Here is a 48,717-nt window from a genome sequence, read left to right as displayed (position 1 = left end):
TCCACTGCATCGACCACCCCCTGCTTAAAAGTCAGGGTGTAGTCGCCTTGAGTCCGCTTTCGTCCAGTTCCCATCTCGCTCTCCTAAGAAAAGGCGGGAAATGACAACTTAACCCAGGACGGGTCACAGAAATGAAAAAGGCCCGATGCGAACATCGGGCCTTTTTCGGAATATTGGCGGAGCGGACGGGGCTCGAACCCGCGACCCCCGGCGTGACAGGCCGGTATTCTAACCAACTGAACTACCGCTCCAATTCGTTTTTATAAGTTGTCTGGTGGGTGCTGAGAGGGTCGAACTCCCGACCTACGCCTTGTAAGGGCGCCGCTCTACCAACTGAGCTAAGCACCCAGAAAACTTATCAGCGTTGTTTCATTTTACTGCGACAACTGCTGAACGAGGCCGTATTCTATAGGAGGCTGATTCACTTCCGCAAGGGTTTTTGAAAATAATTTAGAAAATTCCATGAATAACAATCTTGATGGTCTGTACAAACGCGTCAGCTGGCGGCTGATGCCTTTCCTGTTCCTGTGCTTCGTGGCGGCCTATCTGGACCGCGTCAACGTCGGCTTCGCCAAATTGCAGATGCAGGCCGACCTGCAATTCAGCGATGCGGTCTATGGCATCGGCGCCGGCATCTTCTTCATCGGCTACTTCATTTTCGAGGTGCCCTCGAACCTGTTGATGACGCGCGCCGGCGCGCGCATCTGGATCGCCCGCATCATGATCAGCTGGGGACTGATTTCCTCGGCGCTGATGTTCACCAGCAGCGCCGCCACCTTCTACGTGCTGCGCTTCCTGCTGGGTGTGGCCGAAGCAGGCTTCTTCCCCGGCATCATCCTGTACCTGACCTACTGGTATCCGGCCGCGCGCCGTGCGCGCATGGTGGCAGTGTTCATGAGCGGCGTGGCGGTGGCCGGCGTGGTGGGCGGGCCCTTGTCCGGCTGGATCATGAAAGCGTTCGCCGGCGTCAACGGCTGGAACGGCTGGCAGTGGCTGTTCCTGCTGGAAGGCTTGCCCTCGGTGCTGATCGGCGTGTGGACCCTGTTCTATCTCGACGACGGCATCCGCGCCGCCAGCTGGCTCAGCGAGCAGGACAAGCTGGCGCTGGAGCGCGAGATCGCCGCCGACCGCACCCGGCAACAACACCTGCCGCTGGCGCGGCTGTTCCGCAGCGCCAAGGTGTGGCTGCTGGCGCTGGTGTACTTCCTGTGCGTGATGGGCTTGTATGGCGTGAGCTTCTGGCTGCCGCAACTGATCAAGAACAGCGGCGTGAAGGATGTGTTCGATATTGGCCTGTTGTCGGCCGTGCCTTACCTGGTGGCGGCGGTCACCATGGTGCTGGCCGCGCGCCACTCGGACCGCACGGGCGAGCGCCGCTGGCACACCGCCGGCGCCGCGCTGGCCGGCGCGCTGGGCCTGGTGGCCGCCACCATTTACAGCGACCACACCGCGCTCGCGCTGGCGGCGCTGAGCGTGGCCACGGCCGGCATCCTCAGCACCTTCCCGATTTTCTGGAGCTTGCCGACCGCGCTGCTGGGCGGCACGGCGGCGGCGGCCGGCATCGCCATGATCAACTCGATCGGCAACCTGGCCGGCTTCGTGGCGCCGTATCTGGTGGGCGCGGTGCGCGACGCCACCGGCAGCACGGCCAGCGGCATCTACCTGATCGCCGCCAGCCTGCTGGCCGGCGCGCTGCTGGTGGTGACGGCGGTGCGGCGATTACCTGGGACGTAATCGCCGCCGCTGAACGATCTCCGCACAATGAGGCTTCCTAACCACCTCACTCAAAGGAGATCATCATGAGCAACCCCGCCAATATCGCCACCCAATACCTGGCCGTCTGGAACGAACGCGACGCCGCCGCCCGCCGCGCATTGGTGGCCCGCATCTTCAGCCTCGACGCCGACTACCTCGATCCGATGATGCGCGGCGCCGGTCACGACGGCATCGACGCCATGATCGCCGGCGCCCAAAGCCACTTCCCCGGCCACCGCTTCGCGCTGGACGGCACGCCGGACGGCCACAACGACGTGGTGCGCTTCTCGTGGACGCTGTCCGGTCCCGACGGCCAGCCGGTCGCCAACGGCACCGACGTGGCGCGCGTGGCCGCCGACGGCCGCCTGGCCAGCGTGACCGGCTTCCTCAACGCGGCGTGATAGATTACGCCATCCCATCCATCCGGAGACGCCATGAGCCCACGCGACCAGTACTTCAGCGACTTCGCCGCCGCCCTGAAGTACTGGCGCGGCAAGCGCGGCTACAGCCAGTTGAAGCTGTCGACCGAGAGCGACATCTCGCAGCGCCACATCAGCTTTCTGGAAAGCGGCCGCTCGCAGCCAAGCAAGGAATTGATCCTCAGGCTGGGCATGGTGCTGGAGGTGCCCTTGCGACAACGTAACGCCATGCTGCTGGCGGCCGGCTACGCGCCGGCCTACCAGGAACGCGATCTGTCCGATCCGGAATTGAGCGCGGTGCGCCAGGCATTGGAATTCATGCTGGCGCAGCAGGCGCCCTATCCGGCGCTGGTGGTGGACCGCCTGTGGAATCTGTTGATGCTGAACGAACCGGCCGCCCACATGCTGCGCTGGCTGCACGGCCTGCCGCCGGAAGTACAGTTTCCCACCGACGGCTCGCTCAACGTGATCCGCCAGACGCTGGACCCGAACGGCCTGCGCCGCTACCTGCCCAACTGGGAAGAAGTCAGCGCCGACCTGCTGCTGTGGATACAGCGCGAAGCCATGAGCGACGGCCCCGGCAGCGAGGCCACCCTGCTGCTGAGCGATCTGCTGGCGCTGCCCGGTGTGGCCGACATGGCGCGCCTGCCCAATCTCGACCGGCGCGCCTTGCCCTTCCTGCCGATGACCCTGCGCAAGGACGATGTCGAGCTCAATCTGTTCACCGCCATCGCCACGCTGGGCACGCCGCACGACGTCACCGTGCACGAACTGCGGGTGGAAACTTTCTTCCCGGCCGACGACGCCAGCGCCAACTGGTTCAGGCGGCGCTAGCGGGGCGGCGGCAGCGCGTCGAGGATCTCGCGCGGGCCGTCCAGGTACAGCCGCTGCATGGCGTCGGCGTCCAGATAGTGCTCGTAGAATTTCTGTATGCTGCCGTCGGCCACGATGGAGCGCAGCGCGTTGGCGTAGCGTTGCAGCACCTCGGGCGGCACCTTGTTGGAGACATACAGGCCCAGCAGGGTGCGCGGCGCTTCCGCCACGGTGGTGGCGCTCATCTGGCCGACCAGGCCGAACTGGCGCTGGTTCTGCATATGGATGGTGAGCGGCGCCAGCGTGCCTTCGGCGCGGCCGGCCAGGATTTTACGGAACACCACGCCAAAATCATTGACGTATTCCAGCCGCCCTTGTTGTTGCAGGCGATCGAATTGCGCCTGGATGGCCGCGTTGTAGAAAATGCCGCGAATGACGTTCAGGCGCGCCGTGCTGCGCTCGACAAACTCGGCCAGGCTGTGGAATTTGCCAGCCTCCCTGTTGAGCAGGACCAGTTCAAACCGGGAGTAGGTGTAGGGCAGCAAGGTGCCGTAGCGGTCGCGCTCGGGCGTGCGCAGCGAGGCGCCCGTGAGGCCCAGTTGGCCGCTGAAGAACTGCGCGTACAGCCGGCTGCGCGGATACCAGAGCACGCTCAGCTTGCAGCCGCTGCGCCGTTGCAATTCCTCCACCACATCGATGCTGATGCCGCGGATGACGTCGCCATCCTGATAGGAGGAATAGCCCAGATCGCTGACGCCGACCGTGGCGGGCGGGCAAGCGCTGTCCGTCGCCGCCGCCTGGGCACAGGCGAGCGGCAGGCACAGGGCGAGCAAAACGGTGCGTTTGGTCATGCACCGAGTGTAGCATCGGAAACTTGCATGTCGGTGGCTTTCGATGGATACTGTGTTTATTTACAGTATCGTTTTGCATCATGGCTGACGCCGACCGCCGCATTGCCCACATTGACATGGATGCGTTTTTCGCATCGGTCGAGCTGTTGCGCTATCCGCAGCTGCGCGGCCAGCCGGTGGTGATCGGCGGACGCGGCAACGCGCCCGAGCAGCGCGCCGACGGCACGCTGGTGTTCAAGCGCCTGCGCGACTACGTCGGCCGGGGCGTGATCACCACCGCCACCTACGAGGCGCGCGCCTTTGGCGTCGGCTCGGCCATGGGCATGATGAAGGCGGCCAAGCTGGCGCCGGACGCCATCCTGCTGCCGGCCACCTTCGACGCCTACCGCCATTACTCGCGCCTGTTCAAGGAGGCGGTGGCGTCCATCGCGCCCGATATCGAGGACCGCGGCATCGATGAAATCTTTGTCGACCTGACCCACGTGGCAGGCGAGACGCGCGCGCTGGCGGCCCGCATCAAGCAGGCGGTGCAGGAAGCCACCGGCCTGACCTGCTCGATCGGCGTCACGCCCAACAAGCTGCTGTCGAAAATCTGCTCCGACCTGGAAAAACCGAACGGCCTGACCGTGCTGGGCTTCGACGATATTCCCGCGCGCATCTGGCCGCTCAATGTGCGCAAGGTGAACGGCATCGGCCCCAAGGCCACCGCCAAGCTGGCGTCGCTGGGCATCGAGACCATCGGCCAACTGGCGCACACCGACGCCGGCCTGTTGCAGGATTATTTCGGCGCCCATTACGCGGCCTGGCTGGCGCGCGCCGCGCGCGGCATCGACGAGCGCGGCCTTTCCACCAGCCGCGAAAGCAAATCGATCTCGCGCGAAACCACCTTCGAACGCGACCTGCACGCGCGCCAGGACCGCGAGACCCTGTCCGGCATCCTGACCACGCTGTGCGACCGGCTGGCGGACGACCTCCGGCGCAAGGGCTACGTCAGCCGCACCATCAGCATCAAGCTGCGCTACGACGATTTCCAGATCGTCAGCCGCAACGTCACCTTGCCGCTGCCGGTGGCCGACGCGGCCGCCATCCTGCAAGCGGCGCGCGAATGCCTGAAACGGGTGCCGCTGCAACGCAAGCTGCGCCTGCTCGGCGTGCGCGCCAGCACGCTGGAACCGCCCGGCATGGCGCGCACGCCACACCCGGTGCAAGGTGAACTCTTCGCTTGAGACCGGGCGGCGCGCAGCGTGTAAAATGGCGCTCCTTTTGCATTTACTTCTGAAACAAGGCCTATCAACTTTATGTGGTTCAAGAATCTACAGATTTACCGTCTGCCGGCCCCTTGGGCCTACACCCCCGAACAACTGGAACAAGCGCTGGCCGGCCAGGCCTTCACCCCGGCCAGCAGCAATGAATTGCTGCGCCAGGGCTGGGACAAGCCGCGTCCGAACGGCGGCCTGGTCCATGTGGTCAACAAGCAAATGCTGATCCTGCTGGGCACCGAGAAAAAACTGCTGCCAAACAGCGTGATCAACCAGGTGGCCAAGGCGCGCGCGGCCGAGATGGAAGAAGCCCAGGGCTTCGCTCCCGGCAAGAAGGCCATGAAGGAATTGAAGGAACGCGTGGCCGACGAACTGCTGCCGCGCGCCTTCTCGATCCGCAGCAATGTCTGGACCTGGATCGACCCGGTCAACGGCTGGCTGGTGGTGGATGCCGCCAGCCCGGCCAAGGCGGACGAAGTGATCAAGCTGCTGCTGAAGGCGGTCGACCGCATGCCGCTGGAAAGCCTGCGCGTGCAGCGCTCGCCGGTGGGCGTGATGACCGAATGGCTGCAAACCGACGAGGCGCCGGCCGGCTTCACGGTCGACATGGACACCGAGCTGCGCGCCACCGGCGAGAGCAAGGCGGCGGTGCGCTACGTCAAGCACTCGCTGGACCCGGAAGAGGTGCGCCGCCACATCGCCAACGGCAAGCAGTGCACCCGCCTGGCCATGACCTGGGACAGCAAGATTTCCTTCGTGCTGACCGAACAGCTGGCCATCAAGGGCGTCAAGCCGCTCGATGTGCTGGACGAGAAGGACGCCGGCGTGCGCAACGACGACGAACGTTTCGACGGCGATTTCATGCTGATGACCGGCGAATTGTCCAAATTGATGGCGGACGTGGTGGAGGCGCTGGGCGGCGAAGCCAAGGCCTGAGTTTCCCCATCCTTGCCTGTCAGATAAAAATGCCGCCAAATCAATGATTTGGCGGCATTTTTTTGCGCTGGTGCGACGCAAAAAAATCGCTATTGCCATGTGGAAATTAAGGTAATCTCTGCTATAGTGAAGAGTCTTAGCAAAAAAGGAACTCTTATGAGCGGGCCCATCGGATTAAGCACCCAGCAAATCGCCGCCTTGCCGGTGTCGGCCATCGCTGCCTGGACCACCGATGACATGCTGGATCTGGTGACGGCGCAGGTGGCCGCCTTGCGTACCGATCAGGTGGCCGCGCTCAGCAGTTTGCAATTGTCGGCGCTGGCCCCGGCCAATATGACGGCCATGACCACGCAGGACGTGGCCGCGCTCAAGCCGGCCGTGCTGAACGCCGCCGGCGTCGCCGCGCCGGCGCTGATGGGGGCGCTGACCAGCAATCAGATCGCCGCCCTCGGCACGGCCCAGGTGGCGGCGCTGGGCACCAGCGCCTTCAGCAACCTGGCGCCCGGCGCCATCGCGGCGTTTGAAACCGCCGACCTGGTGGCGCTGAGCACCGCCAATATCGCCACCCTGGACGCGTCCGACATCGGCGTCATGCTGAGCCAGCAATTCGCCGCGCTCGGCAGCCGCCAGATCGCCGCCTTTTCCACCGATGAGCTGCAAGCCATCGCCAGCGACAGCTTCGCCGCCTTGAGCACGCAGGTGATCGCCTCGCTGGGCAGCCAGCAAATCGCCGCCCTGACCGCCGGCCAGATCGTGGCCCTGAGCACCCGCCAGGCCGCCGTCCTGAGCTCGGCGCAATTGGCCGCGCTCGGCACGGACAACGCCGCAGTGCTGCAAGCGGCCGACCTGGGCGCCATGAAGACCGCCGCCATCGCCGGCCTGACGACCGCGCAGATGGCGGTGTTGAGCGCGGCGCAACTGGCCGGTTTCACCACCGCGCAATTCGCCGCGCTGAGCACGCGTCAGGTCGCGGCGCTGGGCAGCGCCGCGCTGGCCGGCTTGCCCACCGCCGACATCGCCGCGCTCAGCACCGGCGTGGTCGCGGCGCTGGGGACCGCCATGCTGGCCCAGTTGAACACCGACCAGATCCGCGCGCTCACCACCCGGCAGATCAACGCCATGGGCAGCGCCCAGTTCGCCGGGCTGCACAGCGACCAGATCGCCAACTTGCGCACGGCGCAGTTGAGCGCGCTGGGTTCGCGCCACATGGCCGGCCTGTCCACCGACGATATCCTGGCGCTGGACGGCGGCGATCTGCCTTACCTGAGCACCGCCGCCCTCGCCGCGCTGAGCACGCTGCAAATGGGGACGCTGGGCGGCAGCAGCTACAGCGCCATCGCCACCCTCGGCACGGCACAGATCGCCGCCCTGCGGCCGGACACGCTGGCGGCGCTGAATGGCGACCAGGCCGCGTTCCTGACCAGCCGCCAGGCCGCGGTGTTGAGCAGCCAACAGATCGGCGCGCTCTCCACCGCGGCGGTGCGGGCCTTGCCGGGCAGCGACATCGGCGTGCTCAGGACCTCGGCCATCGCCGCCCTGAGCACCCAGCAGATGGAGGCGCTGACCAGCGCGCAACTGGCCGCGTTCACCACCAGCCAGTTCGCCGTGCTCACCAGCCGCCAGCTGGCCGCCCTTGGCAGCGATACGCTGGCCGGGCTGTCCAGCGCCGACCTGAGCGCCCTCACCCCCAGCGCCGTGCCGCTGCTGAACCCCCAGCTGTTGCAGGCGTTGAACACGACGCAGGTGGCGGGCCTCGGTTCGCGCCATCTGGCGGTGATGAGCAGCGCGCAGATCGCCGCCCTCACCCCCGCCCACATCGCCTCGCTGGGCAGCCGGCAAATCGTCGGCCTGGGCTCGCTGCAAATCGCCGCGCTCAGCGACGACGACGTCGCCGCGCTGGGCAGCGGCGCCCTGCGCGCCCTGACCACCAGCGCGGTGGCCGCGCTGAATTCGACCCAGCTGGCGCTGCTGGGGGGCGACGCCAGCCTGCTGGGCGTGCTCGGCACCGCGCAAATCGCCGCCCTGCGCACCGCCGCGCTGACCGGCATCACCCTCGACCAGATCGCCGCCCTGACCACGGCGCAGGCCGCCGTGCTGAGCAGCAGCCAGGCGGTCGCCATGGCGGACAAGCTGACGGCGGCGCTGGAGACGGCCGACCTGGCGGTCCTGCGCACCCAGGTCATCGCCAGTCTGAGCACCGCGCAAATGGCGTTGCTGAATCCCGACCAGGTCAGCGCGCTGACCACGCTGCAAGCCAGCGTGTTGAGCAGCGCGCAGTTCGCCGCCCTCGACCTGACGGCCCTGGCGGGCTTGCAGAGCGCGGATCTCGGCGCGCTGTCGACCGGCGTCATCGCCACCCTCGCCACCGATCGCCTGAGCGCGCTGGCCACCGAACAACTGGCGGGGCTGAGCACGCGCCAGATCCGTGCCCTCGGCGCGGACCAGTTCAACGCGCTGACCACGGAGCAGATCGCCAGCCTGCGCTCGGCCCAGATCGGCAGTCTGACTTCGCGCCAGATCGCCGGACTGGGCGTCGACGCCGTGGCCGCGCTCAGCAGCGCCGGCGTGGCCGCCCTGGGCACCAGCGCGATCGCCGCGCTCAGTTCGGATCAACTGGCCGCCCTGGACATGGATGTACAAGCGCTGGGCACGCAACAAATCGCCGCCCTGCGCACCCACACGCTGGCCGGGCTGACCGGCGATGAAGTGGCGGCCCTGAGCACGCGCCAGGTGGCGGCGCTGGGCAGCGACCAGCTGCGCGCCTTGCGCACCGACGCGCTGGCGGCCATGGAGGCGGTCGATTTCGCCGCCTTGCGCACCGCCGCCATCGTCGGCCTGAGCACGCAACAAGTCGCCGCGCTGACCAGCGACCAGCTGGCGGCGATGACGGCCGCGCAGTTCCTCGCCCTGAACACCCGCCAGCTGGAAGCCCTGCCCAGCGATGCCATCGACGGCTTCTCCAGCGCCAGTCTGGCGGCGCTGGGGCCGGCGTTTATCGCCGCCTTCACGCCGGGCATGATCGCCGGCCTGAGCTCGAACCAGCTCAACAGCCTGAGTTCGCGGCAATTCGGCGTCTTCAGCAGCCAGCAATTGCTGGCCCTGAGTCCTGACCAGGTGGCCACGCTGGGGACGCAGCAACTCCTCGGCCTCAACACCCGCAACCTGCCGGGCCTGGAAGCCGACGATATCGCGGCCATCGGCAGCGACGGCCTGCGCGCGCTGAGCACGGCCATGTTGCAGGCGCTGAGCACGGCGCAATGGGCGGCGCTGGGGGCCGACCCGGCCGGTAACCTGTTCGGCACGCTGACCACCACCCAGATCAGCTCGCTGGGCACGCGCGCCATGGCGGCGCTGACCCCCGACCAGATCGTGGCGCTGAGCACGGCGCAAGCCGCCATCCTGAGCAGCCGCCAGCTGAGCGCGCTCAGCACCGACGACATCGTGGTGCTGGAGACGGCCGACCTGGCCGCGTTGCGCACCGCCACGCTGAGCGCGCTCAGCACGCGGCAGGCGGCGGTCCTCAGCAGCGACCAGGTGGCGGCGCTGACCAGCAGCCAGATCGCCGCGCTGACGGCGGCCCAGTTCTCGGCGCTCAGCTCGGACGGCCTGCAAGGTCTGGAACTGAGCGATATTGCCGTGTTGAACACCGGCGTGATCGCCGGCCTGTCGGGCCGCGCGCTGGCCGCGCTGTCCACCGACCAGGTGGCGACCCTGAGCACGCGCCAGATCGTCGCGCTGGGCACCCAGCAGTTGAACGCCCTGAGCAGCGACCAGGTGTTCAGCCTGCGGTCGGCGCAGGTCGCGGCGCTGGGTTCGGCGCAAGTGGCCGCCCTGTCGCCGGACGAGATCGCGGCCCTCAACACCGACAACCTGGCGGCGCTGAAGCCGGCCGTGCTCGCCGCCTTGAACGCGGCCCAGTTGAGTGTGCTGGGCAATGACCCTTATGGCGGCGGCGAGAGCGCCATCTGGGCCCTGAGCACGGCGCAGATCGCCGCCTTGCGCGCGGCCGCCCTGTCCGGCCTGCGCCCCGAGCAGGCGCAGGCGCTGACGTCGGATCAGGTGGCCGCGCTCAGCAGCGCCCAGCTGGCGGCGTTGCCGGACGCCGACTTGCGCGTGTTCGATCTGGAGGACATCGCCGCGTTGAAAACCAGCGCCCTGAAAGGCCTGTCGCCGACGCAGCTGGCGAGCCTGACCGGCGACCAGTTCGGGGTGCTGAGCACCGCGCAATTCGCCGCGCTGGGCACGCGGGCACTGAGCGGTTTGACCGCCGAGCAGGCGACCGCCCTCAGCCTGGGCCAGGTTGCCCTGCTGGGCAGCGCCCAGCTGGCGGCGCTGTCGCCCGGCGCGATCGCCGGCCTGACGGCGGAAGATGTGGCCGCGCTGCAAACGCGCGCCATCGTTGGCCTGGGCACCGCGCAAATGATGGCGCTGAGCGCCGGCCAGCTGGCGGCCCTGGTGACCGCCCAGGTCGCCGTGTTGAACAGCCGCCAGATCAACGCCTTGTCCGACAGCGGCATCAGCGGCTTGAGCGGCGACAGCCTGCCGGTCCTGAGCACCCAGGTGATCGCCGGCCTGCGCAGCGGCGTGTTGTCGCAGCTGAGCGCGGACCAGTTGCAAAGCCTGGCCACGCGCCAGATCGCGGTGCTGGGCTCGAACCAGATCGCCGCCCTGGCGCCGTCGCAGATCACCGCGCTGAGCGAGCGCCAGGTGGCCGCGTTTGGCACGCGCCAGATGGCCGGGCTGTCGCTGGCCGCCATCAGCGCGCTCGACACCGATATCGCCGCGCTGAGCACGCAGGCGGTGGCCAGCTTGTCCACCGCGCAGATCACCGCGCTGGGTGTGAGCGACGCCGGCGCCGGCACGCCCGAGACGTTCTTCCTGCTCAACAGCGCGCAAATCGCCGCGATCAGCACCAGCGCGCTGCGCGTGCTCAGCGGCACGCAGATCCGCGCCCTCGACGCCAGCCAGGTTGGCGCGCTCAGCATCAAGCAACTGAATTCGCTGTCGCCCGCCTTCCTGAGCGCCCTGAGCGGCGCCCAGCTGCGCGGGCTGGGCACCGCGCAGCTGGCGGCACTGAGCACGCTGCAACTGGCCAGTCTGAGCGTTAGCCAGCTGTCGGCCCTCAGCGCGGACCAGGTGCGGGGCTTGACGGCGGCCCAGTTCGCCAGCCTGCCGACCGCCAGTGTGAGCGTGCTTGGCACCGCTGCGTTGGCGGCGCTCAGCGTGGCGGTGGTTGCCAGCCTCACCTCGGCGCAGCTGAACGCGCTGGGTAGCAACGGCCTCGGCATCGCCGCCCTGGGCACGGCGCAGATCGCCGCGCTCAGCACCAGCGTCTTCAGTGGCCTGAGCACGCGGCAAGTGGCGGCCCTGACGGTGGAGCAGGTGGCGGCCCTGAGCGGTGCGCAGGTGGCCTCGTTGCCGCTGACGGTGGTGGGCGCGATGGAAGCCGCCGATGTCGGCGCCTTGAAATTGTCCGCGGTGGCGGCGCTGAAAACCCAGCAATTGCTGGCTTTGAAAGGCAGCCAGATCGCCGCGCTGAGCGCCAGCCAGGTGGCCGTGCTGGGCAGTGCCCAGCTGGGCGCCTTGTCGGCGGCGCAAGTGGCGTATCTGGACCCGGAAGACGTCGCGGTCATCAGTCCGACCTTGTTGAACGCCGCGGCCAAGGATGGCAATTTGCTGGCGGCCATGAACGCGGTGCAACTGCGTGCCCTAAGCGAAGCGCAGTTCGCCGCGCTCAGTTCGGCCGCCGTGGCGCGCCTGATCCCGGCTCAACTGGCGGCGGTCGACGCCGCCGACATCGCGGCGCTGAGCGTCAGCGTGATCCGCTCGCTCACCGATGAACAACTGCTGGCGTTGACGACGCCGCAAGTGCAGGCGTTGACGCTGGCGCAAATGGCGGCGCTCAAGCCGAGCGACAGCGCCAGCCAGTTCACGGCGGCGCAGATGGCCGCCTTTTCCGGCGCCCAGCTGGCGGCCATGAGCACGGCCATGATCGCCGACCTGAGTCCTGACAATCTGAGGGCGATCGGACTGGACGACATCGCCAGCCTGGCGACCCAGCAAATCCGCGCGCTGACGCCGTTCCAGATGTCGTCGCTGAGCAATGCGCAGCTGGCGCAACTGACCGTCACGCAAATGCGCGTGATGACCTCGACCCAGTTCTACGCCCTGTCCGCCGCGCAGCAGGCGGCGTTCAGCGCCGAGCAGAAAGCGGCCATGACCTTTGTCACGCCGCTGGTGCTGGACCTGGATGGCAATGGCGTGCGCACGCTCGGCCTGGACGCCGGCGTGCGGTTCGACCTGGCCGCCAGCGGCGACACGCGCGCCACCGGCTGGGTCGGTGCCGGCGATGGCTTGCTGGCGCTGGACCGCAATCACGATGGCGTGATCAACGACGGCGGCGAACTGTTCGGCTCCGCCACCAGGCTGGCCGATGGCGGCACCGCCAGCAACGGCTACGAAGCGCTGGCCGCGCTGGACGGCAATGGCGACGGCAAGGTCGACGCCAGGGATGCGCTGTTTGGCGCGCTGCGCGTGTGGGTGGACGCGGATGCCGACGGCGTCAGCCAGGCCAGCGAACTGAAAACGCTGGACCAGCTGCGCATCACCAGCCTCAATCTGGACGTGCGGCGCGGCGATGCGGTCGATCATGGCAACCTGATCGGATTGACCTCGACCTACACCACGGCCGATGGCCAGTCGCACGCGGCGGCCGATGTCTGGTTCAGGCAAGGCCTGAGCAGCAAGGTCAGCGGCCTGACACAAGCCATGTCCAGCTATCAGGCAGGCACGGCGCAACCGGCCGCCGCCGGCAGCCCGCTGGCGCAACAGGCCGCGCGCCTGGGCGCCGCGCTCCAGCAATTCGCCAGCGCCGCGCCGCTCGGCGACGCCGTGCATACCGAGCACGACAGCTTGCAGCGTCAGGCGCGGCAAGCTTGCACCACGCAAGGCCTGCTCGCCGCGCCGCGTTAATTTCCTTTGCCCCCGGCTAGCCGCGTGTGCGGCGGCCGGGTTCGTCCGCCGGTCCATTTCAGCGTACGATAAAAAGGAAAATCCATGAGCTTTAATCCTGCTATGACGACCGCGCAATTCGCGGCCGGCGGCACGCGCCTGATCGCCAGCCTTACCCCGGCTGACTTTGCCGCGCTGCCGACCCAGTATGTGGCCGCCATGACCACGGCCCAGGCCTATGCGCTGAGCGCCAGGCAATTGTCGGCATTGTCCGCCGCCAGCGTCAGCGCGCTGGAAGATGCCGATTTCGCGGCGCTGGGCTTGTCGCAGCTGACGGTCGCCACCCAGACCACGCGCTTCACCGCCGCGCTGACGGCCAGTCAGCTTGCCGCCCTGACCGTGTCGCAAGCGCTGGTGCTCAGCGCCAAGGGCATGGGCGCGATCCGGCCCGAGGCGCTGGCCGCGATGCGTACCCAGCAGCTCACCACCTTGCGCCAGATGCAGCTGCGCGCGTTGACCGCCAGCCAGCTGCACGCACTCACCACCGACCAGATCGCCGCGCTGACGGTGACGCAGTTGCCGTTCCTGACCAGCAAGCGCGATCCCGGCAGCGATGTGTTCCGGGCCGATCAGATCGCCGCGTTCAGCACGCGCCAGATCGCCGCGCTGGGCACGGCGCAGCTGGCGCAATTCAGCGACACCGAGCTGGCCGCCATCGAAACGCAGGATGTCGCCGCGCTCAGCTCGCAGCAGATCGGCGTGTTGAATGTGGATCAGGTGCTGGCGTTGAGTAGCGATCAGTTGCAGGCGCTGCGCAGCCATCAGCTCGGCGCCTTGGGCACGCGGCAGATACAGGCGCTCGATATGGATCGCTGGCATGCGCTGAGCAGCGCCGCGCTGGGCGGCCTCACCAGCCGCCAGCTGAACGTGCTGTCCACCGAGACCTTCGCCGCGCTGGAGACGCGGGAACTGGCCGCACTTGGCCTTGGCGCCATCAGCGGTCTGGGCACACGCCTGCTGGCCTTGCTGGATGCCGACAAGATCGCTGCGCTGACGCCGCGCCAGGTCGGCGCGCTGACCTCGTCCAGCCTGAATGCGCTGCGCAGCGACCAGTTTCTCGCGCTGACCACCGCGCAGATCGCGGGCCTGAACGCGCTCCAGCTGGGCGGCTTGTCGACGCGGAATCTGGCGGCCATCCAGGCCGAGAATCTGGACGCCTTGCCGGCGGCGTTCATCGCCGCCCTGAACTCGGCGCAGTTTGCCGCGCTGGGCGGCGCCGCGCACGACATCAGTTATCTGAGCACCCGCCAGATCGCGCAACTGCGCACGGCCGCCTTGTCCGGCATGACGGCCGCGCAGGCGGTGGCGCTGACCAGCGATCAGGCCGCGCGCCTGAGCGCGTCGCAGGTGGCGGCCTTGTCCACCCAGGTGATCGCCGCGCTGGAACAGGAAGATTTTGCCGCCCTTGGCGGCGCGGCCATCTCCGGCCTGAGCGCCCAGCAGTTTGCCGTGCTGCGCAGCGACCAGATCCTCGGACTGTCGACCGCGCAGGCGGCGGGGCTGGGCAGCCAGCACATCGCCGCCTTATCGAGCGCGCTGCTGGCGCGGATGCGGCCGGATGAAATCGCCGCCTTGAAACCGGCGGCGCTGGCAGGACTGCGCTATGACCAGATGCGCGCCATGACCAGCGATCAACTGCGCGCGCTGACCGTGGCGCAAGCCGCCGCGTTGAGCAGCAACCAGTTCCGCGCGCTCGACACCAGCATGGTCGCCAGCCTGGAGGCGGAGGACGTGGCGGCGTTGAATACCAGCGTGGTGGCCGCGCTGTCGACGGCAAACGTCGCCGCGCTGACCACGGAGCAGGTCGCGGCGCTGACGGCACGTCAGGTCGGCGTGCTGACCACCGCGCAAACGGTGGCGCTCACCACCGGGCAGATGGCCGCGCTGACGTATGCGCAGGTGGCGGCACTCAGCAAGACCACGCTGGCGGCATTGGAGAACGAAGATCTGGCGGCGATGGAAACGTCGGACCTGCGCGCGCTGGGCAGCGCGCAGTTGAAGGTGTTGTCGACCGCCCAGCTCAGCGCCTTTAGCGCGGATCAGGCCAATGTGTTTACCACGGCGCAAACGGCGGGCCTGAGCAGCGCCCAGCTGGCCGCGCTGACGGCCGCGAAAAGCGCGCCGATCACGACGGCCATGGCGATGAGCGCGCGCGTGCACGATCTGGCGCAAGCGCTGGCCTCGTATCAAGCCGGCTTGGCGGCGCCGGGGCCCGATGCGCTGCGCGCCTCACCGGACAGCCACTTGCAGCTGAATATCTATGCGCCGGAAACACCGCAGCATTTGTTCACGCCGTCGCGCAAGTAGCGGATTACAGCGGCTGGAACACGCCGGCCGCTTTGTTTTTCTGCACATTGTCCCAGGCGAAGATCTTGCCGTTCATGGCCACGTACACGCCAGCCGGCAGGGTCTGCGCCACGCCGGCGGCGAAGCCGAGGTTGAACATGGCGTCGGAATTGGCGATCTCGTAAGGAATCATGGCGCCGGTCAGCACAATGGTTTTGCCCAGGTTGGCCGGACCCAGCACTTGCGCGGTCTGCGGCATGGTGTCGGTGCCGTGGATGATGACGATGGCTTTTTCAGCGGCCGCGCCGCATGCGGCCAGGATGCGTTCGCGGTCGGCATCCACCATGTCCAGCGAATCCATCAGCGGCAGCTGTTCCAGCGCCACGGCGATGGTCAGGCGGCAGCGCTTGAGCAGGTCCGGCACGTGGCTGTCGGCAAAGCCCAGGGCGCCGTTCAGTTCGTTGTAGTGTTTGTCGAAAGTGCCGCCGGTGGCGAGGATGCGCAGGGTCATGATAAAAGCTCAAGCTGATAGAAAATGATGTGCATCATAACCTATACACGGCACTGGAAAACTCGGCGTACTATGTCTACACTGGTTTCTTTGTTCGTTTGCAGACTATGAAAGCGCTCGCTCCCGGCACTGTTATTTTCCATCGCCACCGTGGCTATGGCGTGATCACGACGGTCAATTTGCTGACCGGCTGGATCTCCGCCCGCTTCGGCAACGAGTCGCGCACGCTCGATTTGAACCTGTCCACCGACGAGGTGCAATTCGCCGACGGCGAGGCCATCCTGTTCCGCCGCGCGCCGCCGGACCGCATGCCGCACGCCCGGCTGATGGCGGTGGTGCGCGAACTGCACCAGGCCGGTTATCAGAAGTTGTACCTGTATTCCTGGCCCAAGCCGTCCGGGCTGCATTGGCGCTGGCATTTGTTCACCGGTCCGCGCGACTGGATGCAGCGCTCGTGGCGCGAGGGCTGGTATGGCTCGGGCGCCGACTACAACAGTAATCCGGTGATGGGCTGGGGCGATTCGCCCGGCGCCAGCACCGAGGAATTGATCCACGCGCTGGCCAGGTTCGACCCGCAGGGGCTGGCCCATGCGCTCGGCCGGGACGAGGACCATACCGCGTGGTTCGCGCAGGTGTGCGATGCTTTATTGCCGGGCTATATGTACAGCCTGGACATGCAGCGTCCGGACGGCGGCCCGCTGACCGACATGCCGCCGGTGCCGGTGATTCCTGTGCGCGCCACCTTGCCGCCATATTCCGGCCCGGACATCGCCTGGCCGCCCGGCTGGGCCGGGCTGTGGAGCAAGGTGCACGTCATGCCCGCGCCGCGCATCAACCTCACCGGGCTGCCGGAAGTGCCGGAACAGGCCGACTAGCGCGCCTTGGTGGCGTAGTCCGGATTATGGATGTTGGCTGGCGTGCCGTTGGCAAAGTCCAGCACGTTCTGGAAAGCGAGGCGGAAATACAGCTCGTAGCTATCCTGCTCGACGTAGCCCAGGTGTGGCGTGGCCAGCACGGTGGGTATCTTCAACAGCGGCGAATCGGCCGCCAACGGCTCGGAAGTGAAGACATCCAGCGCCGCGTAGCCCGGACGCCCGCGTTGCAGCGCCTGCTCCAGCGCATCCGTCTGCACCAGTTCCGCCCGGCTGGTATTCACAAACAGCGCCGTCGGCTGCATGCGCGCCAGATCCTCGGCCGTGACGATGCCGCGGGTGGCGTCGTTCAGGCGCAGGTGCAAGCTGAGCACATCGGACTGTTCAAAGAACGCCTCGCGCGAGGCCGCCGCCGTGTGGCCGTCCGCCACCGCCCTGGCGCGGCTGGCTTCGCTGCCCCAGACCATCACCCGCATGCCAAAGGCGCGGCCGAAGCCGGCCACCGTCTGGCCGATCTTGCCATAGCCCCAGATGCCCAGGGTGCGGCCCTTGAGCACAAAGCCCAGTCCGTTCAACTGCGGATTGATCGAGGCCGTCTGCCACAACCCCTCTTTTAGATTGTTGGCATACGGCACGATCTTGCGCGCCGCCGCCATGACCAGCGCCCAGGTCAGCTCGGCCGGCGCGGTCGGCGAGCCCACGCCCTCGGCGATCGCGATGCCCAGCTCGGTTGCGGCCGCCACATCGACGTGGCCGGCCAGCTTGCCGGTCTGCGAAATCAATTTCAGGTTGGGCAATTTTGACAGCAAAGCACGGTTGAACGCGGTACGTTCGCGGATCAGCACCAGCGCATCGAAAGGCGCCAGCCGGATGGCGAGCTGACCCAGCCCCCGGGTAGTGCTGTTGAACACTTTTACGTCGTGGTTTGCTAACAACTCAAAGCATTTCAAGCTCTGAGTTGTATTTTGATAATCATCGAGAATGGCGATTTTCATGAAAGATAAGCGATGTTCTGATTAATTTCGTAGGGAAATAACAGGTTCCAGGATAAGCCAAATAGCCTACTACTTCAGTCAACCAATTCTCCTACATTTTTGTATGGAACGCCTGTTGAGGGGTGTACAATCGGCCGACAAATCACAGCCCGACGACCAGATCCGGGCCGCGCAACGACCGCCGTATGACCGCCGACCCATTTCGAATGGAGCTCCGAGCGCCAAGCCATAAGCTGACGACGATCCTGCCGCCACAGAATTTTAATTAGCATTGGAGAAGCACCATGAACCAACCTGTGATGGGTGGCGTCGCACCATTGAACGCCCCAGCTTACATCAAACAGCAAAAGCTCATCAATTGGGTGGCCGAGATCGCCGCCTTGACCAAGCCGGACCGCATCTACTGGTGCGATGGCTCGCAAGAAGAGTACGACCGCCTGTGCGGCGAAATGGTTGCCGCCGGCACCATGAAAAAGCTGAACCAGGAAAAACGCCCTAATTCCTACCTGGCCTGCTCGGACCCGACCGACGTGGCGCGCGTGGAAGACCGCACCTTCATCTGCTCGGCCACCAGGGAGCAGGCCGGCCCGACCAACAACTGGATGGACCCGGCCGAAATGCGCGCCACCCTGCATCCGCTGTTCGACGGCTGCATGGTCGGCCGCACCATGTACGTGGTGCCGTTCTCGATGGGCCCGCTGGGCTCGCCAATCGCCCACATCGGCGTGGAACTCTCGGATTCGCCATACGTGGCGGTCAATATGCGCACCATGACCCGCATGGGCAAAGCCGTCTACGACGTGCTGGGCATCGACGGCGAGTTCGTGCCATGCGTGCACACCGTGGGCGCGCCGCTGAAAGCCGGCCAGAAAGACGTGGCATGGCCATGCAACGCCACCAAATACATCGTGCACTATCCTGAAACCCGCGAAATCTGGTCCTTCGGCTCGGGCTACGGCGGCAACGCGCTGCTGGGCAAGAAGTGCTTCGCGCTGCGCATCGCTTCCAACATGGGCTTCCAGGATGCACAGGACGGCAACACCGGCTGGCTGGCTGAACACATGCTGATCCTGGGCGTGGAATCGCCAGAGGGCAAGAAGCACTACGTGGCCGCCGCCTTCCCATCGGCTTGCGGCAAGACCAACTTCGCCATGCTGATCCCGCCGGAAAGCTTCAAGGGCTGGAAAATCACCACCATCGGCGACGACATCGCCTGGATCAAGCCGGGCAAGGATGGCCGCCTGTACGCCATCAACCCGGAAGCCGGCTACTTCGGCGTGGCTCCCGGCACCAACGAGAAGACCAACTACAACTGCATGGCCTCGCTGCGCGAGAACACCATCTTCACCAACGTGGCGCTGACCGATGACGGCGACGTGTGGTGGGAAGGCCTGAGCAAGCCGGCCCCGCAGCACCTGATCGACTGGCAAGGCAAGGACTGGACGCCGGAATCGACCTCCAAGGCCGCCCACCCGAACGCCCGCTTCACCGTGGCCGCGACCCAGAATCCGGTGATCGACCCGGCCTGGGACGATCCAGCCGGCGTGCCGATCTCGGCCTTCATCTTCGGCGGCCGCCGTTCGACCACCGTGCCGCTGGTGACCGAAGCGCGCAACTGGGTGGAAGGCGTGTACATGGCCGCGACCATGGGCTCGGAAACCACCGCCGCCGCCGCCGGCCAGATGGGCGTGGTGCGCCGCGACCCGTTCGCCATGCTGCCGTTCATCGGCTACAACATGAGCGACTACTTCCAGCACTGGCTGAACCTGGGTGAAAAAGTCGGCAAGATCGATGGCGCCGCGCTGCCGAAGATCTTCTGCGTCAACTGGTTCCGTACCGACGAGCAAGGCCACTTCGTCTGGCCTGGCTTCGGCGACAACATGCGCGTGCTGAAATGGATGCTGGAGCGTATCGAAGGCGAAGCCGGCGGCATCGAAAACATCTTCGGCACCACCCCGCGCTTTGGCGATCTGAAGTGGGACGGCATTCCGTTCTCGCCGGAGGAATTCGAAACCATCACCTCGATCGACAAGGATGCATGGCGCGAAGAATTGAAGCTGCACGAAGAACTGTTCACCAAGCTGGCCTACCACCTGCCTGAAGAACTGAAGGCAGTGAAAGCCGACCTCGAGAAGCGCCTGGCACGATAAGCCGGCCGGGAGGAGACAGGAACGGCGCGTAGCAATACGCGCCGTTTTTTTTGCTTGCGATTTCGCACGCCTGTGCTAAAGTTCATACCATGGATACGTTGACAGCAAAAAGCGAGGCCACCTACGCCACCATTATTAATGCCGCATTGGATATGGCGGCGGCGGATGGTATCGGCAAGCTGTCTTTGGGTGAATTGGCCAAGCGCACCGGGATCAGTAAAAGCGGGGTATTTTCGCGCGTCGGTTCGCTGGAGGCTTTGCAAACGGCAGTATTAGATGAATACGACCGCCGATTTGCCGAAGAGATATTCCTGCCATCCTTGCAGCAGCCTAAAGGCTTGCCGCGGTTAATTGCCCAGGTCCACGCGTGGGCAAATCGGGTAGGCAATGAGAGCGTGCGCAACTCCTGTTTATATAGCGCCGGGGCATTTGAATATGACGATCAAAGCGGACCATTACGGGATCGTTTGCAGAAAGGCGTGGAGGTCTGGCGTGCGTCGCTGCGTAAAACGATTTTGCAGGCAATGGAACTAGGCCAGATAAAGCCTGAAACCGATCCGGGCCAGTTGGTGTACGAGATTTACAGTTTAATTGTCGGATTAATTCATGATAGCCGTTTCCTGCGTGATGAACCGGCACAGAAATATATGTTGAACGCTTTCGACCGTTTAATCGCGGCGTATCGTCATCACTAACCTTTTTTTAAATTAATTTCGCACAGGTGTGCGAAAATGGAGGCAGACATGGTTACCTTATTACTGATCATTCCCGTTGCTGTGTTCATTGCCGCGCGCAGCAAGCTGTGGAATGTGTTGCGCCGGCTGCCCAGTGCGAATGAAGACTTCATCCATTTCTAGGATTCCATGCTGGAATTTGGCCTTTTCGTGCCAAGTTTTGGCATGAAAAGACCCATTGTTCAGAGGTATTGTGCTTCCACGCCCAAAATGGCCTTCGGTTCCAAGTAGCTCTCCAGCCCATACGGACCAAACTCGCGGCCGATGCCGGACTGTTTAAATCCACCAAACGGCGCAATCAAGTCGTCATGAATGCCGTTGATATGCACGCGGCCGGCGATAATCTGGCGCGCCACGCGATGCGCCCGGTTCAGATCAGTGGAGCTGATATAGGCCTGCAAACCGTATGGCGTATCGTTGGCGATATCGATGGCCTCTTCTTCGGTTTTATAACTCAGCACCGATAATACCGGGCCGAAGATTTCTTCCCGCGCAATGGTCATATTGTTGTTCACGCCGATAAATGCAGTTGGCTTCACGAAATAACCGGATTCGAGGCCGGCAGGTTTCCCAACGCCGCCGGCAATTAATTCCGCGCCTTCATCAATGCCGATTTGAATATATCGTTGTACGCGTTCGAATTGTTTTTGATTGACCAGTGGGCCAATATTATTTTCAGCATGGTGTGGATCGCCAACTTTAACGGCTTCCACGGCGGTTTTAACCAGCCGTGCGACCAATTCCAGTTTCTCTTCGGGCACCAGCAACCGGCTGCCGGCAATACATGCCTGGCCGTTGTTCATAAAGCAGGCTTGAATCGCGGCGGGAATCGCTTTTTCGAAATCCGCATCATCCAGCAGAATATTGGCGCTTTTGCCGCCCAATTCCAGCGTCACGCGTTTCATGGTATCGACGCCGAGCCGGGCAATACTTTTGCCGACCGCCGTGGAGCCGGTAAACGAAATCTTGTTCACGTCCGGATGCACGCTCAGCTCATGGCCAACCACATCGCCACGGCCGTTGACGATGTTGACCACGCCCGGCGGCAAATCCGCCGCGTGGAAACATTCGGTCAGGATCTGGTTCTGGCGCGCGCTCAATTCGCTCGGCTTGACCACCACCGTGCAGCCGGCCGCGATCGCTGTGGCGACTTTGTTGGCAATAAACCAGGCGCTGGAATTCCATGGCGTGATGATGCCCACCACGCCGACCGGCTCCAGCACCACCTCTGCGGTGTTCACGGTTTTCACAAACGCGTGGTCATCCATGACCTTTTTGACATCCAAAAACATCTTGGCCGTGTAGCGCGAGCGGCCGACGCTGGTGTTGAGCGGGCCGCCGTATTCCTCCACCTGCGCCGCCGCCGCGTCTTCGGCGCGCGCCAGCACCGCGTCATGCAAACGTTGCAACATGGCGCCGCGCTCGGCCTTGGTGGTGCGCGAGAAGGCCGGGAAGGCGGCCTTGGCGGCGGCGATGGCGCGGCGCGCATCCTCCGCGTCGCCCAGGCGCACGCGGCCATCCAGCTGGCCTGTGGTCGGATTGATAAGATCGAACAGTTCCTCGCCGTGCGGCGTGACGAACTGACCGTTGATGTAGATGTGGTCGATGGTGTGCATGTCAGGCTCCTTGGTAGGTTGATGGAGCCATTCTAGAAATCCCCACCCTCGCGCATCAGTGGGATTCCTGCCGCATGGTTGCCTGATTCTGCAATCCATGCCGAAGTTTTAGCATTTCGTCACAATTCCCTCCCGTCTTGCCTCACCGGCGGTTACAGTCCATGCTCACCATTTTTACAAGATAGGCCAACATGACAACGACCACCCGTATCGGCGCCGCCAGCGCCTTGTTGTTCTCCCTGATCCTGGGCGTGGCCCATGCCGACACCGCCGCTCCCGACCTGGAAGCGCGCCGTGCGACCCTGAACCAGCTGATTAAAGAGCAGTGGGAACACACCATGCGCAACAGCCCGGAATGGGCCTCGCTGCTGGGCGATAAGCGCTACAACGATAAATGGACCGACTTCTCGCAAGCCGGCATCGACGCCGACACCAAAGCCAGCGCCGACTTCCTCAAGCGCTTCGAAGCGGTGGACACCACCGGCTTCCCGCTGCAAGAACAACTGAACCGCGAACTGATGGTGCGCCAGCTGCGCCAAAGCGTGGAAGGCGCGCGCTTCAAGGATTGGGAGATGCCGCTGGCGCAGAATTCCGGCGTTCATATCGACACGCCGCAAATCGTCCCCTTGCTGCCGTTTGAAACGGTGAAGGACTACGAGGACTACATCAAGCGCCTGCGCGCCCTGCCCAAGCTGTTCGACCAGACCCGCGTGCAGATGGAAAACGGCGTGCGCGATCACCTGATGCCGCCGCAATTCCTGATCCCGAAAATCGTCAAGCAGTGCGAAGACGTGGCGGCCATGAAGCCGGCCGATTCGCCGTATGCGGAACCGCTGAAGCGCTTGCCGAAAGAGTTCTCGGCCGCCGACAAGGCGCGCCTGAGCAAGGACCTGCTGGCCGCGATCAAGAACGACGTCACGCCGGCCTATAAGAAACTGGCGGTCTACACCAAGACCAGGTACCTGCCGCATGGCCGCAAGGACGTCGGCATGTGGTCGCTGCCGGATGGCGGCGCGCGCTACAGCTTCAAGGTCAAGTCGTCCACCACCACCGACCTGACGCCCGAGCAGATCCACCAACTGGGCCTGTCCGAAGTGGCGCGCATCGAAGGCCAGATGCTGCAAACCGCGAAAAAGCTGGGCTACAGCGATCTGAAAACCTTCAACAAGGCGGTGGCCGACAATCCGGCCCTGCATCCGAAGTCGCGCCAGGAAATCGTCGATCTGTATCAGAAGTACACCGACCAGATGTACCCGCAGCTGACCAACCAGTTCGGCGTGCTGCCGAAGAATAAGGTGGAGATCAAGCCGGTGGAGGCATTCGCCGAGAAGGGCGCGGCTGGCGCGTCCTACATGCCGGGCTCCCCGGACGGCAAGCGCGCGGGCCGCGTGATGGTCAACACCGGCGACTTTGAACACCGTTCCACCATCGGCATCGAAACCACGGCGCTGCACGAAGGCGTGCCGGGCCACCACATGCAGCTGACCATCGCGCAGGAGATCACCGGCCTGCCGGACTTCCGCCAGCAAGCCGGCTACACCGCGTATGTGGAAGGCTGGGCCCTGTACTCGGAGCGTCTGGGCGAGGAGCTGGGCTTCTACAAGGACCCTTACAGCTACTACGGCCATTTGCAGGACGAGATGCTGCGCGCGATCCGCCTGGTGGTGGACACCGGCCTGCATTACAAGAAGTGGAACCGCCAGCAGGTGGTGGACTTCTTCCACGACCATTCGGGCATCGAGGAGGTGGATGTGCAGAGCGAGACGGACCGCTACATCGTCTGGCCGGGCCAGGCGCTGGGTTACAAGATCGGCCAGCTGAAGATCCTCGAACTGCGCGACTACGCCCGCAAGGAGCTAGGCGCCGGCTTCGACATCCGCAAGTTCCACGACCACGTGCTGGGCGCCGGCGCGCTGCCGATGGATGTGCTGGAATCGCACGTCAAGGATTGGGTGGCGGCGGAGAAGAAGACCGTCGCAAATCAATCTTCGTAACCCACCAGGCCTTGTTCTGGAAGGTGAAGTCAAGGGCGTGCACTGCCACGACCTTGCCTTCACTGGCCTGGACTTCGCCCGGCTTGGGCAAGGCCACTGCGCCGGCTTCGCTGTCGGCCAGTGCATCCAGCGCTTGCATCAGGCGCATGTCATCGCGCTTCATGGCGGTGCACACGCCATACTGGTCGCATACCTGCACCGGGAAGGCGATGAAGCGCACCGCGCGGTCCAGCATGTCCTCGTTCCCAAGATAGTTGAATACCCAGCCGGCGGCATCGGCCAACTCGCTCGCCCGCGCCAGCACCGCGGCGTTCTCGCGCTGGAGTTCCTGCCGCATCGAGCGGCCCTGCGCGTACAACATGTCGTCCACGCGCCAGCCGTTGTCCTCGTCCACCAGCACGAAGCGCACCTTGCGCTCATAGGCCGCGCCCATGTCGGGATAGATGTTGAAGCTGGCCTCAATGATGTTGTCGCCGGCGCGTTCCACCTTGAAGTGGGCGCGCTCGAAATCCAGCGTTGGCGAGACTTCCTGCGTGTCGAGGAAGACGTCGCCATCGGCGCCATAGCCGCAGATATCGTCGCCGCGCGACAGGCTGTCGCACAGTTGCAGATTGGCGTCCACCAGCGCTTCCAGCTCTTTGGAGAAGAAGGAGCCCGATGGCAACTGGCTCGCCTGCCGCGTCTCCGGCCGCGCCAGATGGTCCTTGTAGAAATTTGTGATCAGGTCCAGTTGCTGCTGCCGGACCGACCACGCGATATCGGCCATCAGCCCCACGATGGCAAGCGCGAACAGCACGGCGCCCAGCGGCAGCAGGCGCTTCTTATCGATTTTCATGGCGAGGCCCGGAGTTTTTTGATGTCCTGCATCGGCGGAGCGCCGAACAGGCGGCGGTATTCACGGCTGAATTGCGAGGCGCTTTCGTAGCCCACTCTATAGGCGGCGGTGCTGGCGTCGACGTCGCCGTTCAGCAGCAGGGTGCGCGCCTGTTGTAGCCGCAGCTGTTTTTGATACTGCATCGGCCCCATGGTGGTCACCGCCTTGAAGCGGTGGTGCAGGCTGGAGACGCTCATATTGGTGGCCTGCGCCAGGTCTTCCACCTTGATCGCCTGATCGTAATGGTCCTTGAGCCAGGCGATGGCTTTGCTGATGCCGCGATCCTGCTGATCCAGCACGATGTTCTGGTAAAGCTGGCGGCCATCGGGAGCGGCCAGCATGCGGTAAATGATTTCCCGCTTCAATCCCACCGCCAGGAAGGCCGCTTCCGCCGCCGGCGCGCGCAGCAAGCGCACCAGCTGGTACAAGGCTTCCTGCAAAGCGTCGTCGGTCCGGCCGACGAAGGCGCCGCGCACCGGCTGCTGCGTATCGATGCTGACCTGCGCTTCCAGTACGACGGCCGCCAGCTCTTGCGGATCGAGTTCGATATTCAGCAACAGATAGGGTTTGTCCGGCGTGGCGTTGACGATGTGGCCGGAGGCCGGCAAGTCGACCGACACCGCGAGATATTCGCCGGGCCCGTAATCGAGCACCTCGCCGGCCAGCAGCACGCGCTTCTGGCCTTGCAGGATCACGCAGCACGATGGTTTGAGCACGCCCTTGCTGACCGGCGTGGGATGGGAGGAGCGCAGCAGCGACAGAAACGGAATGCTCGTCGCCACCCGCTGCTCGTCCAGCGCGTACTGCTGGACGATGTCGATCATGTGATCGATGCGGGTGAGGGCGCGCAGTATTTCGCTATCCCGCTTCATGATTATTTCAACAGCGGCACCAGGTATTTGCCGGTCACGCTGGCGGCATTGGCCGCCACTTCTTCCGGCGAACCGGTGGCGATGATCTTGCCGCCGCCCGCGCCGCCTTCCGGTCCCAGATCGACGATCCAGTCGGCGGTTTTGATCACATCGAGATTGTGCTCGATGATGACCAGCGTGTTGCCCTGGTCGCGCAGGCGGTGGATCACTTTCAGCAGCAGTTCGATATCGTGGAAGTGCAGGCCGGTGGTCGGCTCGTCCAGGATGTACAGCGTGCGGCCGGTGTCGCGCTTGGACAACTCCAGCGACAGCTTGACGCGCTGCGCCTCGCCGCCCGACAGCGTGGTCGCGCTCTGACCGAGCTTGATGTAGCCCAGGCCCACATCGAGCAGCGTATGCAGCTTGCGCGCGATCACCGGCACCGGCTTGAAGAACTCGTGCGCGTCCTCCACCGTCATGTCGAGGATCTCGGTGATGTTCTTGCCCTTGTAGTGGACTTCCAGCGTTTCGCGGTTATAGCGCTTGCCGTGGCAAACGTCGCACGGCACGTACACGTCCGGCAGGAAGTGCATCTCGACCTTGATCACGCCATCGCCCTGGCAAGCCTCGCAGCGGCCGCCCTTGACGTTGAACGAGAATCGGCCAGCGCTGTAGCCGCGTTCCTTGGCGGTCGGCACGGTGGCGAACAGGTCGCGGATCGGCGTGAACAGGCCGGTATAGGTGGCCGGATTGGAGCGCGGCGTGCGGCCGATCGGCGCCTGGTCGACCGAGATCACCTTGTCGAAGTGTTCCAGGCCGGCGATGGCGTCGTGCGGCGCAGGCTCGGTCTGCGAACCATACAGGTGGCGCGACAGCGCGGGGAACAGCGTGTCGTTGATCAGGGTCGACTTGCCGGAGCCGGAGACGCCGGTCACGCAGGTCATCAGGCCGACCGGCAGCTTGAGGTTGACCTTCTTCAGGTTGTTGCCGGTGGCGCCGCTGATCACCAGCTGCTTGTCCGGATCGGCCACGTGGCGCTTCTTCGGCACTTCGATCTTGCGGGTGCCGCTCAGGTATTGCGCGGTCAGCGACTTCTTGTTCTTCAGGATGTCCTTCAACTCGCCGGCCGCGATCACATCGCCGCCATGCACGCCGGCACCCGGGCCCATGTCGACGATGAAGTCGGCGGTGCGGATGGCGTCTTCGTCGTGCTCCACCACCAGCACGCTGTTGCCGATGTCGCGCAGGTGCTTGAGCGTTTCGATCAGGCGGTCGTTGTCGCGCTGGTGCAGGCCGATGGACGGTTCATCCAGCACGTACATCACGCCGGTCAGGCCGGAGCCGATCTGCGAGGCCAGACGGATACGCTGCGCTTCGCCGCCCGACAGCGTATCGGCGCTGCGGTCCAGCGACAGGTAATCGAGGCCGACGTTGTTGAGGAACTGCAGGCGCGAGATGATTTCTTTCACCACGCGGTCGGCGATTTCCTTTTTCGCGCCGCGCAGCTTGAGCTGCTCGAAGAAGGACAGCGTATCGCGCAGCGGCTTTTCGGCGATCTCGTAGATGGCGCGTTCCTGCTTGCCACTGCCGACCTTCACGTAGCGCGCTTCCACGCGCAGGCGCGCGCCTTCGCACGACGGGCACTTCTTCTCGTTGATGAACTTCGCCAGTTCCTCTTTCACCGCCATCGAATCGGTTTCGCGGTAGCGGCGCGCGAGGTTGTTGACCACACCTTCAAACGTGTGTTCCTTGACCACGGTGCGGCCGCGCTCATTGATGTAGGTGAACGGGATCTGCTGCTTGCCGGAGCCGTTCAGCACCACTTCCTGCGCGGACTTCGGCAGCTTTTCAAACGGCAGGTCCAGATCGAATTCGTAGAAGGCCGCCAGGTTGGACAGCATCTGGAAGTAGAACTGGTTGCGGCGGTCCCACCCCTTCACCGCGCCGGACGCCAGCGACAGGTTGGGGAAGGCGACGATGCGCTTCGGATCGAAGAACTCGATGTGACCGAGGCCGTCGCACTCCGGGCAGGCACCCATCGGATTATTGAAGGAGAACAGGCGCGGCTCCAGCTCTTGCAGCGAATAGCCGCAGGTGTTGCAGGCGAACTTGTTGGAGTAGACGTGCTCCGTGCCGGTGTCCATCTCCAGCGCGACAGCGCGGCCGTCGGCCAGGCGCAGCGCGGTCTCGAAGCTCTCGGCCAGGCGTTGCTTGATGTCGGCGCTGACCTTGACGCGGTCGATCACCACGTCGATGGTGTGCTTCTCGGTTTTCTTCAGCTTCGGCAGGTCTTCCACTTCATAGATTTTGGCGTCGTGCGTGCCGCTCTGCACGCGGAAGCGGATGAAGCCCTGCGCCTGCATTTGCTCGAACAGGTCGGAGTGCTCGCCCTTGCGGTTGGCCACCACCGGCGCCAGGATCATCAGCTTGGTGCCTTCGGGCAGCGACAGCACCGCGTCCACCATCTGCGACACGGTCTGCGCGGCCAGCGCCTGGTCCGGATGGTTGATGCAGTACGGCGTGCCGACGCGGGCGTACAGCAGGCGCAGATAATCGTGGATCTCGGTCACGGTGCCGACGGTGGAACGCGGATTGTGCGAGGTGGCCTTCTGCTCGATCGAAATGGCCGGCGACAGGCCTTCGATCAGGTCCACGTCCGGCTTTTCCATCAGTTGCAGGAACTGGCGGGCGTAGGCAGACAGCGATTCCACATAGCGGCGCTGGCCTTCGGCATACAGCGTGTCAAACGCCAGCGACGATTTGCCGGAGCCGGACAGGCCGGTAATCACAATCAGCTTGTTGCGTGGCAGGTCGAGATTGATGTTTTTCAGGTTGTGCGTGCGTGCGCCGCGGATGCGGATCTGTTCCATGAATTTGGCCTTTAGAGTCAACCCGTTACTATAGCCGGGTTTGGATATATGCGCCGACCTTGCGCCAGATCGAATCGTGGCGGCGCGGCACTGTATATAATACCAGTATTTTCTTGCGCCGTTTCAACTTGGCGTGGACTATAATTCCTTGTTTCGCATTTCGCAGACCGCCGTACAACGGCGGAGGTTGTTACTCAGGAGTCTTAATAATATGGCATCAGTCAACAAAGTCATCATCGTCGGCAATCTGGGTCGCGATCCGGAAATTCGCTACATGCCTAGCGGTGACGCGATCGCCAACATTGCCGTGGCGACGTCGTACAAGTCGAAAGACCGCAACACCGGCGAGCAGAAAGAGCAGACCGAGTGGCACCGCATCTCCTTCTTCGGCCGCCTGGCGGAAATCGTCGGCCAGTACCTGAAAAAAGGTTCGTCGGTCTACGTCGAAGGCCGCCTGCAAACCCGTAAATACACCGACAAGGACGGCGTCGAGAAATACGCAACCGACATCATTGCGGAAAACATGCAGATGCTGGGCGGCCGTCAAGGCATGGGCGGCAACGACATGGATGACGGCGGCGGCTACGGCGGCGGCGGTGGCTACGAAGCCCCACCACAGCGCCAGGCACCGGCCCCGCGCCCGCAAATGGCGCCACCGGCACCCGCTCCGCGCCCGGCCCCACGCCCGGCGCCAAACTTCTCGGACATGGACGACGATATTCCGTTTTAAGGTATACCTCAGATCGAGTGGTCAACAAGGCCCCGTAACTCTTTGGAGTTACGGGGCTTTTTCAATTTTGGACGCATCGATTGTAAGGCTATCACTAGGTTATGCCATTATTTTGGCTTTTTTATTGTTTTTTGTGCGGAATAATAGCTAAGTTGTGCTTGCGGCATAAGGCTATTATTTTGAGCAAAAAATGAAATTTAAGCTAAAATAATAGCATCATGGCCAAAACTATCTCATCATTGCTCCCTTCGTCCGATGCGCTGCTCCGCGAATTCGGTGAGAGGTTGCGCTTGGCTCGCTTACGCCGCAAGTTAACTGCAAAGCAGGTTGCTGAACGTGCCGGAATGGCGCCCATGACGCTTCGCGCTGTCGAGCGCGGGGGCGCCGGCGTGACAATTGGCGCGTACCTTGCAGTAATGCAGGTGCTTGGACTTGAAGAGGATCTTGGCTTGCTTGCCAAGGCTGATGCCGTGGGACGTGAGCTACAAGACATTCCCTTGCATAAAAAGTCACGTAGGAGAGAACTGCCGGATGGCGACAAAGAAGGGCGGCATGATGCCGCTAGAGCGGCGGGTAGTCGGATCGCTAGCTTGATTGTATCTCTGCCGAATGAGGCTTTACGGGAACAGTTGGACAGCCTGCCTCTTACCCAACTGCGCAAAGTATATGAGCAGTTGCCCAGCGCAAGATTGAAAGAATTCGTGGAGTTGTTGCCGAGCGAACGGTTAAAGAGATTAGCTGCCGCGCTCCCAAGCGAGCAGCTTAAGAGATTGCTGAGCGAATCACCCGGCAATCGAGTTAAACAGATAATAGAAACGTCTTCGTTGGAAAACCTGAATAGGGTAAGGCAAGACGCCGATAAATCCCTCCCGGGAATCTCAAGTTCGGCTTCAGGTAGCAACTGGATAGAACGCGGCGGTTTTTCCAGCGCTGAATCGTTGGCGGACCTGATTAGCTCCGGCCCTCCTGTTGGCAAGAAAGCTGGCTGACCGTGACCAAGAGCATCTCCGTATACGCAGACTGGGAACCTCTCCATAACCCAAGTCTATTGGGCACGTTGTATGCCCACGCGGGAGGAGGTAAAGAAATCTTTGAGTTCGGGTTTGATCCGGACGCAATATCGAATCAGCAAATAGCGAGCGTTTCCTTGGATCCGCGGCTGGGTTTCTATGCTGGGCGACAGCATCCCCTTCATGGGCAGACATTCGGCTTATTTGCTGACGCGAGTCCAGACAGATGGGGGCGACTGTTGATGAAACGCCGTTTGGAGCGTGATCAGCGTGCTGGTATCGAAGATCCAAAGCGGCGGCTCGTCGAATCCGATTACCTTCTTGGTGTTCACGATGAATTTCGGGTAGGGGTCTTCGATTCCAGATTGGAAATGATGGCGATTTTCTCGATAACAGATCGCACGTGGCCGCGCCGCCGTTTGTACAGCTACGTGAGCTGGAGGCTGCAGTTGCAGCGCTAGAACGCGATCAAGATAATACTGCGCCAGCAGGTAGTGACTGGTTGAGAATGTTGATTGCTCCAGGAGGATCGCTTGGTGGCGCTCGGCCGAAAGCAAGTGTGATTGATCCGGAGGGACGTCTATGGATTGCAAAATTTCCGAGCTTACGTGATGAGAGCAATGTTGGTGCTTGGGAGTTAGTGGTACAGACTTTGGCACGGCAGTGCGGACTGAATGTTCCGGCAAGCCTTGCCAGGCAGTTCGCAAGTTCGAATCACACCTTTCTGATTCAGCGTTTTGACCGTACTGCCCAAGGGCGGTCGATCTGCAGGAGCTTTGGACCAGGATTCTTTTCAATGTATTGGTTTCAAATACAGATGATCACTTACGCAATCATGGATTCATCTTGGAGCCGGGTCAAGGCTGGCGCCTATCCGCTGCATATGACATGAATCCCGTACCGGAGTCGTCGGGCCTTAAACTGAACATTAGCGAAAGTGACAATGCGCTCGACGTCGACCTCGTGCTCTCGGTTGCACACTACTTTCGTGTGAGTGACGACGATGCTTTCGCGATCATGAAGCATTGTGTGAATGTTGTTAGACAGTGGCGCAAAGTGGCCACGGCACTAAGATTATCCGAGCGCGAACAGAATTCCATGGCTTCAGCATTTTTGTTGGCCGAGTGATCTGGATAGAGACTCGATTCTTGTTTGCAAAATGTGTGTTGATTAGATAAAAATGCCGACGCCGGACTGTGGGCATGCGCCCCGATGTCCGTGGCATTCGCCGCCGGCTGTGGTGGCCATGCTGCCGTTGCGGCAACGGTGGCATGGCTTGGCTGACGGTTTAACTTAGTGCGCTTCGGAGGCGTTGAACATGGTCTTGGCGTAGATCAGACCCAGGCCGTAGCCGCCGCCGTGGGCGATGGAGGTGGCCACGGTTTCGTCGTAGGTCTCGCCGCGCGCCCAGTCGCGTTGCAGTTCCAGCAGGTATTGCAGCGAGGTCATCGGACGGGCGCCGGCTTGCACCATGCGCTGCACGGCGCGTTCGTGGGCTTCGTCGGAGACGTCGCCGCTGGCGTCGGTGATGACGTACACTTCAAAGCCCTGGTCCAGGGCCGACAGCGCCGGGCCGACGATGCAGACCGAGGTCCACAGACCGGCCAGCACGATCTTGTCTTTCCCGATCGCGTTCACGCGCTCGGCGATGCGTGGGTCTTCCCAGGTGTTCATGGTGGTGCGGTCGATCGCCACTTCATCCGGGAACACTTCCTTGATCTCGCTGAAGATCGGACCGGAGAACGATTTTTCCGCGACGGTGGTCAGGATGGTCGGCACCTTGAATTCCTTGGCCGCTTTCGACACCAGCGCCACGTTGTTGCGCAGCTGGACCGGATCGATCGATTTGGTGGCAAACGACATCTGCGACTGGTGGTCGATCAGGATCAGGGCGTGGTTGGCAGGGCTCAGCAGGGTTTGACCTGGTTTGGCGATGGCGGTTGGCATGTTCATTCTCCTTGATATTCAATAATTTCGATTTGGTGTTTGATGCTGTTTGTGTTGTTGCTGCATCGATGGAGTGAAGTATGAACGTCCAAACCAAAAACAAAAAGCGGAAAAATTTCCGCTTTATTGTCGAGATTTTCGAAAATACAGGAGGGCGCTATTTCGGCGGCAAGACTTCCTTGCGGAACCAGTTGTCGAGCATTTGCTTCTCGTAGCCGTACAGGTCTTGCTGGTACATATTGACGCCAAGCTGGTAGTTCGGATCGGCCAGCTTCTGCTCGCCGCTGCGGATCACCTGGCCATCCTGCTCGATGCTGTAGCGCAGATGGATGCGCGGCCAGTCGGCCTGGCCCTTGGTCACGCGGATGTCGCGCACCGGGACGCGCGGGAACACGTCGCCGGCCAGGTCGATATCGAGGAACTCGACCTTCAGCACCTGTCCCGCGGGCAGCCGCTCGGATAGTTGATTCAGATGCTGGGTGAAGGCGTATTCCATCGACTCCAGATCTTTGTGGTGACGCGGCACGTCGGTCATGGCGTCGGTATTCAGATAGCTGACGTTCGCCGTGGCGGCGGCGCCGGCCGTCGCGATCGCCAGGGCGACCGCGGCGGCGATTTTCAACGCAGGCGTTTGCATGGCTGACCTCTCTTGCAAAGGATGATAACGCCCGACTATACCCTTTTCCGGCGGCTCAGGCGCGGCGCCTGCATTGCCTGGCCGACTTCACACCGGCGCCACGTTGTTGCGCTGGTGGACCGGGTCGATCGACTTGGTCGCGTTGACATGTATCAGCCCGGCATGGCCAGCGCCGCCAAGCCGCCAGCATTCGCGTGCCTCACCAGTGCCGCCGATAAACGCGCTTCACTGGGCGAGCAAATAATCTGGATATTCCGCCCGAATCGTGTCCAGCTGCGCCAGGGTTCCGGACAGATGCTGGCGCACGTTGCGCTGCGCTCCTCTGGCGTCACCCGCCGCGATCGCGGCGAGGATGCTCGTGTGGTCCGACAGGATGTTGGCCGCCTTGTCCTTGATCGGCGCGTGAAGCCGCCGCAGCCGATCCAGATGGCCGCTTTGCTGGCGCATCCAATGCCATAGCGTTTCCACCTGGGCGGCGATGTAGAGCTGGCGATGGAACATCTGGTCCACCTGCATGAACGTCGCGAAGTCACGGTGCGCCAACGCCAGCGCCTGTTGGGACAGGAGGTTTTCCAGCGACGTCAGGGGAAGGCGGCTGGGCGTCTGCGCCAGCAGGTGGACGATTTCCAGCTCCAGCGACAGTCTCAGCAGATGTGCCTGCCGGGCGGACTCGACATCGATCGCGCGCACGGCCGTGTTCTGCTGCGGCACGATATCGACCAGCCCTGCTTCACCGAGGCGCAGCAGCGCATCGCGGATCGGCGTCGACGACAGATGGTAGTAGGCCGCGAGTTCATCGCGCTGCAATTGCGTGCCGGGCTTGAGTTCGAGCGAGATGATACGGTCGCGCAAATCGTCAAAGACCTGCGCCGACGCGCTGCGCGTGCGGTCCAGCCGGAAACCGCCGGGTTGGAACAAGGGATTCACGCCGCGCCCGCCTCGGCATGGCCGACCAGGTAGTCGGGATAGCGCTCGCGCAAGCTCATCAATTGAGACAGCGAGTCGCCCAAATGCTCGCGCACCGCCGTTTCCGCCAGATCGGGCGATCCGGCCGCGATCGCCGCGACGATCGCCGCGTGATCGTCCAGCACGGATTCGGCTTTACCGTTGACCAGCAAATGCAGTCGCCTGAGGCGGTCCATATTGCCGCTCTTGCCGCGCATGAGACGCCACAGCTGCTCGGCGCCGGCGGCGATGTACATGCGCTCGTGAAAGCCCTGATCGGCCTGGGCAAAGGCATCCATGTCGTCACACTCCAGACAGGCGCGCTGACGCCCGACCAGATCCCGCAGCGCCTGCACCAGCGCCGCGTCGCGGCGGCCGGCCAGCATCCGGGCGATTTCCAGCTCCAGGCTGAGGCGCAGGAAATGCACGTTGCGGGCGGACTCCAGGTCCACCGCGCGCACCCGCGTGCCGTGCTGGGGAAAAATGTCGACCAGTTCGTCGTCCCGAAGTTTGAGCAGCGCGTCGCGCACGGGCGTCACCGAAACGCCGAAGTAGCTCGCCAGCTGCGCCCGGTCCAGGCTCATCCCGGGTTTGAATGTCAGCCTGACGATCGCCGAACGCAGGTAGTGATAGATTTGCTGCGCGGCGCTTTGCGACTTATCCATGGCAAACGGGCCGGCGAGCTCAAGTGTATTCATTGCGATGTGATGGCTGCGGCAAAGGTGGTGTGCGGACGTAAAGTTTTAGTACTTCATGGATTGTAACATACTGTCTCGTGAGCGGCCAGCAGTAAGCGGCGGACGGCGGCCGGTCCGTACGCGGCGGGGGCTGAGGTTCTCATTTTAGCCCATTCTCAAAAAGCATAGTTGGCGGCAAAAAACGTATAGATGCGTTGTAATGTATTAGTGCATACTGATTGCTCAAATATTATCGGCTGCGATGGCACCCGTCATGGCGGACCAGGAGACACCACATGGCTTACTTTTGCACGGCGCCCATCCGCCAGCAATCCTGCCGTACCACGCCGCCGCTTGCCACCGGCGACCCGCCCTGATCCCCTTGCCGCCGCGGCGTCCGCCTCGCGGCGCCCCGCCCCCCCGTTCCGTTTACGCGGAGCATGACCGCCGCCCTCCGGCCGAGCCGCCGCCGGGACGGCGCAACGGGCTGGCTTGCGCCGGCTCTTTCTCACTATCTGTCAACGAAAGGTTCCCATGAAAACGACAACCATGAAGTGGACTCTGTACCGCCGCCTGCCCGGTCTGCTGGCGGGGGTATTGGCGATGCAGGCCGGTCACGCGGGCGCGGCCACCGTGTCGGGCGTGGCGACGTCGCTCAGCGACGCGCAAAAATACTACCTGGTCGTGGACGGCAAGCCCGCCTACCAGACCAGCGTCCAGATTCGCCTGGACAAGCTGCGCTACTATTGGAACTTCGACGCGGCGGCGCGCGACGCGGTCGTCGCCCAGGCCGCGTCCGATGGTTTCAACACCATCGTGGTGCCCATCCATTGGTACGAGGTGGAGCCGGCGAAGGACGTCTTTAGCTGGACCATCCTGGACGAATACATGGCGTTGGCCAGCAAGTACAATCTCAAGCTCGAAGTGCTGTGGATGGGCCAGAACAGCGGCGGTCATATCCAGTGGCTGGGCGACCCGGCCGGCAACCCGATCCACCTGCGGGTGCCCGACTACGTGCTGTATTCGCCGTCCCCGGCATCGACGGCGACCACCAGCAATTACACGATCCGGACCGACATGAGTCCCTACACGCTGGACCTGGCCGACAATAATTTGAAGGCGCGTGAAAAGTACGTGCTGGGCCAGGTCATGAATCATGTGGCGAGCTGGGATGCCGGGATGAACGCCGGCAAACATACCCTGGTCGGCGTCCAGATCGACAACGAGGTCCGCGGCTACAACGGTATCTCGTTCACCGCGGCCCAGATCATTTCCTACACCAGCGACGTGCCAGATGCGCCACGCGCACCAGCTGGGCGCGGTCGACATCCCGCTGGCCGATCCCCACTTCTGGACCATGCAAGGTTCGGTCCGGCTGGCGCAGCTGTGCCACGACTGGGGAATGACCTGGGGCTCGCACTCCAACAACCACTTCGACATCTCGCTGGCCATGTTCACCCACGCGGCAGCCGCCGCGCCGGGCGCCATCACCGCCATCGACACCCACTGGATCTGGCAGGAGGGCACGGAACGCCTGACACGGGAGCCGCTCCAGATCGTCGATGGCGCGGTGGCGGTGCCCGACCGCCCGGGGCTGGGCGTGGCGCCGGACATGGCGCGGATCGAGCGCGCCCACGCCTTGTACCAGCAAGTCGGGCAGGGCGCGCGCGACGACGCGCTGGCGATGCGGCAGCTGGTCCCCGGCTGGACGTATGATCCCAAACGCCCGAGCCTGGCGCGCTGAAGCCGGCGCCATTTTTCGCATGACCACCACCACCCTTGCCATGAACCCTGTCCAAGCATTTATCCGTACCACGGCGGCCGGCGCCCTGCTGGCGCTGTACGCCGGCGCCCATGCGGCGGCGCTGCCCCTGAAAACCGCGGACGGCGCGCCGACCGTGCTGGCCGAAGAGCAGGAAACCGTGCAGGTGGCGGCGGACCTGCTGCGGCGCGATCTCGGCGCCGTGGTGGGCGCCCCGGCGCGGCCGGTCCGGCGGCTGGAGGACTGCGCCCGCGTGTGTTTCGTGCTGGGCCGTCACGACTCCGTGTTGATGGCCGACGTCGCCAGGCGCGCCGGCGTCGACCTATCCTGGCTGAGGGGGCAATGGGAACGTTACGAGCGCGCGGTGCTGCCCCTGCCCGGCGCCCCGGACAAACACATGGTGCTGATCGCCGGCGCGGACGCCAGGGGCACCGCCTACGGCGTGATCGATGTCACGCGCGAGCTCGGGATCTCCGCGTGGGAGTGGTGGGCCGACGTCGCGCCGCCGGCCCGCCCCGACGCCGCGCTTGCCACGGAACGCCTGCGCGCGCGCGCGCCATCGGTGCGGTATCGCGGCATCTTCCTGAACGACGAGGACTGGGGCCTGCAGCCGTGGGCCGCGCGTCACGACCCGAGCGGCGACATCGGCCCGGCCACGTATGCGCGCATCTTCGAGCTGATGCTGCGCCTGAAGGCCAATCTGGTCTGGCCGGCGATGCACGACTCGACCACACCGTTCTATCAGATCGACGGCAACGCCGAGGTCGCAAAAAAATATGGCATCGTGGTGGGCACCTCGCACGCCGAGCCCATGATGCGCAACAACGTGCGCGAATGGGTGCGCGGGCAGCGCGGCGACTTTAATTTCTTCACCAACCGCAAGGCCCTGGTCGACTACTGGGGCGAGCGGGTGGCGCAAGTGAAGGGGTACGAGAATGTGTATTCGGTCGGCATCCGTGGCGTGCACGACTCCGCCATGGAGGGGGCGACCTCGCTGCGGCAGGCGCGCGACGCGGTAGGCGACGCCATCGGCGTGCAGCGCCAGTTGCTGGCCAGCGCCCACGGCCAGGACCCGGCCCACGTCCCGCAAGCGCTGACGCTCTACAAGGAAGTGCTCGATATTTACCGGGCCGGACTGCAAGTGCCCGACGACATCACGCTGCTGTGGCCGGACGACAACTATGGCTATCTGCACCAGCTGAGCACGCCCGCGGAGGCGCGCCGCGGCGGCGGCACGGGGCTCTACTATCATTTGTCTTACTGGGGGCGCCCGCACGACTATCTGTGGCTGGGCACAACCAATCCGGAGCTGGTGCGCGATCAACTGCAACGCGCGGTCGCCACCGGCGCCCGCAAAATGTGGGTCGCCAATGTCGGCGACATCAAGCCCCTGGAGTATCTGACCCAGTACTTCCTGGACTGCGCGTTCGACGCCGATCTGCTCAACGCGCCCGCGCAGGACCACCTGCGGCGGTGGGTCGCCCAACAATTCGGCGCGGCGGCGGCCGGCGACATCGCCGCCGTGCTGCGGGACTATTACGAGCTGGCATGGGAGCGCCGTCCGGAGTTCATGGGGTTCAGCCAGGTGGAATCGATCACGCCGGTGCGCCAGAGCGACTACCTTGGCAGTGGCGGCGAGGAGGCGGAACGCCGCCTGCAGCGCTACCAGGCGCTGGCCGAGCGCGCGCGCGCGCTCGGCGCGTCGCTGCCGGCCAGCCTGCGCGAGGCTTACTTCCAGCTGGTCCTGTATCCGGTGCAGTCGAGCGCCCATCTGAACCTCCGCATTCTGAAGCTCGATCTCGCCGCGCAATACGCGCGCGAGGGACGGCAGGCGGCCTCGCTGTATGCCCGCCAGGCCGCGGCGGCGCAGCAGGCGATTTCGCGCGACACGGCCGAATACAACGCGATGGCCCAGGGCAAGTGGGCCGGGATGATGGACGCGGCGCCGCGCAAGCTGCCGGTGTTCGAGGCGCCGCTGTTTCCGGCGTATGGGCGCTCGTCGCGCGACGATTGCACGCTGGCGTATCCCGGCGCGCTGTCCAGCCAGGGCGACTCGCTGAACTTCACCGCCGGCGTGGCCGGCCTGCGCACGCTGACGGTGGTGCGGCGTGGCGCCAGCGCGCAGACATGGTCGGTGGCGGCCGCGCCGGCCGGCATAGGCACGGAGGTGTCTGGCGGCACGCTCGATGCCGGCAATGGCTTCGAGCAGCGCGTCGCGGTGCGCTACGATGGCAAAGGCGCGGTTGACGGACTGGTGCTGCGGTGCGGCGAGGCCATGTTGAAAGCCGCGATAACGCTGGCGCCCGCGCCGGTCGCCGGCCTCCCCGGCGAGCAGGAACGTATTGTCGCGCTACCGGCCGCCACCGGCGCCGCCACGAAAGGCTGGGGCGCCGCGCCGGGATTGGGCAGCTATGGCAACAGCATGCGCGCCGACCTCGATCTGCCGTCGCGTCCGTTGGCGCAGGCCAGCGCCGCGCCGGTCCTGTCTTACGCTTTCTCGAGCACCTCGAGCGGGGAGGCGCAGCTGGTCTTCGTCGCGCTCCCGGTCCACCCGCTCACCTCTGAAAACCAGGTCCGGGTGGCCTATCGGCTGGATGACGGCCCGATGCAATTGCTGGACTTCGCCACCCGCGGCCGCAGCGATGAATGGAAGCGGAACGTGCTCTCCAATACCGCCGTGCGCAGCGTGCGGCTGGACGAGTTGCCGCCGGGGGCGCACCGCTTGCAGGTATTCGCACTGGACCCCGGCTTCGTGCTGGACCGGATAGAGGTGCGCTTTGACGGCGCGCCGAACTACTATGGCAAGCCACTTTAAACCATCACCCAGAGGAGAGTTCCAAGATGGCCAAACCGTTTAACCGTTTGTTGCTGACCGGCGCCGCCGGCAACCTGGGCAAGGTCCTGCGGCCGCGGATCGCCGCGTGGGCGGAAATCGTCCGCGTGAGCGACGTCGCCGCGATGGCGCCAGCCCAGGCGGGCGAGGAAGTGGTGCGGTGCGATCTGTCGGACAAGGCCGCCGTGAACCAGCTGATGCGGGGTGTCGACGCGGTGTTGCATTTCGGTGGCATATCGACCGAAAACACCTTCGAGGCCGTTTTGCGCGCCAATATCCAAGGCACCTACAACATCTACGAGGCGGCCCATCTGCACGGCGTGCGCCGCGTCGTCTTCGCCAGTTCCAACCACGCCGTCGGCTTCTATGAGCAAAACCAGTTCATCGATGCCCACGCCCCCACCCGGCCTGACGGCATGTACGGGCTGAGCAAGGTGTTTGGCGAGCAGCTCGGCCGCTATTATTACGACCGCGCCGGGATCGAGACGGTGTGCCTGCGGATCGGTTCAAGCTATCCCGAGCCGGCCAACCGGCGCATGATGGGCAGCTGGCTCAGCTACGACGATCTGCAGGAGGCCCTGCGCTGCTCCTTGTTTACGCCGCGCGTCGGTTTCACGGTGCTCTTTGGCACCTCGGATAATCCGGTGCGATGGTGGGACAACCGCCACGCCTCGCACCTGGGATTCCGGCCGAAAGACTCGTCGGCGCGGTTTGCCCATTTGTTCCCCGATTCGGGCGCCTACCCGTCGCCCAACGATCCGCTGATGCGCTATGTCGGCGGCACCTTCGTCAATGACGGCCCGCGTTATGGAGAGCAATGATGAAACATGTCTTTGCCTGTGCCATGGCGCTGGCGTCGCTGCCGGGCGCCCCGGCGGCGCACGCGGGCGAGGCCCAACCATTGCGCTTCATCCTCATTGGCGACTCAACCATGGCCAGGGGGAGCGGCTATGGCGACGCCTTCTGCGCCCGCGTCGCGGTCGAAGACACGTGCATCAATCTGGCCAGGGCTGGACGCAGTTCGGCCAGCTTTCGCAAGGAAGGGCGGTGGGAGGAAGTCCTGGGGCTGTTACGCGCGGGCGGCGCCTACCGCGCCACGTATGTGTTGATTCAATTCGGCCACAACGACCAGCCGGGCAAACCTGGCCATTCCACCGATCTGGCCACCGAGTTCCCCGCCAATCTGGCGCGGTACGCGGAGGAGGCCAAGGCCGCCGGCGGCAAGCCGGTGCTGATCACGCCACTGACACGCCGTAATTTCGTTAACGGCGTGCTGGACAACAACCTGCGGCCCTGGGCGGCGGCCGCCTTGACGGTGGCGTCGCGACAGGATGTGCCGGCGCTGGACCTGAATCGCGACAGCTACGCCGCCGTGCAGGCGATGGGGCAGGACGCGGCGGATACCCTGGCGGTCGCCCCAAGACCCGCGGACTATGTGGCGCCGGCGACATTGCCGGGAACGCTGGCGGCGCCCGATGCGCCGCCACCGCCACGGCACACCGCGACCCAAAGCGCATTCGATCGCACGCATCTGGGAACGCATGGCGCCGATTACTTTTCGCGCATGCTGCGAGACGAACTGATCGCTACCCTCCCTGAACTCGGCGCGCATGTGCGGCCATGAAGCCGTCTTGCGGGCCGCTTAAGCCGGGACGGCCCGCGCGGCGCGGCGGGGGGCTTTTACACGATTTTACGTGGTTTTGCCGCGATATTGTCGATCACGCAATATATTTCCACACGGGAATTTGCTAGTATCTCCTGGACCACGCAAAATTTCCGAGAGATTGCCATGCAATACTTCCCACGCATGCTGTCACTGACCTGCATCGCGGCGCTGCTGAGCGCCTGCGGCGGCAGCGACAGCACCTCCGACACGGCCCCGGCGCAAAGCGCCGCGCCGCTGGCCACGGCCGCCACCATCCTGACGCTGGACGACGGCGCCCTGCCGGCCGCCGATGCGCAGCAGTTTGCCCAGCCAGCGTTCCACATGGCGCCGGTGCTGCTGGACACCCCGGCCGATGCCGCGCCCGGTGAACAAGCGCCGGCCGCCGTGCACACGCAAACCGTGCCGAGCCAGTTCCGCCGCCTGAACTCGCGCCTGCTGACGGTGGACGCCCTGCGCGCCGTGCAAGCCGGCCGCAGCGTCACCAGCAGCGATGGCTCGTCGGCCACGCCGCTGGCAACCAGCACCACGGTGGTGACCTACACCCCGGCCCAGATCCGCGCCGCCTACGGCTTGCCGGCGCTGCCCGCCAGCTTCACCGGCCTGAGCGCCGCGCAAGCCGCCCAGCTGGGCGCCGGCCAGACGATTTACATCGTCGACGCCATGCACAACCCCAACATCGCCGCCGAGCTGGCCGCCTTCAACAGCAAGTTCGGCCTGCCGACCTGCACCACCAAGGCCATCGCCACCAGCGCCAGCCTGCCGCTGGCGAGCGCCTCGTCCAGTGCCTGCGAACTGTCCATCGTCTACAGCACCAGCAGCGGCGGCATGACCGCCACCGCGCCCGGCTACGACTCCGGCTGGGCCACCGAGATCGCGCTGGACGTGCAATGGGCGCACGCCACCGCGCCGCTGGCGCGCATCGTGGTGATCGAGGCCGCCAGCGCCAGTTACGACAATCTGCTGGGCGGCGTGCGCCTGGCCAACAAGCTGGGCGCGGGCATCGTCTCGATGAGCTTTGGCGGCAGCGAAAGCAGCGGCACCAGCGCCGCCGACAGCGTGTTCTCGGTCGCCAACATGACCTACCTGGCCGCCACCGGCGACTCCGGCGCCGGCGTGGCCTGGCCGTCGGTCTCGCCGAAAGTGCTGGCGGTGGGCGGCACCACCCTGACCTACAGCGGCACCGGCGCGCGCTCGGAAGTGGTGTGGTCCGGCACCGGCGGCGGCGTCAGCAGCTACGTGGCGACGCCCACCTATCAAAGCACGGCGGTGCCGGGCATGGGCACGGCCGTGCGCCGCACCGTTGCCGACGTCGCCTTCAACGCCGACCCCAACAGCGGCCAGTACGTGGCGGTGATCGCCTCCGGCAGCAGCACCGTCAAATGGACCAGCGTCGGCGGCACCAGCCTGGCGACGCCGCAGTGGGCCGGCCTGATCGCCGTCGCCAACGCCCTGCGCGCGCAAAACGGCAAGGCCGCGCTGGCCCAGCCGCACAGCGCCCTGTACACCAACATCGCCACCGTGGCTGGCACCTATGCCAGCGTGTTCGCCGACATCACCAAAGGCAGCCACGGCACCTGCGCCGCCTGCGGCGGCGAGGTCGGCTACGACCAGGCCACCGGTCTCGGCACGCCGAACGGCGCCGCGCTGCTGTCCACCCTGTCCGGCCTGACCGTGCAGACGGCGCCGGTGGTGAGCGGCGCCACCATCAGCGGCAAGGCCGGCACCGCGCTCAGCTTCACGGCCGCGGTCAGCGCCAGCAATGCCGTGACCTATGCGCTGAGCGGCGCGCCGTCCGGCATGAGCATCAGCGGCGCGGGCGTGGTCAGCTGGGCGGCGCCGGTGGCCGGCAGCTACAGCGTCACCGTCACCGCCAGGGACAGCGTCAACGGCCTGAGCGGCAGCGGCGTGTACAGCGTGGTGATCGCCGCCGCCAGCAGCGGCACCGGCACCGGCACCGGCAGCACTGGCGGCACCACCTCGTCGACGCCGCCGGTGATCACCGCCAGCGCGTTGAGCGGCGTGGCCGGCAGTCCGCTGACCGGCACCATCGGCATCAAGGTCAGCAACAGTGGCACGGTCTCGGTCAACATCTCGGGCGCGCCGCTTGGCATGACGTTCTCCGCCAGCGGCATGAACGTGGCGGTGTCGTGGCCATCGCCGGTGGCCGGCAGCTACACCCTGAAACTGAGCGCCACCGACAGCACCGGCGCCAGCGGCACGGCCAGCATTCCGGTGACCATCAGCCGCCGCTGATCGTCCCCACCTCCCTGTGTATTCAGGGTCAGCTCTGTCATTTGGACATTTGCGGAACTAACTTAAAATTTTTAGTTCCCCATTTGTCCGAATGACAGAGCTGACCCCGGATGTTTGGACCCCGGATGTTTAGTGGCCCATCGGGATCGGGTTGTCTTTGATGGACTGGTTGAAGGCGTTCACCAGCGCGTGCTCGCCCGAGCCGGGATTGTCGCGCAAGGCGGCGATCGCTTCGACGATCACTTCATCCTTGCCGGCCGCCAGCTGCTGCATGGTCTCGCGGATGAAGTCCGGCAGCGGCATGGCGCGCGCGTCGCCGCTTTTGTAGATCAGGTCGGTATCCACCCACGGCGGCGCGATCTCGATCACCCGCACGCCGCTGTCGGCCAGCATGAAGCGTTGCGACAGCGCGTACGAGTGCAGCGCCGCCTTGGTGGCCGAGTACACCGCCGTGTTCGCCAGCGGGATGAAGGCCAGCACCGACGAGTTGTGGATCACTACCGCGTCTTGTTGTTGCTTGAGGTGCGGCAGCAGGGCCGAGGTCAGGCGCACCGGACCGAGGAAGTTGGTGGCCACCGTGGCCAGCGCGCTGGCGTCGTCGATGGCGCCGGCCGCGTCGTCGAACGGCATGATGCCGGCGTTGTTGAACAGCACGTTCAGCGCCGGGAATTCGCGCCGCAGGCGCGCCGCCACGGCCTCGATCTGCGCCGCGTCCTGGATGTCCAGTTCGATGCCGACCATGCCCGGGTTGGCCGCTGTCACTTGGTCCAGCAGGGCCTTGCGGCGGCCGCTGATGATGACCTGGTTGCCCTGTTGGTGGAAGGCTTCGGCGATGCCGCGGCCGATGCCCGAGGCGCCGCCGGTGATGAAGATGGTGTTGCCGCTGGTTTTCATGATGGTTCCTTTCAAAGAGTGGATGCGTGACATTCTGCCGCCCGCCGGCATGTCCGTTGGGACCAATAACACGCATTTTCGGACATGGCGTACAATGGGCGCATGAAACGCATCGCTCTCGTCATTTACCCCGGCTTCCAGGCGCTCGACATGGCGGCGCTGACCGTCTTTGAATTCGCCAACACGCTGACGCCGCGGCCCTCCTATGCGCTGGCCACGGTGTCGGTGGACGGCGGCCCGGTGCGCAGCTCGGCCGGCGTGGCGCTGGATAGCCAGCCGCTGGCGGCCGCCCGCTACGACACGCTGCTGGTCGGCGGCGCCCTGCAGGAGCCGGCCCGCCAGCCGGCGCTGGAGGCGGCCCTGCAAGCGGCCGCGCCCCACACGCGCCGCATGGCCAGCATCTGCACCGGCGCCTTCATCCTGGCCGCCGCCGGCCTGATGGACGGCAAGCGCGCCACCACCCACTGGATTTTCGGCCGCCGCTTGCAGCAGTTGTATCCGGCCTTGCAGGTCGACGAGGACAAGATTTTCGTCAAGGATGGCGCGGTGTGGTCGTCGGCCGGGGTCACCGCCTGCATCGACATGGCGCTGGCCATGGTCGAGGGCGACCTGGGCGTCGACCTTGCCAGACAGGTGGCGCGCGCCATGGTGGTGTATCACCGCCGCAGCGGCGGCCAGTCGCAGTTCTCCGCCCTGGCCGAGATCGAGCCCAGCTCGGACCGCGTCAAGCACGCCCTGTTGTACGCGCGCGACCATCTGCACCAGGAGTTGAGCGTGGAGGAGCTGGCCGCGCGGGTGCACTGGAGCCCGCGCCATTTCAGCCGCATGTTCCAGGCCCAGACCGGCATGGCGCCGGCCAAGGCGATCGAGAAGTTAAGGGTGGAGGCGGCGCAGGCGCTGATCGATCAGGGCCATTCCTCGGTGGCCCGCATCGCCGCCCTGACCGGCTTCGGCGACGAGGAGCGCCTGCGCCGCGCCTTCCTGCGCGCCTACGGCCAGCCGCCCAAGGTGTTCGTGCACCAGGCGCGCCGCCGCAACGAGCACGTTTATTTGTCCTGAGCTGGTTTCGCGGCGGCCGGGGCGCGGTTGCGGATGGCGTTCAGCTGCTTGAGTTCCTTGTCGCTGGCGTTGGCCAGCAGGGCCTCGTGCGCCTTGCCCAGCGCGATGTAGCGGGCCTGCTCGGGCGTCACGGCGTTGCCGCGCAGCGCCCAGCTGGTGAGGCAGCCGGTGGCCAGGCAGCACAGCAGCACCAGCCCGGTGTAGATGGCGATCCAGGCGCCGGTCCTGAATTGCAGCAGGTTGAGCGCGAGGCCGGTCTTGCGCGCCGCCTCGGTGGCCGCGCCCAGCTCCCGCACCATCTCGCCGACCGCCGCCTGGGTGGCGGCGGTGGCGGCCGCGCTGGCCTGGGCGCCGGCCGTGTCGGCGATCTGCCGGGCCTCGGCGTTGAGCCGCACTGCTTCGGCGATCTTGCCGTCGATCTGGCTCAGGCCGGCGTTGGCCAGCCGCACCAGCTTGTCGCAGTTGGCGATCTGCCGCGTGACGTTGGCGACCTCGCCGTGAAAACGCTCGACCTCCCTGGCGTGGGCGTCGAGCTTGTCGTTGAAGAGGTCGAGTTCAGCTTGGTTCATGGCGCGGTCGGCGGATGGACGATGTCGTCATCATACATGCTGCGGCCGCGCCCGCGGCAAGGCTTAGCCCAGCGTCAGCGTCAGGGTGGTGGCGCCATAGTTGGGCGTCACGTTGCTGTAGCCGTCCACCGTGATGGTGTTGAACTTGCCCTGCAGGTTGCCGGCCATGATCACGGTCAGCACCTCGCCCGCCTTCGGCTTGTAGCCGTTGGCGAACTTGATGCGCAGCGTGCCGCCGGCGATGGTGGCGGTGCCGGCCACGGTCAGGGTGCCGGCGCTGCCCGCCGCGGCGCCGCCCAGGTCCAGTTCCAGCGTGGTGCCGCCGCTCAGCTGGGTGTACTTGCCGGCCAGGCGCAGCGCCGTCGGCGCGTTGGCCACCAGCGTGCCGCCGCTGTTGTAGACGTCGCCCAGGCCAAACGCCGCCACCGAGTCGCCTTGCAGGGTGCCGGCCGCCAGCTCGGTGCCGCCGGTCCAGCTGTTGGCGCCGGCCAGCTTCAGCGTGCCCGTGCCTTGCTTGACCAGCTTGCCCGCGCCGCCGATGTCGTTGCGCCAGCGGTCGGCCGCGTGGAAGCCGCCCTTGGCCGCGTCCATGGTGATGGCGACGTTGCCGCTGAAGGCGCCGTAGCCGTCGGCCGCCGCGAACAGGTTCAGGCGGCCCCAGCCTTCAGGGTCGTCCATCACCGGGTAGCCCGAGGCCAGCGCGGTGGTCTTCAGCACCACCCGGCGCTGCGCCGCGTCCAGGTAGGGCAGGCGGGTTTCCAGCAGCACCTCGGCGCCTTTCGGCACGCTGGCCAGCGCCGTGGTGGCGGCGATCGGCGCGAAGCCATAGGTGCTGCGGCGCAGGAAGTTGGCCTTGTTGGTGGCGTAGTCGGCGAAGCGGTCGTTGGCCGTGGTGCCCGATTGCGCGTAGGCGGCAAAGGTGGCGTCGGTGGTGCCGGTGGCGGCCAGCAGGGTGCTGTGGGCCTGGGCCACGGCCGCCGCTTTCCTGGCGGCGTTGGCCGGGTCGGCCAGGTTGGCGGCCGCGCTGGCCAGGCCGAGGATGCGGCCGCTGATCACGTCCAGCGGCGAGTGCATGCCGGCCAGGATGCGCGATTCGCCCAGTTCCAGCCCGCGACTCAGCATTTCCTGATAGCGCTCCGGCACCGCGTAGGCCATGGCCACGGCGTCGCGCTCGGCTTCGGCCGAGTGGCCGCTGGTGAAGCCGCCGTCGGTGGCCGGGGTGCCGCTCTTGGCCGGCACCAGCGCCGGCAGCACGATCACGCTGCTGCTCCAGCGGTACGGGCGGGCGTATTTGTAGAAGCGCTTGGCCGGTTCGGTCGAGGCGTTGTTGCCGACCAAATTCACCAGGTCGACCACGCTGCCGAAGCTGGCGTTGGCGGCGCCGCCGACGCCGGTGTTGTTGCCGCTGTCGTTGTACAGCTTGGTGGTGGCGTCGGCCGCCACCTCGGTGATGCTGGTGGTCTGCTGGGCGGCCGCGCGCCAGGCGGCGGTCAGCGGACCCATGCCGTCGCTGACGCTGTAGCCCTTGCCGCGGCGGTCGTCCAGGTAGGCTTGCACGGCCTGGGCGGCGGTGCGGTTGCGGGTGGCGTTGATCACGTAATCGATGTTGGCCTGGTGTACGGCGGCGTTGAGCACGGTGCCGTCCGGCGTGCCGTCGCCCGGCACCCCGCTCCAGGTCGAGGCCACCACGGCCGGGAAGCCGTCCACCGCCGCCGCGGTCTGGCCGGCGTCGACGATTTCGGTCAGCGGTTTCCAGATGGCCAAAAAGCCGCCCAGCACGCGCACGCCGGCGTTGGTGGCCAGGGTGGCGTAACGGGCGTCGCCGCGCTGGTTGGTGGCGATGGTGTCGACAAAGGCGGTGGCGCTTGGCACGGGTGCCACGTCGGCCGCGCCTTGGTCGGCCGGCGCGGCCGGGATGACCAGCGGTTGGTCGCTGCTGGAGCCGCCACAGGCGCTCAGGGCGGCGGCGATGCTCAGGGCCAGGATCAGGGGGCGGGCGGTCAGGTGGTGCATAGCGGGTCCATGGTTGGTTGGAAAAACGCCACAGAGTAATGACGTCATATGACATGCCTGTTACGTCATGGCCATGGCAGCGCTTCCAGCGCAAAATATTATCGATTCTTAGCTTTTCGCCTGCCGCGCGGCGGGCGCGATGGCCGGCCACGCCGTGCTAGAATCACGCGGTGAAAAAGCTATTGCTGATCCTGCTGCTGACGATTTTGCCGATCCAGTATTCCTGGTCGATGGCGGCCGTCTATTGCCAGCACGAGGCCAGCAAGGCGAGCCACTTCGGCCATCACGGCCATGCGCACGAGGCGCAGGCCGAGGATGATGGCGATGGCGCCGTCAAGAGCAAGCTGGCCAAGCATGGCGACTGCGAGGTCTGCCATCACGCGGTGCAGGTCTCGCTGCCGGGCGCCGAGGCGCCGCTGACGGTGGCGCCGGCCGCCGCCTACGCGCCGCCGGGCGCGCTGCATTATCTCTCCTTCATCGCCGACGGGCCGCCCCGGCCCAATTGGTCTCTCGTCGCCTGAGCGCGACGAGGCCTGATGCTTTTCCCTGTTCACGTCTCGTCGAATATCCCTTTCACCGGAGCATTCGATGTTGAAATTTGTCTTGCCGCTATGCGTAGCGGCGTGGCCTGCGTGCGCGCAGGCCGGAGTTGAGCCGTCCGCACCTTTGACGCTGTCCGCGGCGCTGGTGCTGGCGGAGGAGGGCCATCCCGGCCTGTCGGCGGCACGCCAGGCGCTGGCGGCCGAGGATGGCGTGGTGCGCCAGGCCGGCCTGCCGCCGAATCCGACCATGTCGCTGGAGCGCGTCGACACGCAGCGCGCCGGCCGCGAGACCACCGTGTTATTGAGCCAGCCGCTGGAGCTGGGCGGCCAGCGCGCGGCGCGGGTACGGGCGGCCCAGCGTGGCCGCGAGGGCGTGGCGGCCA

The 48,717-nt window shown here is 65.0% G+C and carries 35 protein-coding genes, 2 tRNA genes and 3 pseudogenes; 22 read left to right on the top strand and 18 right to left on the bottom strand.

Annotation, left to right across the window (positions count from 1 at the left end):
- Window positions 1-174: 174 nt before the first annotated feature.
- Window positions 175-251, bottom strand: a tRNA-Asp gene (locus tag GM676_RS26225).
- Between the two features lie 21 nt (window positions 252-272).
- Window positions 273-348: transfer RNA gene (locus tag GM676_RS26220), tRNA-Val, on the bottom strand.
- Between the two features lie 114 nt (window positions 349-462).
- Here GM676_RS26220 and GM676_RS26215 point away from each other — a divergent pair.
- The 3 genes from GM676_RS26215 to GM676_RS26205 all read left to right on the top strand — a co-directional run bounded on the left by GM676_RS26215 (window position 463) and on the right by GM676_RS26205 (window position 3,008).
- A complete protein-coding gene (locus GM676_RS26215; protein WP_155467149.1) occupies window positions 463-1,734 on the top strand; it encodes an MFS transporter in 1,272 nt (423 codons plus the stop codon).
- Between the two features lie 65 nt (window positions 1,735-1,799).
- Window positions 1,800-2,156: a nuclear transport factor 2 family protein gene (locus tag GM676_RS26210; RefSeq protein WP_155467148.1), complete on the top strand. Its 357-nt coding sequence runs from the start codon at window positions 1,800-1,802 to the stop codon at window positions 2,154-2,156.
- 33 nt (window positions 2,157-2,189) lie between these two features.
- Window positions 2,190-3,008 (top strand): helix-turn-helix domain-containing protein, encoded by an 819-nt coding sequence (locus GM676_RS26205; RefSeq protein ID WP_155467147.1) that lies wholly within the window; start codon window positions 2,190-2,192, stop codon window positions 3,006-3,008.
- On the opposite strand, the gene GM676_RS26200 is transcribed toward GM676_RS26205, so the two are convergent.
- Window positions 3,005-3,838, bottom strand: coding sequence for a substrate-binding periplasmic protein (locus tag GM676_RS26200; RefSeq protein ID WP_155467146.1), 834 nt, complete (start codon window positions 3,836-3,838; stop codon window positions 3,005-3,007). The two genes, GM676_RS26205 and GM676_RS26200, sit on opposite strands and share 4 nt — an antisense overlap.
- Before the next feature lie 80 nt (window positions 3,839-3,918).
- Between GM676_RS26200 and dinB the strand changes: the two genes are divergently transcribed.
- The 4 genes from dinB to GM676_RS26180 all read left to right on the top strand — a co-directional run bounded on the left by dinB (window position 3,919) and on the right by GM676_RS26180 (window position 15,351).
- Window positions 3,919-5,064, top strand: coding sequence for a DNA polymerase IV (gene dinB / locus GM676_RS26195; protein ID WP_155467145.1), 1,146 nt, complete (start codon window positions 3,919-3,921; stop codon window positions 5,062-5,064).
- A gap of 72 nt (window positions 5,065-5,136) precedes the next feature.
- On the top strand, window positions 5,137-6,033 hold the full coding sequence (locus GM676_RS26190) for a recombination-associated protein RdgC (protein ID WP_155467144.1): 897 nt from the start codon (window positions 5,137-5,139) through the stop codon (window positions 6,031-6,033).
- Window positions 6,034-6,189: 156 nt separating this feature from the next.
- Window positions 6,190-13,005, top strand: coding sequence for a beta strand repeat-containing protein (locus GM676_RS26185; RefSeq protein WP_155467143.1), 6,816 nt, complete (start codon window positions 6,190-6,192; stop codon window positions 13,003-13,005).
- A gap of 84 nt (window positions 13,006-13,089) precedes the next feature.
- Complete coding sequence (locus GM676_RS26180; protein ID WP_155467142.1) at window positions 13,090-15,351, top strand: hypothetical protein; 2,262 nt, start codon at window positions 13,090-13,092, stop codon at window positions 15,349-15,351.
- 4 nt (window positions 15,352-15,355) lie between these two features.
- Here the strand turns inward: GM676_RS26180 and GM676_RS26175 are convergent, their stop codons facing one another.
- Window positions 15,356-15,841 carry an asparaginase domain-containing protein gene (locus GM676_RS26175; protein WP_155467141.1) on the bottom strand — a complete coding sequence of 162 codons (486 nt, stop codon included), beginning with the start codon at window positions 15,839-15,841 and terminating at the stop codon, window positions 15,356-15,358.
- Window positions 15,842-15,948: 107 nt separating this feature from the next.
- Here GM676_RS26175 and GM676_RS26170 point away from each other — a divergent pair, with 107 nt between their 5' ends.
- The gene (locus GM676_RS26170; protein WP_155467140.1) at window positions 15,949-16,716 is read left to right on the top strand and encodes an L-asparaginase; all 768 of its coding nucleotides are present in this window, start codon (window positions 15,949-15,951) and stop codon (window positions 16,714-16,716) included.
- Here GM676_RS26170 and GM676_RS26165 read toward each other — a convergent pair.
- Window positions 16,713-17,708 carry a D-2-hydroxyacid dehydrogenase family protein gene (locus GM676_RS26165; RefSeq protein WP_155467139.1) on the bottom strand — a complete coding sequence of 332 codons (996 nt, stop codon included), beginning with the start codon at window positions 17,706-17,708 and terminating at the stop codon, window positions 16,713-16,715. The two genes, GM676_RS26170 and GM676_RS26165, sit on opposite strands and share 4 nt — an antisense overlap.
- Before the next feature lie 284 nt (window positions 17,709-17,992).
- Between GM676_RS26165 and GM676_RS26160 the strand changes: the two genes are divergently transcribed.
- On the top strand, window positions 17,993-19,858 hold the full coding sequence (locus tag GM676_RS26160; protein WP_155467138.1) for a phosphoenolpyruvate carboxykinase (GTP): 1,866 nt from the start codon (window positions 17,993-17,995) through the stop codon (window positions 19,856-19,858).
- 89 nt (window positions 19,859-19,947) lie between these two features.
- Window positions 19,948-20,553 (top strand): TetR/AcrR family transcriptional regulator, encoded by a 606-nt coding sequence (locus tag GM676_RS26155; RefSeq protein ID WP_155467137.1) that lies wholly within the window; start codon window positions 19,948-19,950, stop codon window positions 20,551-20,553.
- A gap of 221 nt (window positions 20,554-20,774) precedes the next feature.
- Here GM676_RS26155 and GM676_RS26150 read toward each other — a convergent pair whose 3' ends face one another.
- On the bottom strand, window positions 20,775-22,208 hold the full coding sequence (locus GM676_RS26150) for an aldehyde dehydrogenase family protein (RefSeq protein WP_155467153.1): 1,434 nt from the start codon (window positions 22,206-22,208) through the stop codon (window positions 20,775-20,777).
- A 191-nt stretch (window positions 22,209-22,399) separates the two neighbouring features.
- On the opposite strand from GM676_RS26150, the gene GM676_RS26145 reads away from it, so the two are divergent.
- Window positions 22,400-24,202: a DUF885 domain-containing protein gene (locus tag GM676_RS26145; protein WP_155467136.1), complete on the top strand. Its 1,803-nt coding sequence runs from the start codon at window positions 22,400-22,402 to the stop codon at window positions 24,200-24,202.
- Here GM676_RS26145 and GM676_RS26140 read toward each other — a convergent pair.
- Genes GM676_RS26140 through uvrA form a run of 3 tightly spaced genes read right to left on the bottom strand, consistent with a single transcriptional unit; the run spans window position 24,150 to window position 28,797 of the window.
- Window positions 24,150-25,037 carry a hypothetical protein gene (locus tag GM676_RS26140; RefSeq protein ID WP_155467135.1) on the bottom strand — a complete coding sequence of 296 codons (888 nt, stop codon included), beginning with the start codon at window positions 25,035-25,037 and terminating at the stop codon, window positions 24,150-24,152. The genes GM676_RS26145 and GM676_RS26140 overlap by 53 nt on opposite strands.
- Window positions 25,034-25,948, bottom strand: a complete 915-nt coding sequence (locus GM676_RS26135; RefSeq protein WP_155467134.1) for an AraC family transcriptional regulator — start codon at window positions 25,946-25,948, stop codon at window positions 25,034-25,036. The genes GM676_RS26140 and GM676_RS26135 overlap by 4 nt, the downstream gene beginning before the upstream one ends.
- A gap of 2 nt (window positions 25,949-25,950) precedes the next feature.
- Window positions 25,951-28,797 (bottom strand): excinuclease ABC subunit UvrA, encoded by a 2,847-nt coding sequence (gene uvrA / locus GM676_RS26130; RefSeq protein ID WP_155467133.1) that lies wholly within the window; start codon window positions 28,795-28,797, stop codon window positions 25,951-25,953.
- Window positions 28,798-29,008: 211 nt separating this feature from the next.
- Between uvrA and ssb the strand changes: the two genes are divergently transcribed.
- Window positions 29,009-29,527 carry a single-stranded DNA-binding protein gene (gene ssb / locus GM676_RS26125; RefSeq protein WP_155467132.1) on the top strand — a complete coding sequence of 173 codons (519 nt, stop codon included), beginning with the start codon at window positions 29,009-29,011 and terminating at the stop codon, window positions 29,525-29,527.
- A 218-nt stretch (window positions 29,528-29,745) separates the two neighbouring features.
- Window positions 29,746-30,516 carry a helix-turn-helix domain-containing protein gene (locus GM676_RS26120; RefSeq protein WP_155467131.1) on the top strand — a complete coding sequence of 257 codons (771 nt, stop codon included), beginning with the start codon at window positions 29,746-29,748 and terminating at the stop codon, window positions 30,514-30,516.
- A 221-nt stretch (window positions 30,517-30,737) separates the two neighbouring features.
- On the opposite strand, the gene GM676_RS32425 is transcribed toward GM676_RS26120, so the two are convergent.
- A complete protein-coding gene (locus tag GM676_RS32425; RefSeq protein WP_229262873.1) occupies window positions 30,738-31,094 on the bottom strand; it encodes a hypothetical protein in 357 nt (118 codons plus the stop codon).
- On the opposite strand from GM676_RS32425, the pseudogene GM676_RS32420 reads away from it, so the two are divergent.
- Window positions 31,046-31,665: pseudogene (locus tag GM676_RS32420) on the top strand (type II toxin-antitoxin system HipA family toxin). The gene GM676_RS32425 and the pseudogene GM676_RS32420 overlap by 49 nt on opposite strands.
- Before the next feature lie 165 nt (window positions 31,666-31,830).
- On the opposite strand, the gene GM676_RS26110 reads toward GM676_RS32420, so the two are convergent.
- The 5 genes from GM676_RS26110 to GM676_RS26090 form a co-directional block, all read right to left on the bottom strand.
- Window positions 31,831-32,484, bottom strand: a complete 654-nt coding sequence (locus GM676_RS26110; RefSeq protein WP_155467130.1) for a hydrolase — start codon at window positions 32,482-32,484, stop codon at window positions 31,831-31,833.
- A 157-nt stretch (window positions 32,485-32,641) separates the two neighbouring features.
- Complete coding sequence (locus tag GM676_RS26105; protein ID WP_155467129.1) at window positions 32,642-33,121, bottom strand: DUF3016 domain-containing protein; 480 nt, start codon at window positions 33,119-33,121, stop codon at window positions 32,642-32,644.
- A gap of 225 nt (window positions 33,122-33,346) precedes the next feature.
- Window positions 33,347-34,048, bottom strand: coding sequence for a GntR family transcriptional regulator (locus GM676_RS26100; RefSeq protein ID WP_371866381.1), 702 nt, complete (start codon window positions 34,046-34,048; stop codon window positions 33,347-33,349).
- Window positions 34,045-34,764, bottom strand: a complete 720-nt coding sequence (locus tag GM676_RS26095) for a GntR family transcriptional regulator (protein WP_155467128.1) — start codon at window positions 34,762-34,764, stop codon at window positions 34,045-34,047. The genes GM676_RS26100 and GM676_RS26095 overlap by 4 nt, the downstream gene beginning before the upstream one ends.
- Window positions 34,765-35,486: 722 nt before the next feature.
- A complete protein-coding gene (locus GM676_RS26090; protein WP_155467127.1) occupies window positions 35,487-35,660 on the bottom strand; it encodes a hypothetical protein in 174 nt (57 codons plus the stop codon).
- Between the two features lie 374 nt (window positions 35,661-36,034).
- On the opposite strand from GM676_RS26090, the pseudogene GM676_RS26085 reads away from it, so the two are divergent.
- The 5 genes and pseudogenes from GM676_RS26085 to GM676_RS26065 form a co-directional block, all read left to right on the top strand.
- A pseudogene (locus GM676_RS26085) lies at window positions 36,035-36,487 on the top strand (enolase C-terminal domain-like protein); the annotation flags it as partial.
- A gap of 19 nt (window positions 36,488-36,506) precedes the next feature.
- Window positions 36,507-39,320, top strand: coding sequence for a glycosyl hydrolase 115 family protein (locus GM676_RS26080; protein ID WP_229262872.1), 2,814 nt, complete (start codon window positions 36,507-36,509; stop codon window positions 39,318-39,320).
- A 26-nt stretch (window positions 39,321-39,346) separates the two neighbouring features.
- Entirely contained in the window at window positions 39,347-40,159 is an 813-nt protein-coding gene (locus GM676_RS26075) for an NAD-dependent epimerase/dehydratase family protein (protein ID WP_155467126.1), read from the top strand.
- Window positions 40,156-40,962 carry a rhamnogalacturonan acetylesterase gene (locus GM676_RS26070; RefSeq protein ID WP_155467125.1) on the top strand — a complete coding sequence of 269 codons (807 nt, stop codon included), beginning with the start codon at window positions 40,156-40,158 and terminating at the stop codon, window positions 40,960-40,962. Before GM676_RS26075 ends, GM676_RS26070 begins: the two co-directional genes overlap by 4 nt.
- A gap of 165 nt (window positions 40,963-41,127) precedes the next feature.
- Window positions 41,128-43,257, top strand: a complete 2,130-nt coding sequence (locus GM676_RS26065) for a S53 family peptidase (protein WP_155467124.1) — start codon at window positions 41,128-41,130, stop codon at window positions 43,255-43,257.
- Between the two features lie 129 nt (window positions 43,258-43,386).
- On the opposite strand, the gene GM676_RS26060 is transcribed toward GM676_RS26065, so the two are convergent.
- The gene (locus tag GM676_RS26060) at window positions 43,387-44,151 is read right to left on the bottom strand and encodes an SDR family oxidoreductase (RefSeq protein WP_155467123.1); all 765 of its coding nucleotides are present in this window, start codon (window positions 44,149-44,151) and stop codon (window positions 43,387-43,389) included.
- Between the two features lie 102 nt (window positions 44,152-44,253).
- Between GM676_RS26060 and GM676_RS26055 the strand changes: the two genes are divergently transcribed.
- The gene (locus tag GM676_RS26055; RefSeq protein WP_155467122.1) at window positions 44,254-45,210 is read left to right on the top strand and encodes a GlxA family transcriptional regulator; all 957 of its coding nucleotides are present in this window, start codon (window positions 44,254-44,256) and stop codon (window positions 45,208-45,210) included.
- On the opposite strand, the gene GM676_RS26050 is transcribed toward GM676_RS26055, so the two are convergent.
- Both GM676_RS26050 and GM676_RS26045 read right to left on the bottom strand, forming a co-directional pair.
- Window positions 45,198-45,779, bottom strand: coding sequence for a hypothetical protein (locus tag GM676_RS26050; RefSeq protein WP_155467121.1), 582 nt, complete (start codon window positions 45,777-45,779; stop codon window positions 45,198-45,200). The two genes, GM676_RS26055 and GM676_RS26050, sit on opposite strands and share 13 nt — an antisense overlap.
- 63 nt (window positions 45,780-45,842) lie before the next feature.
- Entirely contained in the window at window positions 45,843-47,792 is a 1,950-nt protein-coding gene (locus tag GM676_RS26045; RefSeq protein ID WP_155467120.1) for a phosphatase PAP2 family protein, read from the bottom strand.
- 170 nt (window positions 47,793-47,962) lie between these two features.
- Here GM676_RS26045 and GM676_RS26040 point away from each other — a divergent pair, with 170 nt between their 5' ends.
- On the top strand, window positions 47,963-48,313 hold the full coding sequence (locus GM676_RS26040; RefSeq protein WP_371866380.1) for a DUF2946 family protein: 351 nt from the start codon (window positions 47,963-47,965) through the stop codon (window positions 48,311-48,313).
- A 67-nt stretch (window positions 48,314-48,380) separates the two neighbouring features.
- Window positions 48,381-48,717, top strand: a pseudogene (locus GM676_RS26035) (TolC family protein); the annotation flags it as partial.

The sequence above is a fragment of the Duganella radicis genome, assembly GCF_009720825.1.
Lineage (GTDB): Bacteria > Pseudomonadota > Gammaproteobacteria > Burkholderiales > Burkholderiaceae_D > Rugamonas > Rugamonas radicis.
Note: the sequence above shows the minus strand (reverse complement) of the source record. Positions and strands in the feature narration are given on the sequence as shown.

Bases quoted from the DNA above. Each gene is read 5' to 3' on its own strand.
- GM676_RS26050 (WP_155467121.1), bottom strand. From the start codon at position 45,779: ATGAACCAAGCTGAACTCGACCTCTTCAACGACAAGCTCGACGCCCAC.
- GM676_RS26205 (WP_155467147.1), top strand. From the start codon at position 2,190: ATGAGCCCACGCGACCAGTACTTCAGCGACTTCGCCGCCGCCCTGAAG.
- dinB (WP_155467145.1), top strand. From the start codon at position 3,919: ATGGCTGACGCCGACCGCCGCATTGCCCACATTGACATGGATGCGTTT.
- GM676_RS26055 (WP_155467122.1), top strand. From the start codon at position 44,254: ATGAAACGCATCGCTCTCGTCATTTACCCCGGCTTCCAGGCGCTCGAC.
- GM676_RS26155 (WP_155467137.1), top strand. From the start codon at position 19,948: ATGGATACGTTGACAGCAAAAAGCGAGGCCACCTACGCCACCATTATT.
- GM676_RS26145 (WP_155467136.1), top strand. From the start codon at position 22,400: ATGACAACGACCACCCGTATCGGCGCCGCCAGCGCCTTGTTGTTCTCC.
- GM676_RS26190 (WP_155467144.1), top strand. From the start codon at position 5,137: ATGTGGTTCAAGAATCTACAGATTTACCGTCTGCCGGCCCCTTGGGCC.
- GM676_RS26060 (WP_155467123.1), bottom strand. From the start codon at position 44,151: ATGAAAACCAGCGGCAACACCATCTTCATCACCGGCGGCGCCTCGGGC.
- GM676_RS26110 (WP_155467130.1), bottom strand. From the start codon at position 32,484: ATGCCAACCGCCATCGCCAAACCAGGTCAAACCCTGCTGAGCCCTGCC.
- GM676_RS26135 (WP_155467134.1), bottom strand. From the start codon at position 25,948: ATGAAGCGGGATAGCGAAATACTGCGCGCCCTCACCCGCATCGATCAC.
- GM676_RS26150 (WP_155467153.1), bottom strand. From the start codon at position 22,208: ATGCACACCATCGACCACATCTACATCAACGGTCAGTTCGTCACGCCG.
- GM676_RS26170 (WP_155467140.1), top strand. From the start codon at position 15,949: ATGAAAGCGCTCGCTCCCGGCACTGTTATTTTCCATCGCCACCGTGGC.
- GM676_RS26175 (WP_155467141.1), bottom strand. From the start codon at position 15,841: ATGACCCTGCGCATCCTCGCCACCGGCGGCACTTTCGACAAACACTAC.
- GM676_RS26120 (WP_155467131.1), top strand. From the start codon at position 29,746: ATGGCCAAAACTATCTCATCATTGCTCCCTTCGTCCGATGCGCTGCTC.
- GM676_RS26185 (WP_155467143.1), top strand. From the start codon at position 6,190: ATGAGCGGGCCCATCGGATTAAGCACCCAGCAAATCGCCGCCTTGCCG.
- GM676_RS26215 (WP_155467149.1), top strand. From the start codon at position 463: ATGAATAACAATCTTGATGGTCTGTACAAACGCGTCAGCTGGCGGCTG.
- GM676_RS26065 (WP_155467124.1), top strand. From the start codon at position 41,128: ATGCAATACTTCCCACGCATGCTGTCACTGACCTGCATCGCGGCGCTG.
- GM676_RS26095 (WP_155467128.1), bottom strand. From the start codon at position 34,764: ATGAATACACTTGAGCTCGCCGGCCCGTTTGCCATGGATAAGTCGCAA.
- GM676_RS26200 (WP_155467146.1), bottom strand. From the start codon at position 3,838: ATGACCAAACGCACCGTTTTGCTCGCCCTGTGCCTGCCGCTCGCCTGT.
- GM676_RS26075 (WP_155467126.1), top strand. From the start codon at position 39,347: ATGGCCAAACCGTTTAACCGTTTGTTGCTGACCGGCGCCGCCGGCAAC.
- GM676_RS26045 (WP_155467120.1), bottom strand. From the start codon at position 47,792: ATGCACCACCTGACCGCCCGCCCCCTGATCCTGGCCCTGAGCATCGCC.
- GM676_RS26180 (WP_155467142.1), top strand. From the start codon at position 13,090: ATGAGCTTTAATCCTGCTATGACGACCGCGCAATTCGCGGCCGGCGGC.
- uvrA (WP_155467133.1), bottom strand. From the start codon at position 28,797: ATGGAACAGATCCGCATCCGCGGCGCACGCACGCACAACCTGAAAAAC.
- GM676_RS26160 (WP_155467138.1), top strand. From the start codon at position 17,993: ATGAACCAACCTGTGATGGGTGGCGTCGCACCATTGAACGCCCCAGCT.
- GM676_RS26140 (WP_155467135.1), bottom strand. From the start codon at position 25,037: ATGAAAATCGATAAGAAGCGCCTGCTGCCGCTGGGCGCCGTGCTGTTC.
- ssb (WP_155467132.1), top strand. From the start codon at position 29,009: ATGGCATCAGTCAACAAAGTCATCATCGTCGGCAATCTGGGTCGCGAT.
- GM676_RS26210 (WP_155467148.1), top strand. From the start codon at position 1,800: ATGAGCAACCCCGCCAATATCGCCACCCAATACCTGGCCGTCTGGAAC.
- GM676_RS26080 (WP_229262872.1), top strand. From the start codon at position 36,507: ATGACCACCACCACCCTTGCCATGAACCCTGTCCAAGCATTTATCCGT.
- GM676_RS26070 (WP_155467125.1), top strand. From the start codon at position 40,156: ATGATGAAACATGTCTTTGCCTGTGCCATGGCGCTGGCGTCGCTGCCG.
- GM676_RS26105 (WP_155467129.1), bottom strand. From the start codon at position 33,121: ATGCAAACGCCTGCGTTGAAAATCGCCGCCGCGGTCGCCCTGGCGATC.
- GM676_RS26165 (WP_155467139.1), bottom strand. From the start codon at position 17,708: ATGAAAATCGCCATTCTCGATGATTATCAAAATACAACTCAGAGCTTG.